Here is a 55,206-nt window from a genome sequence, read left to right on the forward strand (position 1 = left end):
GAGCGCACCAATTCCGGGAATTGTGATCACAGGCGCGTCGGGCCGTATGGGCCAGATGCTGATCCGCACGGTGTGCGGCAGCGATAAAGTGCGGCTTGCCGGCGCGGTGGAACGCGCGGGGCACGCTTGGGTGGGCCGCGATGTTGGCGAGGCGATGGGCGGCGCGGCGCTGGGCGTGACGGTGACCGACGATCCGCTGGAGGCCTTTGCACAGGCGCAGGCGGTGATCGACTTTACCGCCCCTGCGGCAACCGTGGAGTTCGCGGCTTTGGCGGCGCAGGCGCGTCTGGTGCATGTGATCGGCACGACGGGCATGGAAGAGGCCCACCTCGCCAAAGTGCAGGCCGCCGCGCGGCATGCGGTGGTGGTGCGTGCGGGGAATATGAGCCTTGGGGTGAACCTGTTGACGGTGCTGGCCGAGCGCGTGGCGCGGGCCTTGGACGCGGATTACGACATCGAGGTGATCGAGGCGCATCACAACCGCAAGGTGGATGCGCCCTCGGGCACGGCACTGATGCTGGGCGAGGCGGCGGCGCGCGGGCGTGGCGTTTCGCTGGCGGATGTGGCCGACCGGGCGCGTGATGGCATCACCGGGGCGCGCAAGAAGGGCGATATCGGTTTTTCGGTGATTCGCGGTGGCGACATTGTGGGCGAGCATGACGTGATGTTCGCCGCCGAGGGAGAGCGGATTGTGCTGCGGCATATGGCGTCGGATCGGTCGGTCTTTGCGCGCGGTGCGCTTAAAGCTGCGCTTTGGGGGCAGGACAAGGCGCCCGGCGAATATGACATGATCGATGTGTTGGGGTTGGCTGAATAATTCTCCAGCTCAGTAGCGTTTTCCAAAATGTGCGCTTTGGCGCGCAGGTTGGTTTTGCGTTCTGGCCACGCAGGCCTTGGGGGTTTCACCCCCAAACCCCCAGCGTAGTTTCGCCGAGAAGAAGCCTTGGTCTGGATTTGAAGTCTCTGAGTAATCAGAAATCGATGGCGAGGCCTTTTTTTTCCCAGTCGCCGTAGCGCACCGGTTCTGGGCCATTGCGACCGCCGAGTTCGGTGGGCAGTGGGGCGCTGTCGTCGGCGGCGCGGCGGGCGTCGGCTTCTTCCAGGGCGCGGCGTGCGGCCTCGGGTAGGGTGGCGCGGCGTTTTTCTTCGATGTCAGTCATAAATTTTCCTTGCGGCCTTGGGTCTTTCCTCGCGGCTTCGGTCTAGATATACGCCGGAGCTTGATTGGGGCAAGCGGTCTGGAGGTCGCGGATGGCAGGAACGGCACGCGCGGGAGCGCTTTGGCTTTTGGGGCAGGTGTTGGAAGAGGGGCGGCTTTTGTCGGAACTCACCGGCGCGCCACAGCATCAGCGGCTGGAACCGGCAGAGCGCGCAAGGGCGCAGCGGCTGGCGGTGGAGACATTGCGCGGGCTGGAGCGGGCCGACCGGGTGCTGAAGCCGTTTTTGCGCAAGATGCCGCCGATGGCGGTGCGCAATGTGTTGCGGTTGGCGACGGTCGAGCTGTGTCAGGGCGGCGATGCCCATGGTGTGGTGAATGATGCCGTTGACTATGTGCGCAAGGGCAAGCGGACCACGGCCTATGGCGGTTTGGTGAACGCGGTGTTGCGCAAGGTGGCGACCGAGGGTTCGGCGAAATGGGCGGCGTTGCGGGTGCCGCATCTGCCGAAGTGGTTGCGCCAGCCTTTGGCCGAGGCCTGGGGCAGTGAGACGGTTGCCGCGATGGAGGTGGTGCATTTTGCCGGTGCGCCGCTGGATCTGACGGTGAAGTCGGATGCTGAGGGCTGGGCCGAGCGCCTTGGTGGCACGGTGTTGCCGACGGGTTCGGTGCGTTTGGAGACACCGGGGCAGGTGAGTGCTTTGCCGGGGTTTGCTGAGGGCGCGTGGTGGGTTCAGGACGCTGCTGCTGCTTTGCCGGTTAAGGGGCTGGGTGATGTTACCGGGTTGAAAGTGCTTGATCTTTGCGCCGCACCTGGGGGCAAGACCTTGCAGTTGGCGGCCGCCGGGGCCGAGGTGACGGCGGTGGATATTTCCGAAGGCCGGTTGGTGCGGTTGCAGGAAAACCTGACCCGCACCGGGTTGGTGGCTGAAGTGGTGGCCGCCGATGCCTTGGCGTTTGCCGGCGGTCCGTTTGATGCGATCGTGCTGGATGCGCCCTGTTCGGCGACGGGCACGATTCGGCGCCACCCGGATTTGCCATTGGCCCGCCGGGGGGAAGAGATCGGCGCGCTGATCGAATTGCAGGCCGCGCTTTTGGACCACGCTTTGGGGCTGTTGAAACCGGGCGGGCGGATGATCTTTTGCACCTGTTCGCTGCTGCCGGACGAGGGCGAATGCCAGATCGACGAGGCGTTGGCACGCCATGACGGTTTGCGGGTTGTGACCGAGGCGTTTGATCTGCCCGGTGTCGCGCCGGAATGGCGCAGTGACGAGGGCGGGCTGCGGCTTCGACCGGACTACTGGGGCGACCGGGGCGGCATGGATGGGTTTTACATGGCGTGCCTGACGCGGTAATTTTGCACTGGCGCGCCGCGCCGCAATCGGGGCGCGCTTTTGCGAGGTGACTTTGGGTGTGGCCGCGGCTATGGTCGCGGCAATACACGCACGCCAAGTGCGGACGAGGCAGAGCAGATGTCCGACTACGAAAGCTGGTCAGCGCGCCACACGCGCCTGATGCACCGCGTCCATGCGCGGCTGACTGCCCATGCGCGGGCAGCCACGGCATTTGTGTCTCAGCCCGAACCCCGCACCATCGGCAGCTTTAATCGCGGGCGGCAGTTGATTGCCGGGAACCTGATGTTCGCGGGCCATTTAATTGAATCGCGCGATGCGATGCTGTGGGATCTGGAGCCGCCGGACCAAGCGTTTATCGAGCAAATTCATGGCTTTGGCTGGCTCGATGATCTGGCTGCTGTGGGCGATATTCGGGCACGTCAGGTGGCGCAGCGCTGGCTTAAGGGCTGGATCGCGCAATATGGCCGTGGCAAGGGGCCGGGGTGGACGCCGGACCTAACGGGGCGGCGGCTTATCCGGTGGACCCATCATGCGATTTTCCTGCTGCGGGTGCTGGACCCGAAAGACAGCGAGGCGTTCTTTAAATCGCTTGCGCATCAGACCTTGTTTCTGGGCCGCCGCTGGTCGCGCGCCGCGCCGGGATTGCCCCGGTTTGAGGCGCTGACCGGGCTGCTGTATGCCGGGCTGTCGCTGAGCGGGATGGAGCGCTATGTCGACTCGGCCAAGACCGCGCTGGCCAAGGAATGCACCAGCCAGATTGATGGGCAAGGCGGTATCCCGACGCGCAATCCCGAAGAATTGCTTGAGGTGTTCACGCTGCTCACCTGGGCGGCGGCGGCGCTGGAGGAAACCGGCAATGCGGTGCCCCAGACGCATATGGCCGCCATCGCGCGGATCGCGCCGACCCTGCGCGCGCTGCGCCACAGTGATGGCGGGCTGGCGCGGTTTCATGGTGGCGGACGCGGCATTGACGGGCGGCTGGATCAGGCGCTGTCGGCGTCGGGCGTGCGCAAGGGGGCCGAGGGGCTGGCGATGGGCTTTGCTCGGTTGTCGGCGGGCCGCACCAGCGTGATTGTTGATGCCAGCGCACCGCCCGAGGGGGCGGCGAGCTATAATGCCCATGCCTCGACCCTGGCGTTCGAGCTGACATCGGGGCGCAGGCCGTTGATTGTCAGCTGCGGATCGGGGGCGTTCTTTGGCGAGGATTGGCGGCGCGCCGGGCGGGCGACGCCCTCGCATTCGACCTTGGCGCTTGAGGGGTATTCCAGCGCGCGGCTCGGCCGCGAAGGGCGGATTGGTGGCGCACGGCGTGAGATGCTTGAGGATGCGCCGCATGATGTGCCGGTTGAGATTGGCCATGTGCCGGACGGGCTCAAGATGGAGGGCGGGCATGATGGCTATGTCAGCACCCACGGGCTCACCCACGCTCGCATTCTGGAGCTGACGTTTGATGGCCGCGGGCTGGTGGGCGAGGATATGCTGCTGGCGCTGACGCCGCAGAACAAGAAGCGATTCGACCGGGTGCGCGATGCGGCGGGCAAATCCGGCGTGCCCTATCATGTGCGCTTTCACCTTCACCCGGACATCGACGCCGAGGTCGATCTTGGCGGGATGGCGGTGTCTTTGGCGCTGCGCTCCGGCGAGGTTTGGGTGTTTCGGCAAGAGGGCGGCGTGGAAATGTCGCTTGAACCCTCGGTTTACCTCGAAATGGGGCGGTTGAGGCCGCGCGCGACGAAACAGATCGTTTTATCTCACCGGGCAATGGAGTATGCGACGCGCATCCGGTGGTCTCTGGCCAAGGCGCATGACACGGCGGTGGCCGTCAGAGATCTGACACGGGATGATGATTTCGATTTTGACAGCTGACCGCAGGACCCTGACGATATGACCGATGATATCCGCCTCGTGCCGATCAAACGCGCGCTTCTTTCCGTTTCCGACAAGACCGGCCTGATTGAGCTGGGCCGTGCGCTCGATGCGCGCGGGGTCGAGCTGCTTTCGACTGGCGGTTCCGCCAAGGCGCTGCGCGATGCCGGGCTGACCGTGCGGGACGTGGCCGATGTCACCGGCTTTCCCGAGATGATGGATGGCCGGGTAAAGACCCTGCACCCGGCGGTGCATGGCGGCCTGCTGGCGCTGCGCGACAATGACGCCCATGTTGCGGCGATGAAGGAACACGGGATCGGCGGGATCGACCTTTTGGTGGTCAATCTTTATCCGTTTGAGGAAACCGTGGCCAAAGGCGCGGACTACGACACCTGCATCGAGAACATCGACATTGGCGGCCCGGCGATGATCCGCGCGGCGTCAAAGAACCACGGTTTTGTCACCACGGTGGTGGATGTCGAGGACTACGAACCGCTGTTGGGCGAGCTTGACGCCAACAATGGCGCGACCAGCTATACCTTCCGCCAGCGTCTAGCGCAGATCGCCTATGCCCGCACCGGTGCCTATGACGCCGCTGTCAGCTCTTGGATGGCCGACGCGCTGGGCGAGGTTGCCCCGCGCCGCCGTGCCGTGGCGGGCCAAGTGCGTCAGACCCTGCGTTATGGCGAAAACCCGCACCAGAAGGCGGCGTTTTACACCGATGGCACTGGGCGCCCCGGCGTGGCGACGGCGCAACAGCATCAGGGCAAGGAACTGTCCTACAACAATATCAACGACACCGATGCGGCGTTTGAACTGGTGGCAGAATTCGCCCCCGAAGATGGCCCGGCCTGTGCGATCATCAAACACGCCAACCCTTGCGGCGTGGCCAAAGGCGCGACTTTGCTTGAGGCGTATAAATCGGCGTTCGACTGTGACCGGACCTCGGCCTTTGGCGGCATCGTGGCACTGAACCAGCCGCTTGACGAGGAAACCGCGCGCGAGATCACCGGGATTTTCACCGAGGTGGTGATTGCGCCGGGGGCCTCGGCTGCGGCGATGGACATCTTTAAAGCGAAGAAAAACCTGCGTCTGCTGACCACCGATGGCCTGCCGGATGTGCGCATTGGCGGCCAGACCCTGCGGCAGGTCGCGGGTGGCTTTCTGATGCAGGACAAGGACGTTGGCTTTGTCGGTCTGGACGACCTCAAGGTGGTGACAAAAGTGGCCCCGACCGAGGAACAAATGCGCGATTTGCTGTTTGCTTGGAAAGTGGCCAAGCATGTGAAATCCAACGCGATTGTCTATGTCCGCGATGGCGCGACCGTTGGCGTGGGGGCCGGCCAGATGAGCCGTCTCGACAGTGCGATGATTGCCGCCAAAAAGGCCGAACGCATGGCCGAGGCGCTGGGGCTTGATGCCTCGCTCGCCAAAGGCTCGGCTGTGGCGTCAGATGCATTTTTCCCTTTCCCTGACGGGTTGATGGAAGCGGCCGAGGCCGGCGCGACCTGTGTCATCCAACCGGGCGGATCGATGCGCGACAACGATGTGATCGCGGCGGCGGATGAGGCCGGATTGGCGATGGTCTTCACTGGTATGCGCCACTTCCGGCACTAAGTCAGAGCGGCGTGATGAAGAAAGGCGGGCAGATGCGAACGGTGTTTTGGGCAGGTTTCTGGATATTCCTGCTCGACCAGCTCAGCAAATACATCGTGGTGCATCTGCTCGACCTGCGGACCCTGGGCGAGATTGACGTGCTGCCGCCCTATCTCAATCTGCGGATGGCGTGGAATTCGGGCATCAACTTTGGCCTGTTCTCTGGCAATTCCGATGCAATGCGGCTGTTTCTGATCGCGATGGCGCTGGTGATTGTCGGCTTTGTCATCGTCTGGGTCTGGCGCGATCCGCCGGGCCGGTTGGGGCGCATTTCCGCTGGCATCCTGATCGGTGGCGCGCTTGGCAACGTCATCGACCGCGCGCTCTATGGCGCGGTGGCGGATTTTCTCAACATGTCGTGCTGTGGCATCGAAAACCCCTTTGCCTTCAATGTCGCTGATATCGCTATATTTGTTGGGGCTTTCGGTCTTGTGTTGTTTTCAGGAACCGGCACAGGCAAGCCGTCGCCGGGTAAGAAAAAGGGCGCGTGACCTTGTGGGAACAATCCGTTAAGTCTTGGAAAAAGTGCAGGTGGAGTAGAACCGTATGACGATGTCGCCCTTTGCAAAGCTGGTGGTTTTGCTGGTCGTGGCCCTTGGGCTGGCGGCATGTGGCGAGCGTGATATCACCTTGCATGAACTTGGTGCGGGCAGTGATGGACCCGAAGAATTCGCCATCGTTCCCCCCAAACCCCTGCAAGAACCCGAGAGCTTTACCGCCTTGCCGCCGCCCACGCCGGGCGGCAAGAACCGCACCGACCAGACGCCCGAGGCGGACGCCGTGGCGGCGCTTGGCGGCGACAGAACCCGCGTTGAACCGCAGGGCACGGGTGTGGGCGCAGGCGATGGAACGCTTGTCACCTATGCCTCGCGCAATGGCGTGAACGGTGAAATCCGCACCCAACTGGCGCAAGAAGACCGGGAATTCCGCCGACGCGCCTCGATCTTCTCTTGGCAGATCATGCGCGAAGATCGGTACTATGATGCCTATCGGCGCATGGCGATCGACCCCTATGCAATGCTGCGCCTGTTCCGTCGGGCCGGGGTACGCACGCCTGCCGCCGATCCGCCGGGCGAGGCGCGCTAACAGCGCCTAAAGCTTTGCCACCACGCCCGCGAGCGCTGCGCCCAGCGTTTTATGGGCATCCGGCTCGAAATGCACGCCGTCCACATCGCTTGTCTCGATCACCATACCGGCATCGAAGAAATGCACCCCGCGCGCCTGCGCCAGATCGGCATAGGCCGCTGCCAGCTTGGGCCCATGCAGCCCGGCACCGTTGAAATCTCCCCGGATCGGCCCCAGTTCCTTGACCGCAGGCGGGCAGATCACCAGCACCTCCATCCCCGGATGCTGCGCCGCCATATCGGCATGCAACGCGAGGTCGAGCAGCCCCGAGACCCCAGCCGTGATCCGTGACGCACTTGGATCGAACCGACGTTTAAGATCGTTGGTGCCCAGCATGATCAGCAACAGCGACACCGGACGATGCGAGGCCAGCGCAATCTTGAGCCCCTCTTGCCCGTCCATATGACTGCCCATCACCGGATCGCCAAACTGCGTGGTGCGGCCAGGCAGGCCTTCTTCGACAAGATGCCAATCGTCGGCCAAACCTTGCGCCATCACCGTCGGCCAGCGGATCTCGGGGCCGTACCGTTCCATCGCCCCGCGTGCAGGCAACGGAACGGTGCCGTGGGTGTTGGAGTCGCCGAAAGCCAGAAGCGTGCGCATGATCTCTTGCCCTTTCACATTTGCCTGCGGCGATGCTAGATAACCGCCAAGCACAGGTAAACCGTGGCTGCGTCTTGCACCCGCCACGCCAGCGCCCATATCAGGCGCGACACGTATAAAAGGAGCCGGCGATGCTGGAACTCGGACAATCGCAAGACAGCGCAGCGCCAAGCGCAGACCTGATCAAAGATGTCTCGGAAGCGGACTTCATGGCCGAGGTTGTTGACGCCTCGATGACGGTTCCGGTGATCGTAGACTTCTGGGCCCCGTGGTGTGGCCCCTGCAAAACGCTGGGCCCCATGCTCGAAGAGGCGGTGACCAAGGCCAAGGGCGCGGTCAAAATGGCCAAGGTCAACGTTGACGAAAATCAGGCCATCGCTGGCCAGCTCCGGGTGCAGTCCATCCCGACGGTCTATGCCTTTTGGCAGGGCCAGCCGGTCGACGGCTTTCAGGGCGCGGTGCCGCCGTCGGAAATCACCGCCTTTGTCGATCGTGTGGTCGAAACCGGGGACGGTGTGCCGGGCGACGATGGCCTCGACGAGGCGCTGGATGCGGCTGATGAGATGCTGGAACTGGGGGCTGCCGATGACGCCGCCCAGACCTTTGCGGCCATCCTTGGCGAAGATCCGGCAAATGCGCGCGCCTATGGCGGGCTGGTCCGGGCGCATATCGCGATGGACGATCTCGATCAGGCCGAGGCAATCCTGAATGGTGCCCCCGCCGAAATCTCGCAAGCCCCCGAGCTTGAGGCCGCACACGCCCAGATCCAGCTTGCCCGTCAGGCCGCAGATGCCGGTCCGCTTGGCGAGCTGAAGGCAGCGGTCGAGGCCAATCCCGAAGATCTTCAGGCGCGGTTCGATCTGGCGCTGGCGCTGCATGCCGGTGGCGATGCCGATGCCGCCGTGGCCGAACTGCTTGAGGTGTTCCGCCGGGATCGCGAATGGAACGACGGCGCGGCCAAGACGCAATTGTTCACGATTTTCGAAGCCCTGAAACCGAACGATCCGGTGGTTCTGAACGGGCGTCGCAAATTAAGTTCGATGATATTTGCCTGATTGGTTTCGCGAACTAGGTTAGGCGCATGATCAGCGCCTCAAACCTCCCCGACATGATACCGGTCTTCCCGTTGCCCGGGACGCTCTTGCTGCCCCGTGCGCGGCTGCCGCTCCATATCTTTGAACCTCGCTTCCTGGCGATGATCGAGGATTGTATGAAAACGCCGGAGCGGTTGATTGGGATGATCCAGCCCAGCCCCCGACCGGGGCACAGAGACAACCGGCTGCACTCCATTGGCTGCGCCGGTCGTCTGACCCAGTTCTCCGAGACCGAGGATGGCCGCTTTATGGTCACTTTGGCCGGGGTGTCGCGGTTTCGCATCCGGGGCGAAGTCGAGGGTTTCACCGCCTATCGCCGGTTCAATGTGGGCTGGTCCGGGTTTGAGCAGGATTTAGAGGCCTCCGAACAAGACCCAAGCTTTGATCGCGCCCCCTTTATGGAGCTTCTGTCGCGCTTCTTTGATGCGCGCGAGCTTTCGGCGGATTGGGAAACGCTGACGCAGGCCAGTGATGAGCTGCTGATCAATTCCCTGTCGATGATGCTGGAGTTTGAAGCCGAGGAAAAACAGGCGCTGCTTGAGGCCCCCTCGCTGTCGACGCGGCGGGAAACGCTTGTCACCTTGCTGGAATTCGCGCTACGTGGCGGCAACACCGAGGAGATCATGCAATGAGCCAACCCGCCCCCCGCAAGGAAGTCTTTGACCGGCGGATGCTTGAGGCGCTGGTGTGCCCCCGCACCCACACGCGCCTTGACTATGATGCCGAGGCGCAAGAGCTGATCTCGCGCAAGGCCGGATTGGCCTTTCCAATCCGCAATGGCATCCCGGTGATGTTGGTCGATGAGGCCCGCCCGCTCGGCTGAGCGCCTCTTTGAGCTTTGGACAAAAATAAGGGGCCCCGAAGGGCCCCAAGTCGCTGCTCATGGTTTTTTATCGCCTGTTTTATACCTGTCTGGGGACGGCCTTTAGCGGCTGTTATATCCCCGGTATTCTAAGCGTCATCCCAGGGCGGACTGCACTGGGTGACGGAAGCTTTTCGCGGTTGGCCTGATAGATGATTTCATAGGCCGTGGTGGTGCCGTAGTGGCGCAGTGCAATTCCGGCCAGACTGTCGCCGGGTTGCACCGTATAGATCAGCACGTCGTTCGCCGGTGGTGCGATGTTGGGCAGGACCGGCGCGGCAACTTGGGCAAGTTCGGCCGCAGGCTGCGTTGGAACTTTGGCGGGAATTCTCTTTGGGGCCGGGGCGGGCGCGGGGGCGGTTTTAACCCCGGAGCGATTGACCAATGATTCCAACAGAGTGGCGGTGTCGACTTCGCCCGAAGACGTGACGATGGCCGCAGGCACGTCCACCGCGCCGCTGCCAACCGCCTCGTTCAACAGCGCATCGACGTAGGCATCGGATTGACCTTCGCCCATCGCCTTTACGATCAGCGCATCAAGGGTCAGCGGCACCTCTGCCTGCTGCGTCACCACGGGTTTGCCTTGGGCGGCCCCCAGTCCGGCGAGCACGCCTTGGGTCAGCGAGCGCATGCCGTCCTCATCGCCACCGGTCGTGGTGGCCACCTGGCGCAAACGGTCGCCTGTCACCGGGCGGCGGTATTCCATCACGATGGCACGGGTCATGGCGTCAAGCGAGAGCGCATCGCCGGGCGCCTGCACGGCCTTGCGGGCAAACGGCCCGGGCCCCTGCGCCACATCGCGCATTTGCAGCACGTCGCCGGTGTCGGTGCGGGTCACAGAGCCGCTGGCGTCATCAGGCGGCGCGCGGTTGATCAACAGCGCAATGACGATGGAGAGCACGCCGGTGGCCAGAAGGAAAAGTCGGATCACGTCTTGCCCTCCTGTTTCATTTGGCGTTGCTCACAGTCAGGCCGAGCAGCAACCAAAGCTGCATGCCGCCGCGATAATAGCTTATCTTTTCAACCGGATATTCCGCCGCGACAAGATCGCGGATGGCACGCGGGGCTTGATCACACCAAGGGCCGTTGCAAAACAGCATGAGGTCGAGCGCGTCGGTAAAATCCCAGCTGCCCTCTTCGCCCTTGGCCCCAAGCGCGCGCAGGATGTCGTTGCGATAGGGGTTGGCGGGGGCAAGCGTGGTGAACGGCACGTTGACCGCACCGGGGATTGACCCTTTGGCAAACCATTCCGGCACCCGGCTGTCGAGCAGCAAGCCGCTGCCAGGGGCAACCGCCGTGTCGAGAAACTCCATCACCTCAAGTTCGCCTACGGTGCGCACACCGGGCGCCGCCGAGATCGGCGCGATGCAGAACGGCGGGCAGGGCCGCGAGGTTTTGGTAAACTCTCCGGTCAGTTGGTTGGCGTTGTCCTGAATGCGTTCGATTGTCAGCAGGGCGCCATTGATCGTGGTTTCATGGCGGTCCACATCGGGGCTGATCCGCACGTCCTGTGCGCTGCTCATCTGGCCAGCCAAAAGGCACCCGACGGCTATGACACCCGCAATACGCACAAACTTGTCCCCCAAAGCCACCGCCATATATAGATTGGCAACATTTATGTTGGCGGTGTCCCAACTAATTGGACCAAATATAGCGATGTATTGCTGAATCAGTCAACGATTACCTGATTCGTTTTGGCGATTCTTGGGTCAATTTTTATGTGGCGATAAAATGACTCTAATTGCAGAGACTTAGCCGTTCTCTCTCAGCACAGACCCGGCCAGATAAAGCGATCCGCAGATCAAAATGCGGGCACGCGGCTCTTTTTTCGCGATGCGGGCGAGGGCGTCGGACACGGTTTGCGCTTGCTGCGCGGGCAGTCCGACTTGATCCGCCGCAGCCACGACAGCCTCGGGCGGCAGGGTGTTGGCCTCGCCGGGGATGGGCACGGCGGTCAGGCTTTGCGCCACATCCGCAAGAGGTCTGAGATAGCCGGTCACGTCCTTGGTGTTCAACATGCCGCAAATCAGATGCGTCGGGCGTTTGGGCAGACCCGCCAGATGCGCCGCCAGTGCCTGACCGGCGGCAGCGTTGTGCCCGCCATCAAGCCAAAGCTGCGCCTCGGGGGCCAGTGCCAGAAGCGGACCTTCGCGCAGGTGTTGCATCCGCGCGGGCCAGAACGCTTGGGTGACAGCCGCCTCACAGGCCTCGGGGCCAAAGCCGAGATGGCGCAAAGCGGCCAGGGCGGCACCAGCGTTATCAATCTGATGTGCGCCGGGCAGGTTGGGCAACGGCAGGTCCAGCAGGCCGGTTTCATCCTGAAACACCATGCGCTCGCGTTCCTCAAATGCGTGCCACTGCTGGCCGTGGGCAATCAGTGGCGCTCCGAGTCGGGCGGCGGTGGCTTCGATCACCTCCATCGCCTCATCGGGCTGCGGGCCAACAACGCAGGGCACGCCCCGTTTGAAAATGCCGGCCTTTTCGCCGGCGATCTTGGCCAGCGTATTGCCAAGAAATTGCTCGTGGTCGATCGACACCGGCGTGATCACCGTCAGCGCCGGGCGCTCAACCACATTGGTGGCATCGAGCCGCCCGCCAAGGCCGACCTCAAGCAAGGTATACTCCGCCGGGGTGCGCGCCATGGCCAGCAGGGCGGCGCAGGTGGTGATTTCGAAATAGGTGATCTGTTCGCCGCCATTGGCCGCGTAACATTCATCGAGATAGGCGCTCAGATCCGCCTCGGTGATCAGCGTTCCGGCCAGCCGAATGCGTTCATGAAACCGTGCCAGATGCGGCGAGGTATAGGCGTGCACGCTTTGGCCCGCTGCTTCCAGCCCGGCGCGGATCATCGCCTGAGTCGAGCCTTTGCCATTGGTGCCTGCGATGTGGATCACCGGCGGCAAAGCCCGTTCGGGATGATCAAGCGCCGCCAGCAGCCGCCACACCCGGTCCAGCGTCAGATCGATCACCTTGGGGTGCAGCGCCATCATCCGCTCGAGGATGGCGTCAGAGGGGGCCGCGCTCATTTTTCGGGCGCGCGTTTGTCCGCCGTATTCGGCGTCTTGGCCTGCTCTTGCGCCAGCGCGGTTGCGCTTTTGGTGGGGGCAGGCAGATCGCCCTGCACCGCAGGCGGCAGGCCCATCAGCATCCGGCAAATGGTGATCAGCTCATCGCGCAGATGTTTGCGCGGCGTCACCCGGTCCAGCATGCCATGTTCCAGCAGGTATTCGGCACGTTGAAAGCCCTCGGGCAGCTTCTCGCGGATGGTCTGTTCAATCACACGCGGCCCGGCAAAGCAGATTAGCGCATTGGGTTCGGCAATCTGCACATCGCCCAGCATCGCATAAGATGCGGTCACGCCGCCGGTGGTGGGGTGGGTGAGCACCACAATGTACGGCAGGTTCGCCTCTTTCAGCATCTGCACCGCCACGGTCGTGCGCGGCATCTGCATCAGGCTGAGAATGCCCTCTTGCATCCGCGCGCCACCGGCGGCGGAAAACAGGATCATTGGGCATTTGCGCGCCACGGCCCGTTCGGCGGCAGCGATGATCGCATTGCCGACATACATGCCCATCGACCCGCCCATAAACGAGAAGTCCTGACAGGCGGCCACAATCGGCGTGCGGCCAATCTCGCCTTCGCCCACCAGCATGGCTTCTTTCTCGCCCGTGGTCTTTTGCGCGGTTTTCATCCGCTCGGGATAGCGCTTTTGGTCGCGGAAATGCAGCGGGTCGGCCAGCGGCTCGGGCACCGCAACTTCGCGAAACACACCGCCGTCAAACAGGGTGATAAACCGGTCGCGCGCAGTAATCGGCATGTGATGGCCGCAACTGGTGCAGACGTTCAGATTATCCCGGATCTCGCGGTGGAACAGCATGGTGCCGCATTCGCTGCATTTGGTCCAAAGGTTTTCCGGCACCTCGCGGCGCGAGAAAATCGAATTGATGCGCGGACGCACGTAGTTTGTGATCCAGTTCATGTCCGACCTGTCTTCTGTGCCCCAAATGGGCGATTTGCCTTGGACTTAAGCGGGATGAGACGGAAATGCAATCAAACCCTCAGCGCAATGCGTGCCACAAGCCATGCCAGAGCGATGCTCACAACCTCACCGGGGAGCAGAGCGGCCAGTCGGGCCTCATCGCTGGCACCAAATGGCAGGACGAACAGCGCCAGCCCCACCAGCGGCCCCGGCAGGGCCACGCCAAGGATCGCCCAGACGTTAAAGGCGAAGTGCACGCCAATCGCCGCGCCAAGCGTTCCGGTGCGCGCCGTCAGATCGGCCATCGCAACGCCGAAAAGCCCGGCCCACAGCGCGATGAACAGCGCATTGCCGCCAAATTGCGCCGGGCTGTAGTGGACAGCGGCAAACAGCGCCGAGGGTAGGGCGATCCAAAGCACGGGCCAGCGCAGGCGCGCCGCAAGCTGTTGTTGCAGATAGCCGCGAAACACCAGCTCTTCGGCAGAGACCTGGACCAAGGTCGCCGCCAGCCCGAACGGCAGCAGGATAAGCCAACGGTCCAGCGGCTGTGCGTGGATCGGCGTGGCCCCCAGCGTCAGGATTTGCAGCAAGGACAGGACGGCGGTCAGCCCCGCCATCGGCGCAATCACTCGCAGGAAATCGGCCCGCGCCGCGGTGAGGGGGCCTAGGAGCGTGGTGACAGATCGGTTGTGCAACAGCCGCACCACAAGCGCCACGCTGACTCCGATCAGGCCAACCGTGAGCAGTTGCAAGATGGCGTAGGATGGCGTGCCGGGCCGGACCGGTTCGGGCAGCAGCGACACCACCACCCCCGACAGCGCCTGCGCGAGCGCCAGAAACAGAACGGCCCCCAGCACCAGTCCGGCCGCAGTGCGCCAGAGTTCGGCAGTTGGGCGGGCAGGGGCGCTATAACGCGCGTTCGGGGCGTAGGGTGGATAATCCATGTGCGAGGCTAATCGGTTTCAGGTCGGTTTGAAAACGATGAACTGGCGTTAACAAGTCTTGCAGGCTGCGAAAGGCCGGGCCACCATCGCGCGATCTTATGTTTCGGGAGGGAACCGGGCGGCTGTGCCGCCGGTGCAAGTCAATGGTGCAATTGCAGAATAACACGCGCCTGCGCGCCGTGGCGAAATCCTCTCTGCTGGTAGGCGCGTTGGCGCTCTTGGCGGGCTGCCTTAACAGCGGCCCCAAGTTGGCGCTGATCGACCGTCCTGCAGCAGGCGGGGGCGGCTTCTTCTCTGGTCTCACGCGCCCGAAAGTGGCCGGTCCTTCGGAACCGGTGACACGCGCGCAGCTGGCCAAAGGCGATGTGGTGATCGACGCGCCCGATGGCTGGTGCGTCGAGCAGCAGTCTCTGCGCGACAGGGGGCAACGCGGCTTTGCGCTTTTGGTCGGGTGCCGCGCGGTGACAGCCGGCGAAAGCGGCGCTCGAGTTCCCTTTGGCGCGGCAACTGTTTCGGTCTCGTCATGGCGCGCGCCGGGCGAACTCTCGGCACCAGAGGTGCTGCGCGCGGTGGTTGGCGTGGGGTCGGTGCTGTCGCAGGAAACCCGCGACGGCGTGGCGCTGGTACAGCTTCGCCAGACCGCCCTGCCCACGGAAGACGGGTTGGGCGATCCACATTGGCGGGGGGTGTTTGTTCACCGGGGGCGCACCGTGCTTTTGGCCGCATTCGGACCGCCGGGTGGCGAAATCTCGCAGCAGGGCGGGGCGGCCTTACTGGCGGCGCTGGCGGAGGGGATCCGCAGCAACAGCCCGGCGGATTGATCGGCGAAACAGGCTTGACCCCGAGGTAACATTCGGGCGTTTGTGAAATTGAAAGGTATCCGGGTAAGATTGCGTGCATCAATGACACGCGGCACGGACCACAAGACGGCGGGCAAAACCATGACACGGCACTCGGGCAACATATTGGACCGGCTCACCCAGCGCGCGGCGCTGCGGCGGTGGGGCGCGGCTGTGCGCGGTGCGCAAGAGGCCGATCTTGCCCTGCTCAAACGCCAACGGGGCCGGGCGCGCAAACTGCGCCATCAGTTGAACGAGCTGTTGTATGTTGCTGAATACCGGCTGGCCCTGCCAGAGATCGGCAGCAATGCCATCGCCGCACCGCATGACAGCGATTGGGTCTGGCGGCCCGAGGCCTGGCATGGCCCGATGCCCGAACCCGGTGAGGCGGCGGTGGAAAGCGGGGCGCAGCTTGGCTCTGAGGTCACACTGTTTCACGACTGCAAGATATCCGAGCTGACCCTGCGCCAGTTGCGCAACACCCGCGAGGCCGATCTTGCGCCCTTTGGCATCCGCATGGATGTGTTCCAGTTTGACGGCTCTTACCTGTCGCTGGCGATTGACCTGCCGCCCAGTGCGGTCGACGGCCTGACCCGGTCGCATCTGGTGCGGATGGATTGCGTTGTCGAGCTTGAGAGCCCGTTGGAAATCTTTGCCCGGCTCAACGTCAAAAGCGGCCCGAACACCGAAAAGCTGGTGCGGGAACTGCCGCTGAAAAGCAATGATCGGCATGTGGAGTTCGATCTGGCCTATTCCAAGCTGAACGAAAAGAGAATCGACAAGGCCTGGCTGGATCTGATCATCGAGGGGCCGCAGATGAACCAGGTGGTTCTGCGCGACCTGACATTCAGCCGTCGGCTGAGAGCAGAAATTTAAGGGGGCAGCGATGTCGGAACTGACGCTGACCAAGACGCGGTTTTTTGAGGGCATATGGGAGGGCGCGTTGCAGGACCGGTCGCCGGGCGCGGGCGACCCTGCGATCCGGGTGATGTTGGGGGACCGTCCGGTTGACGGCGTGGACCTGAGCGAGACGTCGGAGCCCGGCACATGGAAGGTGCGCTTTCCGGTGCCCGCGCGGCTGTTGAGCGAAGGCAGCCATACCTTTGTGTTTGCCGATGCCAGCGACGGTGACGTGCTTGATACCTTTTCGATCATCGCGGGCGATGCGCTGGGCGACGATATCCGCGCCGAGGTGGATATGCTGCGGGCCGAGCTGGATATGCTCAAACGGGCCTTCCGCCGGCATTGTCGCGAAACCGCATAACGCAATGTGGGACATGGATTTCGCGGCTGTTCCAAGGTCTGCCGTGTGGAACGCTGCGCCATTGGGCAAATGACCTGACGTTCTGCGTGACAAGGTAAAGCGGCATGGGCCATCTAAGTGTTAACACGGAGGCCGCTGATGCAAAACTACCCCAACCTGTTCCGCCCGCTTGATCTGGGCCACACCACGCTGAAAAATCGCGTGCTGATGGGCTCGATGCACACGGGCCTTGAGGAAACCAAGGACTGGAACCGGGTGGCCGAGTTTTATGCCGAGCGGGCGCGCGGTGGGGTGGCGCTTATGGTCACGGGCGGTATGGCCCCCAATCGTGAAGGCGGCGTGTTCCCCGGTGCGGCGGGGCTGTTTACGCCGGATGACATTGCCAACCACCGCATTGTGACCGACCGGGTGCACGATGCCGGGGGCAAGATCGCGATGCAGATCCTGCACGCCGGGCGGTATGCCTATGGCCCCGAATGCGTTGGCCCCAGCCCGATCAAATCGCCGATCTCGCCGTTTCCGCCCAAAGAGTTGGACGAAGACGGGATCGAAAAGCAGATTGCGGATATGGTGACCGCCGCCGCGCGGGCGCGCGAGGCCGGGTATGATGGTGTCGAGGTGATGGGATCGGAGGGCTATTTCCTCAACCAGTTCATCGTGGCGCACACCAACAAGCGGACGGACCGCTGGGGCGGCTCTTATGAGAACCGCATTCGCCTGCCGATCGAAGTGGTGCGCCGGGTGCGCGAGGCTGTCGGCCCCGATTTCATCGTGATCTACCGGTTGTCGATGATCGATCTGGTGCCGGATGGCTCGACCCACGAAGAAGTGGTGCAATTGGCGCAGGAGATCGAGGCGGCTGGGGCAGATATCCTCAACACCGGCATCGGCTGGCACGAGGCGCGCATTCCGACGATTGCCACCTCTGTGCCGCGCGCGGCCTTTGCCTGGGTGACGCAAAAGCTGATGGGCAAGGTCGGCATCCCGGTGATCACCTCGAACCGGATCAACACGCCCGAGGTTGCCGAACAGGTGCTCGCCGAGGGCTGCGCCGACATGGTGTCGATGGCGCGTCCGTTCCTCGCCGACCCGGCGTTTGTCGCCAAGGCCGAGGCCGGGCAGTCCGGGCTGATCGCGCCTTGCATCGCCTGCAACCAGGCCTGTCTGGACCATACCTTCAGCGGCAAGATCTCGACCTGTCTGGTCAATCCACGTGCCTGTCACGAGACCGAATTGGTGATCGCACCGGCGGAGGTGTCAAAGACCGTTGCCGTGGTCGGGGCGGGGCCTGCGGGACTATCGGCGGCCATCACCGCCGCCGAACGCGGCCATGCGGTGACGCTGTTTGATCAGGCCGATGAAATCGGCGGTCAGTTGAACATGGCCAAACAGGTGCCAGGGAAAGAAGAATTCATCGGGTTTGTCGACTGGTACGCCCGCATGGTTGAGGCGGCGGGCGTGACCCTGAAGCTGGGGCAGCGGGTGACGGCAGAGGCGCTTGTCGGCTTCGACGAGGTGATCATCGCCACCGGTGTGGTGCCGCGTGATCCGGGGATCGAGGGGCAGGACGGGCCGAATGTGGTCAGCTATATAGACGTGCTGCGCGGGCGTGCCGAAGTGGGCAAGCGCGTGGCGGTTGTTGGCGCGGGCGGCATCGGCTTTGATGTGTCGGAGTTCCTGGTTGAGCAAGGCCAGTCGCCGACGATGGACCTTGCGGACTGGCTGGCGGAATGGGGCGTGACCGACCCCGAGGCCGCGCGCGGCGGGCTGGCCCCGGACGGGCCGCAGCCCGAAGCGCCCAAGCGGCAGGTGGTGTTGTTGCAGCGCAAGCAAGAGCGTCCGGGCAAGCGGCTGGGCAAGACCACCGGCTGGATCCATCGCGCGACGCTGAAGATGAAGGGTGTCGATATGCGCGCCGGAGTGAATTACGAGCGGATCACCAATGAGGGGCTTTGGGTGTCGAAAGGCGAGGCGCGCGAAGAGCCGCAGCTTTTGCAGGTCGATACCATCGTGCTTTGCGCCGGGCAGGTGTCGGAGCGGTCATTGGCGGATGATCTGGCCGCGCAGGGCATTGCCTGTCATGTGATCGGCGGCGCGGATGTGGCCGCCGAGCTGGACGCCAAGCGGGCGATCAATCAGGGCACACGGCTGGCGGCGGCGCTTTAAGGTCCTCTCGGAAGGGGGCTTTATCGCCGTGCCTGCGCACGTCGACAGGCTGGGGGCGCTGCCCCCAGACCCCCGAGGTATTTAAGAACAGAAGAAGCCTGTTGGGCGTTGCGATTTGGCTTTGCCCGGGACGCTTCGGACTATTGGCGGGTGGGTGTTCTCGCGCGTGCGTTGTGATTTTTGCCTGTTTCCCGCTCTGCGACAGTTGGGTGTAAAACCCTGATATTGTCTGACCCCGGCCCCGGTTCTGCCTGATTTCAGAACGATGTTGGGCCTCGGGATGTCACTAATGCCGAGGAACAAGCATGGACCGTCTGACTGAAATGGAAGCCTTTGCCACTGTCGTAGACCAGGGCGGGTTTACCGATGCGGCCAAGAAGATGGGGATTTCGAAATCTGCCGTTTCGAAACATGTCTCATCGCTTGAGGCCCGGTTGGGTGCGCGTCTGCTGAACCGGACAACACGGCGGGTTAGCCCGACCGAAATCGGGCTTGCCTATTATGACCGTGCGCGCCGCGTGCTGAACGATGCGGGCGAGGCGGATGCGCTTGTCACCTCGATGCAATCGGCGCCTTCGGGGCTTTTGCGGATCTCGGTTGCGACTGATTTTGGCGTCAATCACATGTCGCCGATCCTGGGTGACTTTCTCAGCGAATTCCCAGACATCACCGTCAACATGGTGCTGAACAACCGCTATGTTGAGCTGATTTCGGAAGGGTTCGACATGGCCGTGCGCATCGGGGAGCTGGAGGACAGCACGCTGCGCGCCCGCAAACTGACCGAAACCACCAAGCGGATGATCGCCAGCCCGGGTTATTTCGAAAAATACGGCCGCCCGCAGCGGATTGACGATTTGAACGAACACAAGCTGCTGCATTATTCCAACCAATCCAGTGGCAACGTCTGGAAGGTTACGGCGCCGTCGGGCGAAAAGCGTCAGGTTCGGACCGCTGGCTGGCTGAGTGTGAATGATGGCCAGTCGCTGTTGAACGCGGCCGTGGCCGGGCTAGGTATCGCCTATCTGCCGTCGTTTCTGTACGCCGACGCGATGGACAAAGGGCTTGTCGAGGATGCGATCCCCGAGTTGCCGAGTGAGACGCAAGGGATCTATGCTGTGTACCCGCCGGGACGGTTTACCCAGCCCAAAGTACGCGCCTTTATTGATTTTCTGGTCCACGCCTTTGCCGACAAAGGCCCGACCGAGTGGTGATTTTCGAACCCCTGTAGTGAGTATGCCCCCGGTTTTTGCACCGGGGGTTTTTTATGTGTGACAGCGGCGCCGGGATCAGGCCGGTTGCAGCATCCGCCCAAGGCCGCGGCCGCCGAGAATGTGCACGTGCAGATGCGGCACCTCTTGCACACCGTCGCGGCCCGCATTGGCGATCAGGCGAAATCCATCGCCATCCTCGAGCGCAACGCCGCACATCTTGGCCACGGTGCCGACGCAGCGGATGTAGTCGACGATCTCCGCCTCGCTGGCGTGCAGCGCAAAATGGTCAAAGCTGACATAGGGCCCCTTGGGAATCACCAACACATGGGTTGGGGCCTGTGGGATGATGTCATTAAACGCGAGCGTGTGCTCGGTTTCATGAACGGTCTGGTTCGGGATCTCGCCACGCAGGATTTTGGCAAAGATATTCTGGTCGTCATAGGCGTAAGACATGCAGGGTCCTTAATCGGCAAACAGGTGATCGGTATGGGCGATTTCCATCGCGGTTTCCGGCGGGATTTGCAGGAAATCGGCAATCATGCGGGCATTGTGATCGGGGGTTTCCCACTCGCGCACCTGGCCGAAATGCGAAAATTCTGCGTCGCGAATGGTTTCGCTCTCAAACAGAACATCATTGCGAATCGTCGGCAGGAGGCGGCGCAGGGCGTCTGGCTTGGTGTGCTCACCGGCGAGCCCCACGCGCTTGGCATGGCCGACCAGATATTGGTCGGTGAAATTACACTGCACTTCCAGCATCCGGGTCATCGACCGATCGCCATAGAAATCCTGCATCAGGTCAACATTGGCGGGGTCGAGGCAGATGATCATCCGGTCGCTGTCGTAGTAATCAAACAGCATCCGCATCAGCGCGCGGCGGTGGCGGTGGCGTTTGTCCATCGAGGTTTGGATACCGCCCAGATCGGGAAGGGCGCAGGTTTCCTCGTTGAACAGATACTCCACCGCAGGAATATTCGTCAGCTGCTGGATTCGCGCGACCAATCGCTTGGCCACATGCCACTTTTTGCAGACCACGATAAGCATCTCGCGGTCGCGCCCCAGTGACCCTTCGTTTTCCCAGAACCGAGGGGCAAATCGCCGCCCTTCGCGGCCCCGCGCCGTCAGGAAGTGATAGAGGCTGCGGCCCTCGTTGGAAATCTGGAACTCGGCCCCATCCGAGGAATACAGCACGCCGAGCCGTCGCTTAAGCTCGCTGGCCTCGGGGCTGATTTTGCGGGCGAACAGGTAATCCTGGCTCAGCAAGAGGTCATAGTGATCGTTGTAGAAGTTGACCGGCATCCCATAATCGGAAAACAAAAGGAAGGTCAGCGTGCGGCACTGGATCTCGTCTTCCGGCACCAAGTGGCGCACCAGCGTCTGGAAAAACGTCTCATCCGGGATCCATGTGGTGCGGAAAAACCGCATCACGTCGCGGCGTTCGCGGGTGAAATTGAGGATCCATTCGATGGTGCGGCGGCGCAGACACCACCACTGGCTGCCGATCATGATCTGAAGGTCGTGCGGTATCTCACGCTGCAGCCCGAGCCGCTTTTGCAGGTTCATCGAGGCATAGAACATCGTCTTGTTCTCACGCTCATTGAAATAGTGGCGATAGGTCAGGCGCTCGGCCTGGATGCCGGTCTTGATCCAATCACTCTCGAAGAAATCGAAGCTTTCGATAAAGTCGGCCTCGTTTTCGTCAAGGAATTCATGGGTATACTCGGCCGACTTGATCGCCATGCAATCGCCCGACAGCATGTAGAAATGCGTGGCCTTGGGAAAAGCCTCGACAGCAGCCTCGGTCGCGAGCAGGGTCGCCTCGACCAAAGACCACTCACCCCAGCCGCATTTGATGCGCTTTTTGGCAAAGGCCACGCGGTCATTGTCGGCCAGCGCCTTGCGGATCTGATCATAGGCGGCCTTGGGTGCACGCGCGTCGAAGTGGATCGACATATAGTCGTCCTTCGCCGTAAGCCGCTGGGCCTGCTTGATAATGGCCTCGGGGTCTTTGTGGCACAGCAATATGAAGGCGATTTTTGCCATGTCGTTCGCGTGACTTCCCTCGATTTTCGCCCTAGGTAGCAGTTAAAGCTGAACTATCCTTGAATAAACAGGGTTTATTAGGAAAATCAAACCAGAGTATAGTCGCAGCAACGATAAAAACAGACTTGAGGAGGCAGCAACCATGGGCTTTCCCGGCACATGGATGACAGAGAGCGAGAGCGTGATTTACCGCGTGGTGCCGAAATGCGCCTGCTCGACCATCGGTCAGATCCTGTATTATTCCGATCACGGCGCGTTTTTCGACGGTGATATCCATGATGCGTCCGAGGGGCTTCACAAATGGGCCCGCGAGGAAAGCCAGCAGGTGATCAACGCCAATGTCCGGATGCATGCGGCTTATGCGTTCACCTGCGTGCGCAATCCCTACACGCGCATCCTGTCGTCGTTCTTTGACAAAATCTGCGGCATCCAGCGCAACGGCAACCGCTATCGCGGCAATCTGGTGCCGATGGTGATGCAGAAATACGGTGTCGATGTGGGGGGCGATGACGGCAAAGGCGAGTTCGACCAGATCGCCAGCTTCCGCCGCTTTCTGTTGTTCGCGCGCGACACCATCAAGTTTCGCAAGCCGATGGACCCGGATATCCACTGGTCAGCGACCTCTGGCCATGTGTCGACCTTCATCTGCAACGGCGGCAAATATGACAAGATCGTCTGGACCGAGAAGTTCAACGAAGGCATGGCCGAAGTGCTCGGCGCAATCGAGACGCCGCATCAGGTGAACATCGAGCAAATCCCCCGGTTTAACGAAAGCGAGGGTCACGGCCCCAAGCGGCTGCACCCGGTCGAGGATTACTTTGACGACCTGTCGATGCACCTGGTCTACGAAATGTACAAACGCGATTTCGAGGTGTTCAAATACGATTTCGAGAACCCGGCCAACAAACTGCCGGTGGGCGAGATTGATCTCGAGGAGGTGCACGCCAAGCTAGGCGAGTGACCAAGGCCACCTGACATCGCCGTTCCGACGTGTCTGTGATATTATTGCAGCACGTCGGAACAGGCGCGATAATTTGCTTAAACTGTTAAATATGCTTGGTATTATACCCCATCGGCCGCTCGGATTTGACGGCCAGTTGTGATTTTTTAATCAGTGTTTGGATACAGGTTTGGTTCAGGAAATTCTCGGCGATTTCGTTCGGTATTGCCATCTTTTGTCTGTTGCGATCGGTTTGGGCGTCGCGTTTACCGCAGATTTCATTGTGCTGTCTCATCTGCGAAGCCGCACCACCCCCCGCGATCACGCCACGCTTGAGACCTGTCACAGCGTCGTCACGCTTGCGCTTGTCGGAATGTGGGCGTCCGGTTTGGCGCTGATCTACCTGCGCACCGGGTTTGTCTGGGCCGAATTCTCGCCTAAACTTCTGGTAAAGCTGTTGGTGGTTGCGGTGCTGACCTTCAACGCCGTGCTGATCGGCCGCTATGCCCTGCCGATGTTTCGCACCGCAGGCGCGCGGGGGATCTGGGCGCTTGGCGCAGGGCAACGCAACGCTGCTGTGGTGATCGGTGGCGTGTCTACGGCAAGCTGGCTGTTCGCGCTTGCGCTTGGCTCGAGCAAGTTCCTCGCCACCAGTTCGGCCACGGTGTTTTTGTGCCTGCTGCCGTTGGTGTACGGGACCGCCATTTTGACGGCGATCTCCGCTGTTTCTCTGCTGCGGGTCAGGGTGAAGCCGGTGATCGACCCACCCGCCCCAGCCTGACGACCTATCCTGCCTGACGGCTTAGACTGTCGCCAGCCCCGCCGCCTCGAACACTTCCTGCAAGTCGCCCTCGGCGCGCGGCCCCACATGTCGGATCACTTCGCCCGCCACGGTACAGCCCATGCGCCCGCAGATCTCCATATCGCGGCCCGTCGCCAGCCCATACAGGAACCCGGCGGCAAAGCCATCGCCCGCGCCGGTTGCATCGACAGGCACGATCCGCTGCACGCCAACGTCGGTGCGCACACCGTCCGCCACAATCGTCACCCCGTCGCCCGACCGGGTGCAGGCCACCAGCGAACAGATCTCTGCCACCTTGGCCAAAGCCGCTTCGGTATCGTCGGTTTCATACAGCGAGCGAATCTCGGCCTCATTGCCGATCACATAGTCCAGCTCATTCTCAATCAGGTCGAGGAAATCCGCCCGGTGCCGTTCCACACAGAACGGGTCCGAGATCGCAATCCCGGCCTTGCCGCCCGCGGCGCTACAGGCGCGCGCCATGCGGGTGAAGGCCTCTTTGCCCTTGTCCTTGTCAAACAGATAGCCTTCGAGAAACACGATCTCGGCATTGGCCGCCACCGCTTCGTCCACGTCGTCCGGGCCGAGTTCGGCAGAAATCCCGAGGTAGGTGTTCATCGACCGCTCGCCATCGGGCGACACGATGATCATGCTGCGCGAGGTCGGCAATTCGCCCCCCGCCACTGGCGGATTGACAAAGGCCGTGCCGACATCCGTCATCGCCTTGGCATAAAACCGCCCCAGCGCATCGTCATGCACCCGGCCAACAAACGCGGTGCGCAGACCCAGATTGCCCGCCCCGGCGATGGTATTGGCAACCGAACCGCCCGCCGCCTGCTTGCGCTCACCCATCGCGCCATACAGCAGCTCGGCCCGCTCACGCTCGATCAGCTGCATGATGCCTTTTTCGATGCCCATATGACCGAGAAAGCTGTCATCGGCTTGGGTGATCACATCGACGACGGCGTTGCCGATGCCGACAAGCTGATAGGTTTTCATAGGTTCTTGTCCTCAAACATACAGAGATCGCGGATCAGGCAGGTGCCGCATTGCGGCTTGCGGGCCTTGCAGTGATAGCGGCCATGCAGGATCAGCCAGTGATGCGCGTGTTGCTGGAAATCCACCGGGATATTGTCCTCGATGGCGCGTTCGACAGCGTCAACATCCTTGCCGGGGCAAATGCCCGACCGGTTGCCGACGCGAAAGATATGGGTGTCCACGGCCTGTGCCGGGTACTGCCACCACATGTTCAAAACCACATTCGCCGTTTTGCGCCCGACACCGGGGAGCGAGATCAGGGCGGCGCGGCTGTTGGGCACTTCGCCGCCATAGTCGTCGACAAGGATGCGGCTCAGCTTGATGACGTTCTTGGCCTTGTTGCGATACAGCCCGATGGTCTTGATATGCTCGGTCACCGCCTCTTCGCCCAGCGCCAGCATCTTTTCCGGCGTGTCGGCGATGCGGAACAGCTCTTTGGTCGCCTTGTTGACGCCCGCATCGGTGGCCTGCGCCGAAAGCGCGACAGCCACCACCAGCGTATAGGCGTTCACATGGTCAAGCTCGCCCTTGGGCGCGGCGTCGGCCTGCTCAAAGCGGGTAAAGATCTCGCGGATCGTGTGATAATCAAGCTGTTTTGCCATGCGCGCTCTATGGCGCAGTGCAGGGATAAGCGCAACATTCGGGTCGCGGGGGCGCGCGTGTCGCCCTAGATTGAGGCAAAGGAGTTGCCCCATGACCATGCAGGACACCGGCTATCATTACCAGGTGATGCGCCGCGCCATTGATGTGATCGACGCCAGTGAAACGCCCCTGACGCTTGAGGCGCTGGCGGGCGAGATGAACATGTCGCCGGCGCATTTCCAGCGGGTGTTCTCGAAATGGGTCGGGGTGTCGCCGAAACGCTATCAGCAATACCTGACGCTCGGCCACGCCAAGGCGCTGCTGCGCGACCGGTTCACCACGCTGGCGGCGGCGGATGGCGCGGGGCTGTCGGGGGGCGGGCGGCTGCACGATCTGTTCCTGCGCTGGGAGGCGATGAGCCCCGGCGATTATGCCGAAGGCGGGGCAGGGCTGACGATCTATCAGGGCTGGTTCGACAGCCCCTTCGGCCGCGCTTTGGTGATGGGCACGGATAGGGGCATTTGCGGCTTGGGGTTCGCGGCCGAGATGGGCGAAGCCGCTTGCATTGAGGATCTGGTCCGCCGCTGGCCCAAAGCCACATTTCAGGACGCGCCGGATCGGCTTGCCCCGTGGGTCATGGCCGCCTTTGGCGAGGTGGCGGGCGCGGAGGCGCCGCTCTACCTCATCGGTGCGCCGTTCCAGATAAAGGTCTGGGAGGCGCTGCTGGCGATCCCCTCGGGCCATGTCACCACCTATTCCGAGATCGCCCAGAGCATCGGCAATCCCAAAGCGGTGCGCGCTGTCGGAACCGCCGTCGGGCGCAACCCGGTGTCCTGGCTGATCCCCTGCCACCGCGCGCTGCGCAAATCCGGCGCGCTGGGCGGCTATCACTGGGGTCTGCCGGTCAAACGCGCCCTGCTGGCCTACGAATCCGCCCGCAAAGACGCCTGACTCCGGCTTCTTCTGTTCATAAATACCTCGGGGGAGGCGCGGCTTGCCGCGTCGGGGGCAGAGCCCCCAAGGCCAACACCTGCGCCTGCCCCCACGCAAGCGGCAAGCTTCCGCCGATTCTCTCTTGCACGAAGAAGTGAGGGGCAGCAGGATCGCGCACAGTGTAAAGCACGCGCGGCGCGCAATCGCGCGGAACTGAGAGGCAAACGAATATGACTTTCCTGAGCAAACCCATTCTGCTGGCGTCCGCTGCGGCGTTTTCGCTGGCGGCCTGTACCACCGAAGGCCCCAACCAGAACCAAAAAGCCCGCCAGGGCGCGGTAATCGGCGGTCTGGCCGGTGCGGCGGCAGGCGTCCTTGCCGGCGGCAACGAAGTTGAGAAACGCAATCGCATCATCGGCGGTGCCATTGTTGGTGCCGGCGCGGGCGCAGTGATCGGCAACCGTCTCGACCAGCAGGAAGAAGACCTGCGCCAGTCGATGACCAACGGCACCATCACCAACACCGGTGACCGCCTGATCGTCTCGCTGCCCAACGACATCCTGTTTGCGGTCGATGACGCCTCTGTGCGCCCCGATCTGCAACGCGATCTGCGGGCGCTGGCCAGCAACCTGCAGGCCTATCCGAACTCGACCATCCAGGTCATCGGGCACACCGACAGCGATGGCGACGCGGCCTACAACCAAGGTCTCTCCGAGCGGCGCGCCCGCTCTGTTGCGGGCGTGCTGATCTCGTCGGGCGTGGCCGGCAGCCGGATCCAGACCCTCGGTCGCGGCGAAAGCCAGCCGATCGCGGACAACCTGACCTCTGCGGGCAAAGCCAAGAACCGTCGGGTCGAAGTTGTGATCCTGCCCAACGCATCCTGATCTGACAGCCGTTTGATGTTGATATGCCCCGGTCCGCGCACACACGCGGGCCGGGGTTTGCTTTGCCGAGGTTCGCTGTGCCTGCGGCTTGCTTCTGGATGGCTTTGCAATAGGTCTGCAAGGAACCGCAGGGAGACATACTGATGACATTGAACCTTCTGGGCCTGTCCGGGTCGCTCCGCAAGGAGTTGACCAACACCAAGCTGATCCGCGAAGCCGCCCGCGTGTTTGGCCCGGCCGACTTCGTCGAAGCTGACCTGCGCCTGCCGCTCTACGATGGCGACCTTGAGGACAGCGCGGGCATTCCCCCTGAGGTGCAGCGCCTTGCCGACCAGATTGCAGATGCGGATGCGGTGGTGATTTCCGGGCCAGAGTACAACAAAGGCATCTCCGGCGTGTTGAAAAACGCGCTGGATTGGGTCAGCCGCACCGAGGGCACGCCTTGGGTCGACAAGCCCGTCGCCATCATGTCTGCCGCCGCCGGGCGCGCAGGCGGAGAGCGGACGCAGACAATGCTGCGGGCCTGCATGATGGCGTTTCGGCCACGTATCCTGCAAGGGCCCGAGGTGCTTGTCGCGCAGGCGCGCCAGCAGTTTGATGACAGCGGGCGGCTGAAGGAAGAGCGCTACGTTAAAACCTTAAGCGACCTGATGGCGAAATTGCGCAGCGAGGTCGCAGGGTAGGGCGACTTGCCGCGCGCGCCTCGGTCGCCCAAAGTGCGCAGGTCTAACCACTGGGGGCCCGCATGACCGCATATATCGATCCCACCCGCGAAGATTTCGCCCGGTTCCGCGATTTGGACCGGGACGGCCCTGTGCATATGCTCAACCTTGTCCGGCTGCGCGCGCATGCCGCGTATCCCGACGGAACCGAGGCCACGGGCGCAGAGGCTTACCGTGCCTATGCGCGGGAGAGCGGCCCGGTCTATCAAAGGCTCGGCGGGCGTCAGGTTTGGATCGGAACGCCGGAACTGACGCTGATCGGCCCGGCGGACGAGCGCTGGGATCTGGCCTTTATCGCGGAATATCCGTCCGGTGCGGCCTTTGTCGCCATGCTGCGCGACCCCGAGTACCGGCAAGCGGTGCGTCACCGTCAGGCCGCGGTGGCCGATTCTCGACTGATCCGGATGCAGCCGGGCCTCCCCGGTGCGCATTTTGGCGAAACCGCCGAGGCGTGAACGGGCCTGATCCATTATGGATCAGTACTGATCCATAATGGATCAGGCACCGCAAAAGCCAAAGGGCGCACCCTGTGGCACGCCCTTCCGTTGTCGCTTGGGTCCGCGTTACTGAATACGCTGACCATTGGCCAAAATATGGCCCTGCTCGTTGATTTCGATATTGGATTTCACCTGATCGTCGCCGGTGGCCACCGAGAACATGCCCATCATCATCCGTGCGCCCATCGCCTGCTCCTCGGGCACGAGGCCCATGCCGATCAGTTTGTCGATCAGGGCATTCGCCCCGCTCAACTCAGCTTCCAATTCGCCCTGCGGACGTGGAAGGCCACCGAAGCTCTGCAAATCGCTATTGTCGAAGGTAAAGCTGCCGAACCCGGTCAGGACGGCCCCCACGGCATCGACAACCAACTCGTTCAGCGACACGGAATGAAGCTCGGCTGGCATGTCCGACATCGCCATCTGCTCGGCCTGTTCCGGGTCAAACAGGTCATACAGCATCCGCACCTTGCCGCTGACGTCAAACTTCACCGTGGCCGGATCGCGCGGCAGTTGCCCGCCCGGATCGATCATGCCCCAGATGATGTCGGTCATTACAAAATCGGTGAGGTTGAGCCCGACTGCCATATCCTGCGGCGCGTCGGATTTTGCCACCGGCACCGTGAAATGCGCGCCCATCTCTGCCGCGCTCATGGTCACGGGAAACGGGATGTCGCCGCCCTGAACCTGCATCTCATAGCCGGTCACACCCACGTCATAGCTCCAGACCTGCGGACTCAGCACCATGTCGAACTGGCCGCCGGTCGAAGCAGAGGAAAAGCTCACCGCCTCACCGCTTTCAACAAAGTTGAACTGGGTGCTGCCGCCGGTGTAGGTCATCGCGCCTTCCACATTCATCGCGGCCAAAAGCGCCATCGGGTCCTCCGCATCAATCTCAAGCGGCAGAACACCGGCCCCGCTGTAAGACACACCATCAAGGCCACCCTTCATCACCAGCGTATTCGCCGGCGTGTCGGGGTCGCGCGCGGAAATGTCATAGCGCAGGGTCTCGATCGCGATTTCTTGCGACACTTCCCGCATCTCTGCGGTGGTCATTGCGGACGACCCGCTGATGCCATCCATCACAATCTCACCGCGCGCCACCTCGGGGGGGATGCTCTGGCCGTCTGCGACCACGTCACTGAGCGATACCCGCGATGTGGTGGCACCGTAGTCCCAACGGGTGTCACCCGGATCGCCCGATACAGTCATGGCAAGGTCTGTGGTCTCATACAGCAGCGTCACCACCACCGCTTTGCCCTCGGCATCGACACTGAAGGTGACCGGCATCGAGGCAGGCCAGGCCACGTCAACCGCCCCGCCATCGGCGGTAAAGGTCATCTCGGGCATGCCCATCGTTATGGTCGTCTGTTCTTCGGGGATCGGGATGGTCAGAATGATGTCCGACACGGTGAGCGCGTCATCGGATCCGGTTTCGGTGGCAGACACCTCATAGCCATAGCCTTCGATATATCCGGTGAAATCGGCCCAGACCTGGGCAGGCGTGACATCGGCTGCGGCGGACTGCGCCACCAGGAGGGCCAACGCGCTGGTGCTGGTTAATTTAGTATATGAGTACATAATAAATGCGCCTTTCTTTGAATGACATGCCGCAGCATGCTCTTGCGGGCTGGAAGAGGTCAAGGGGAGGAAACCCCAAGGTAAGGCATTCCACCAGTTCTGGACCTGCCTTGGAGGACGGGCTACCACATGGCCCGATGGCAACCATTTGCAAGGGAAACCCATGCCGGATTTCATGAGTGGAAAATGTGTGATGATCACCGGGGCGAGCCGGGGCATCGGCGCGGCGGCGGCGCGCGGATTTGCGCGGGCCGGGGCCAATGTGGTGCTTGTCGCCCGCAGCGAAGAAAGCGTGGCCGAGCTGGCCGGAGAGATCGGCCCCAAGGCGCTTGCCGTGCCGTGCGATGTGTCCCGGTTCTGGGAGGTTGAGGCGGCAGTGCGCGCCGCGGTCGAGGCTTTTGGGCGGCTGGATGTGCTGATTGGCAACGCCGGGGTGATCGAGCCGATCTCGCTTTTGGCGACTTCCGATCCTGAGGGTTGGGGCCATGCCATCGACGTCAATCTCAAGGGGGTTTATCACGGCATGCGCGCGGCGATGCCGGTGATGATGGCGCAGGGCGGCGGCACGATCCTGACGATCTCGTCCGGGGCCGCACATGGCCCTGTCGAGGCCTGGAGCGCCTATTGCGCCTCCAAGGCCGGGGCGGCGATGCTGACCCGCTCTGCCGATCATGAGGGCCGCGCCCAAGGCATTCGCGCGATGGGCCTGTCGCCGGGCACGGTGGCCACCGACATGCAGCGCGAGATCAAGACCAGCGGCATCAACCCGGTGAGCCAGCTGGACTGGTCCGATCACATCCCGCCGGAGTGGGTGTCAGAGGCGCTGCTGTGGATGGCTGGCCCCGAGGGCGATGCACATCTGGGCGAAGAGTTGTCTTTGCGCGATGAAGGCTGGCGGCGGACGTTGGGCCTTGTGACATGATCGAGCTGAGCCGCGACGTCGGGCTGTGGGTGGCAACGATCAACCGCCCCGATAAGGCCAATTCGCTGACGCCTGACATGCTGGAGCATTTGGTCGAGATTGCGATAGGCGCCCGCGAGGCGCAGGTTTTCGTGCTGACCGGTGTCGGCAAGGTGTTTTCCGCCGGTGCCGATCTGGACGCGGCCAAGGCGGGCCTGGCCACTTCGGACGTGTGGGAGCGGCTGTCATCGGCGATTGCCGCGCTGCCCGGCCTGACCATTGCGGCGCTGAACGGCACGCTGGCGGGCGGGGCCTTTGGCATGGCGCTGGCCTGCGACATGCGGATTGCGGTGCCGGAGGCGAGGTTCTTCTATCCGGTGATGAAGCTCGGCTATCTGCCGCAACCCTCTGATCCTGGTCGTCTGGCGGCGCTGGTTGGCCCGGCGCGGGCCAAGCTGGTGCTGATGGGCGGGGCCAAGCTGACCGCTGACGAGGCGCTGCGCTTTGGTCTGGTTGAGCGGTTGGTGGCGCGCGAAGACCTGATGGACACGGTACAGGCGCTGGCGGCGGATACGCTGGCCGCCCGGCCCGAGATCGCACGCGGGATCAAGGCGCTGTGCTGCCCCGGCTAAGTCAGTCACAAACGGCGTCAGCCACGAAAAAAGGGCCGGTCACATCGACCGGCCCTTTCAATTTGGACAGCTTGATCAATCCCGAAAGGATTAATCGAGAACTTTGGACACCACGCCGGAACCGACGGTGCGGCCACCTTCGCGGATCGCGAAGCGCAGGCCTTGTTCCATGGCGATCGGCGCAATCAGTTCAACTTCGAACTTCAGGTTGTCGCCGGGCATGACCATTTCCGTACCCTCGGGCAGGTTCACGGTGCCGGTCACGTCTGTGGTCCGGAAGTAGAACTGCGGGCGGTAGTTGGCGAAGAACGGCGTGTGACGGCCACCCTCGTCTTTGGTCAGGATATAGGCTTCCGCTTCGAATTTGGTGTGCGGGTTAACCGACTTCGGCTTGCAGAGAACCTGCCCACGCTCAACACCTTCACGGTCGATACCGCGCAGAAGAACACCAACGTTGTCGCCAGCTTCACCGCGATCAAGCAGCTTGCGGAACATTTCAACACCGGTACAGGTGGTTTTCTTGGTGTCTTTGATGCCGACGATTTCGATTTCGTCGCCAACGTTGATCACACCGCGTTCGATACGACCGGTCACAACCGTACCACGACCCGAGATCGAGAACACGTCTTCGATCGGCATCAGGAACGGCTCGTCAACCGCGCGCGGCGGCTGCGGGATGTACGCGTCAACAGCGGCCATCAGCTCTTTGATTTTCTCTTCGCCGATTTCCGGATCGCGGCCTTCCATCGCCGCCAGTGCGGAACCCGCAACGATCGGGATGTCGTCGCCCGGGTAGTCATAGGCGCTCAGAAGCTCGCGAACTTCCATTTCGACCAGCTCGAGCAGCTCTTCATCGTCGACTTGGTCGACTTTGTTGAGGAAGACAACCATCGAGGGAATGCCAACCTGACGGCCAAGCAGGATGTGCTCGCGGGTCTGGGGCATCGGGCCGTCGGCCGCGTTCACAACCAGGATCGCGCCGTCCATCTGCGCGGCACCGGTGATCATGTTTTTCACATAGTCAGCGTGGCCGGGGCAGTCGACGTGGGCGTAGTGACGGTTCTCGGTTTCATACTCGACGTGTGCGGTCGAGATGGTGATGCCACGGGCTTTTTCTTCCGGCGCGCCATCGATCTGGTCGTAGGATCTGAAGTCACCAAAGTATTTGGTGATCGCTGCGGTCAGCGTAGTTTTGCCGTGGTCAACATGGCCGATGGTGCCGATGTTGCAATGCGGTTTGGTACGCGCAAACTTTTCCTTTGCCATGTCTTTTGGCGCCTCGTGCTATTGGGGGGCCGAAATTGGCCCGTTTCACATCGCGGGCGAGATATTGGTTCTGGCGAGAAAAATCAAGTATCAGTTGACTGGTTTGGCGTCCTTGTTGGACTTCTTGCCCTCGGCAGACTTTTCCACGCGGGCGTTGGGGGTAAACCAATCGTGGCGCTTTTGCTGCACGCCGAGCCAGACTTCCAGCTGTTTGGTGCCCTTGATCACAAGGTTATCAAGCTGTTCCTCGGCGGTCTGCGTCAGGCCCGATCCGGCGAATGTCTCGGCCGAGGGGGCCTCGAGCACGGTGATTTCGTGCGGCTCTTCGTTAAGCTTAACGCCTTTTACATCGTCCCAGACGGTGACGCGGAAGATCAGCACCGATTTGGGTTGCAGCACCAGCGGCACGCCGACCTGCGCCAGCACATACCCCTCGATCGAGATGCCGAAATGGTAGAGCTTCTTGTCGTCGCCCTCATAGCGGCGGAAGCGGTCTTCGACCGCTTTGTCCATTGCCGCAACCCACTGTTCCTTTGAGGCTTCGCGCGACAGCGGACCTTTGACGAGGTTGGGCGCGATCACGATGGAATGCCCGAGTTTGAAGTCGCCCAGCGGTGCCGGTGGCTCATCAAGATCACGCCCATCCGAGCATGCGACAAGGGTGACAAGGGCAAGCAGAGCAATCAAAGCGCGCATCGGGCAAGGGTCCTTCGTTGGATCGTGCAAAAACCTAACTAGCGCACGGGGCAGGGCGGCGCAATTGCACGCGGCGGGCCGAAGGCTATATGGTGTGTCAGAAGGAGCACGCCTCATGCCCGACACCACCTTGCCGCAGCGCCTGCCAGTGCATGTCCCGTTGGGCACCCGGCCTTTGGGATTGTTTGCCAGCCTCTCGGCGGCGCGGCGCAACCTGTTGAGTATCATCCCGAAAATCGCCACGACCCAGCCGATGGTATCGGGGCGCACTGGGGTGCGTTGGCATATGGTGATGGATCCGGAGGCGATCCGGGCGATGCTGCTTGAGCGGCTGGAGGATTACCCCAAGTCCTTGGTGACCAAGAATCTTTTGCGCCCCGCGATTGGCGAATTGCTGTTTATCGCTGAGGGCGCACATTGGCGCTGGCAACGGCGGGCGGCGGCACCGGTGTTTTCGCATCGCAACGTTATGAACCTTGCGCCGATCATGTCGGCCGCGGCCGAACGCAGTTGCGCGCGGATTGCGGCGGCGGGGCCGAGGGCGGTCAATCTGGCGGATGAGATGGTCACCACTACCTTTGATGTGATCTCGGACGTGACCTTTTCCGGCGACAGCGTGTTTGATAAATCCGGCGTGCACCGGGCGATTGACGATTACATCGCGGCGGCGGGCAAGGTGTCTTTGTTCGATATGCTGGGCATGCCCGATTGGGTGCCGCGCCCCGGGCGGATGATGTCGGGCAAAGCCCTGCGGCAGATGAAATCGGTGGCCGACAGCGCCATTGACCGCCGTGCCGGGCGCGCACATGAGGGCGTGCCGGACCTGCTCGATCTGCTGCTTGCGGGCGAAGACCCCGAGACCAAGCGCAAGATGAGCGTGCCAGAGCTGCGCGACAATCTGCTGACTTTCATCGTGGCGGGGCATGAAACCACGGCGCTGAGCCTCGCCTGGTCGCTTTACCTCTGTGCCTTTGATCAGGAGGTGCAAGACCGCGCGCGGGCCGAGGCGCAGTCGGTTTTGCAGGGGCGGGCTGCCGGTGGCGCAGATGTGGAAAAGCTGCCCTATATACGGCAGATCGTTGATGAGGCGATGCGGCTTTATCCGCCGGCGGGGATCGTTTCGCGGACGGCGCAAAAGGCGGACGAGCTTTGCGGGCGCGAGATCAGGCCGGGCGATACGGTGATGATCCCGATCTATGCGTTGCACCGCAACGGCCTGCTGTGGGATGACCCGGATGCCTTTCGGCCCGCGCGCTTTGCCGACCGCAAGGCGGTGCCGCGCTTTGCCTATCTGCCGTTTGGCGACGGGCCGCGCATCTGTATCGGCGCGAGTTTCGCCATTCAGGAAGCGGTGATCATCCTCGCAACGCTGCTGTCGCGGTTCCGATTTACCCAAGTGGCAGGGCGCGACCCCGAGCCGGTGATGATCATCACGGTGCGGCCCAACGGCGGTGTCTGGCTTGAGGCTGAGGCGCTTTAGCGCGGGCACGGTGGGGTTAGCCCACCGTGCCGGAGCTTTGATTTAGCCGCGCAAAACGCCGCCTGTCGCCTTGCTCACCTTTTCGACCACCTTGGCCGACACGGCTTCGATGTCTTTCTCGGTCAGCGTCTTGGCCGAAGGTTGCAGGCGCACGGTGATGGCCAGCGATTTCTTGCCCTCGCCCAGCGACCCGCCGATGAATTCGTCGAACACCCGCACTTCGGAAATCAGCGCCTTGTCGGCACCGCCGGCGGCATTCACCACGTCAAGCGCGGCGACATCCGCATCCAGCACAAAGGCGAAATCGCGTTCGACCGCTTGCAGGCCGTTCAATTCCAGCGCCGAGCGGGTGGCCCCGGTGTTGCGCGGCATCGGGATCGCTTCGGGCCAGAGGGTAAAGGCCATCGCCGGCCCTTTCACGTCCATCGCCTGCAGCACCTTGGGATGCAACTCGCCAAACACGCCCAGCACCTTTTTCGGCCCCAGACAGATCACGCCGTGGCGCCCCGGATGCCACCAGCCCGCGCCATCGCGGCGGATTTGCGCCTTGGCGGGCGCGCCCATCGCGGCCAGCACAGCCTCGGCATCGGCCTTGACGTCAAACACGTTGACCGGACGGGATGCGCAGTGCACATCCTTCGGCCCGGTGCGGCCAACCAGAAGGCCCGCCACCTGATTGCTCTGCTCGCCCGGCTCGCCACCCTGAAAGATGTGGCCCAGCTCGAACAGCGCCAGATCCATGAAGCCGCGCGCCTGATTGCGGGCCGCAGCCTGCAACAGACCGGGCAGCAGATCGGGGCGCATGTGGCTCATCTCTGACGAAATCGGGTTGGCCAGCTTGGTGGCATCCTCGCCACCGCCAAACAGCCCGGCCGAGGCCTCATCGATAAAGCTGTAGGTGACGCATTCGTTATAGCCCAGCGCTGCGGTGGTCCGCCGTGCGGCGGCCTCGCGTTTCTGCATCGGTGACAGGATCGGGCGCGGCACGCCTTCGCTAGGACGCGGCAGCGGCTTGGCTGGCAGTTTTGTCAGCGAGGTCACCCGCGCGACTTCCTCCACCAGATCAGCAGTGCCCAGCACATCCGGCCGCCACGATGGCACCTGCGCCATGCTGCCCTCTAACCGGAAGCCAAGCGAGGTCAGGATCTGGCGCTGCTCGCTCTCGTGAATGTCCAGCCCCACCAGCGATTGCAGCCGCTTGGGGTCAAGCTCATAGGCGCGCGCCACATTCGGCACCTCGCCCGCCACCACGATCGAAGACGCCTCGCCCCCGCAGAGATCGAGGATCATCTGCGTCGCGTCCTCCATCGCCTGCATGTTATAGGCCGGGTCGATGCCGCGTTCGTTGCGATAGCGCGCGTCGGAATTGATCTTGAGCGCACGGCCGGTCATGGCAATCTGGATGTGGTCCCAGACGGCGGCCTCAAGGAACACATTAACCGTCTCATCGGTACAGCCCGTCGCCAGCCCGCCCATGATGCCGCCAATGCTTTCGACACCGTTATCGTCAGAAATCACCACCTGACCGGCAGAGAAGGCATAGTCCTTCTCATCCAGCCCGGTAAAGCTCTCGCCGCCAGCCGCGCGGTGCACGCGCAACCCGCCCGACACCTTGTCAGCGTCAAAAACGTGCAGGGGGCGGTTGCGGTCATAGGTGAAGAAGTTGGTGATATCGACCAGCTTGGAAATCGGCCGCAGGCCAATGGCGCGCAGCCGGTCCTGAAGCCACGCGGGCGACGGCCCATTCTCAACATTGCGGATCAAACGCCCGGCAAAAACCTCGCAGCCGTCCTGGCGGGTGTCATCCTCAATCTGGATGCTGATCGGGCAGGGGAACTGGCTTTCCACATGGTGCCGCTCGGGCTGCTTCAAGGTGCCAAGCCCCCGCGCCGCCAGATCACGCGCCACACCGTGCACACCCAGCGCATCGGGGCGGTTCGGCGTGATCGCAATCTCGATCACCGGGTCGACCTTGGCGGGGTCATTCTCGGCCAGCCAATCAATGAACCGGTCGCCAACCTCACCAGAGGGCAGCTCGATGATACCCTCGTGCTCGTCCGACAGCTCCATCTCGCGCTCGGAACACATCATGCCATAGCTCTCGATGCCACGAATTTTGCCAACGCCGATGGTGATGTCGAGGCCGGGCACATAGACGCCGGGCTTGGCGATCACCACAGTGATGCCTTCGCGCGCATTCGGCGCGCCACAGATGATCTGGGTCTCGCCATCCGCGGTCGCCACCTGACAAACCTTCAGCTTGTCGGCGTCAGGGTGCTTTTCGGCGCTGACCACGTGGCCGATGGTAAAGGCCGCCAGCCGCTCCGCCGGGTTCGAGACCTCTTCAACCTCAAGCCCGAGGTCGGTGAGCGCATAGGTGATCTCGTCCACGGTTGCCGTGGTGTCGAGATGATCCTTAAGCCAGGACAGAGTGAATTTCATGTGCGTCGCTTCCGGTCAGTATAACGGTCTGGACCGGGGGATACCGCAAAGCCCCGACAGGGGAAAGGGCCAGCAGGGCAAAGGGCAGGCAGCGACGCGCCTCCAGGTCTTCTTCTGTTTAAAAATACCGCGGGGTCCGGGGCAGAGCCCCGAAACCCCCTCTCAACCCGCCGTTAGGCCACATCCAAAAGCGATGTCGGTGCCACCACGTCAATGCCCAACGCCGCGCCCACCGCGGCATAGGTCAACTGACCGGCATGCACGTTCAATCCGGCCAGCAGATGCGGATCGTCGGCACAGGCCTGCTTCCACCCTTTGTTGGCCAGCGCCAGCATGAACGGCATGGTCGCATTGCCCAAAGCGATGGTCGAGGTGCGCGCCACCGCGCCCGGCATATTGGCAACGCAGTAGTGCATGATGCCATCAACGTCATAGATCGGATCGGCATGGGTGGTGGCTTTCGAGGTCTCGAAGCAACCGCCCTGATCAATCGCCACATCCACCAGCGCCGCACCCGGCTTCATCTCGGACAGTTGCGCGCGGGAAATCAGCTTGGGGGCCGCCGCGCCGGGGATCAGCACCGCGCCGATCACCATATCAGCCTCACGCACCATTTCGATGGTGTTGCCAGCGCTGGCGTACATCGTCTTGAAGGACCCGCCAAAGACATCGTCAAGATAGCGCATCCGCGTCAGCGACCGGTCCATCACAGTGACATCCGCGCCCATCCCGGCGGCCACCCGTGCCGCATGGGTGCCAACAACACCGCCGCCAATCACCACGATCCGCGCGGGCAAAACACCGGGCACACCGCCCATCAGAACACCGCGCCCGCCATTGGCCTTTTGCAAGGTCCACGCCCCGACCTGCGGCGCAAGTTTGCCCGCCACTTCCGACATCGGGGCCAGCAAAGGCAGGCCGCCGCTGCGGTCGGTCACGGTCTCATAGGCAATCGCGGTACAGCCCGACGCCAGCAGATCGCGGGTCTGATCGGGGTCGGGCGCAAGGTGCAGATAGGTGAACAAAAGCTGGCCCTCGCGCAGCATCTTGCGCTCACCGGCCTGCGGCTCCTTGACTTTGACGATCATGTCGGCGGCGGCAAAGACCTCTTGCGCATCCCCGGCAATCTCGGCACCCGCGGCGATGTAGTCGGCGTCCTCAAACCCTGCGCCGATGCCCGCGCCGCTCTGGACGAGCACGCTATGGCCGTGGCCCACGGCCTCTTGCGCGGCATTGGGGGTGAGCCCGACGCGGAATTCCTGCGGTTTGATCTCGGTGGGGCATCCGATCTTCATCTGTCTGTGTCTCCTGCTGGTGTTTTATTGCTATTAGGAGGGGTATGGTCGTGCATAACAGGGCGCAGGTGTTTGACATTTTGCCTTGGCGTCGCCGGTATTTTCGACGATTATTCGATGATCTGGCAATTTAATCGATGAAATCTCTCATATATGCAGCTTGACCCGACAGACCGCCGAATCCTGACTGTTCTGCAAAAGAGCGGTCGCATGTCGAACGCTGATCTGGCGGAGCGGGTTAATCTCTCGGCTTCGGCCTGCCATCGGCGGGTGCAGCGGCTCGAAGACGAAGGCATCATCCGTAATTATGTCGCCATGCTTGACCCGCGCAAGCTGGGCCTGCCCTCCACCGTGTTTGTCGAGATCACGCTGTCGGGCCAGTCCGATGAAGTGCTTGAGGGCTTTGAAACCGCCGTGGCGCGCATTCCCAACGTGCTGGAATGCCACCTGATGGCCGGAACGGCGGATTACATCCTCAAGCTGGTGGTCGAGGATACCGACGATTTCGCGCGCATCCACCGGCAGTACCTTACCCGTCTGCCCGGCGTCACGCGGATGCAATCAAGCTTTGCCCTGCGCACGGTGTTCAAGACCACAGCGCTTCCGGTTTGATTCAAACCTGAGCTAATGCGCGTTTAGCATTAACCGCATTTTATAGTCCCTCTGCGCATTCTCTGCCCGAGCAGAGCGGTGTGGTGCGACGATGGTGTTAAGTGCGATTGATAATGAATTCATGGTCGCGACCGGCGACAACGTGAATAGTGACCCGGGTATTTCGACCTTTGATGAGCCGCCGCACAACTCGATAGATCTCGAAATAACGCCGCAAGCGGGCGATGCCGATCCGAACCTGTTCGAGCTCGATGAACTTTATGACCTTACCTATCAGTCGCCGTTGGGGCCGGTCATCATCAGCGATGCGAGGGTGATCCGAAGCGATTCCGTTGAATTTGGCACTGGCGGGGTCGTGGTGTTTGAGGGGCTCACCCAGGACGGCGAGCTTGTGCATGTGGTCTGGACGCCCCAATTCGATCTTGAGGGGTGGTATGCAGATACGGCGGCGCGTGGGGCGACGCCGCGCTTTTTCACCACCGATCAGCAATCCAGCTACAGCCACGGCGTTGTGTGTTTTGCGTCGGAAACGCGGATCGCGACTGTGGCGGGGGCCGTGCCGGCGGGCCAGGTGCGCATCGGGCAAAAGGTGGTGACGCTGGATGCGGGGCTTCGGCCGATCACTTGGATTGGCCGTCAGCGCATGTCGGGGCTGGGCAAAGCCGCGCCCGTGGTCTTTGCCCCCGGTGCCATCGGCAACGAACATGAATTGCGGCTCAGCCAACAGCACCGCGTGCTGGTGCGCACGCCCTTGGCCGAATTGATGTTCGGCGCGTCTGAAGTGCTGGCCCCGGCCAAGGCCTTGGTCAACGGGCGCGATATCCGCATCCTGCCGTGCCGTGACATCAGCTATGTTCACCTGCTGCTCGACAGTCATCAGATCCTGCGGGCCGAGGGGGCGCTGTGCGAAAGCCTGCTTCTTGGGGATGTCGCTTGCGATCTCATTTCCGTGCCTGCGGGGCTTGCATCGCGCACGACCCGCGTTCCGGCCCGCCGCATCCTGCGCTACCACGAAGCGATTGCGCTTGGGGGTGCAGACCTGGGTGGTGCAGACCTGGGAGCTGCGGCGTTGGCACCTGTTTTGCTGCCTGTACCGGCGCTGATTTAAGAAAATAGTCGTTCTGCCACGGCAGATTCCCCGCTAGATTTATCGCAACAGCGGGGATGCACGCCGTTTTTGCTCCCCTGACATCAAAGCGTTAAGCGCGGCGGTTAAAGACGCGCGAGCATAGAGCAGGAGCATGAGATGAGCACAGACGACGACCGCGCGCTGGATTGGCTGGAGGCCGAGCTTCAGGACACCTTTGACGAAGACATTGAGGTTGAGTTTTCCGAACCCATGCTCAGCCAGGAAATCCGCAAGATCTATAACCGCGAGCATCCGGATATGCTCGACCGGCGGGTGTATTTCCGCAATCTGCTGCGGCTTCAGGCCGAGCTGATACAGGTGCAGGATTGGGTGCAGCACACGGGTGCCAAAGTCTGTATTCTGTTTGAGGGCCGTGACAGCGCGGGCAAGGGTGGGGTGATCAAGCGGATCGCCCAGCGGCTTGATCCGCGGGTCGCGCGCGTTGTCGCGCTGCCTGCGCCCAACCGGCGCGAACAATCACAGTGGTTCTTTCAGCGCTATGTGCCGCATCTGCCGGCGGGCGGTGAAATCGTGATGTTTGATCGGTCTTGGTACAACCGCGCCGGGGTGGAGCGAGTGATGGGCTTTGCCAATGAGAGCCAGGTCGAACAGTTTTTCCAAGACGTTCCGGAATTTGAGCGGATGTTGGTGCGGTCTGGGGTGATCCTGTTGAAATACTGGTTCTCGATCACCGATCAGGAACAGCAATTGCGATTCCTGATGCGCATTCACGACCCGATGAAGCAGTGGAAGCTGTCGCCGATGGACCTCGAGAGCCGCATTCGCTGGGAGCAATATACCAAGGCCAAGGAAGAGATGTTTGCCCGCACCAATATCCCCGAGGCCCCGTGGTACATTGTCGAGGGCAACGACAAGAAGCGCGAGCGGCTGAATTGCATCGAGCATATCCTGTCGAAGATCCCCTATGAGGACGTGGTGTCGGAGAAGGTGACGCTGCCGGAGCGGGTGTATAACCCTGACTATGAGCGCCAGGTTCTGCCGGATGAGCTTTACGTGCCGAAGGTGTATTGAGGCGCGGACGGATTTGGGGGCTCTGCCCCCTGTCCCCCCGAGGTATTTTAGAACAGAAGAAGGGCTGGGCGCGCTTTAATCGCAGATCCGTTGCAAGGCCTGCCAGTCGGCTTTGGTGAGGACGGGGGTTTGTGTGAAGGTCGCAGGTGGCTCGGTTTGGATGGCAAGGATGCGGTCGGACAGCGCGGGGTGGCTGGCGAAATGCGCGAAGAAGCCGTCGTCTTCGCCGAACCGCTGGCGCAGGCGCTCGAAAAAGGTGCCGAGGGCTTCGGGGTTGATGCCTGCGTCGAGCATCAGGGCACGTGCATAGACATCGGCGCCGGCTTCGGCCTCGCGGGAATAGCTCGCCTGGATCAATTGTTCTGTCAGGAACAGCACCAGCGCGCCCCCGGCGAAATCACCAAAAAGGAGGCCCAGAACGCCGATGGATCCGGCCGAGCGCAGGGCGTGGCGGGTGGGGTCGCGGCTGATGACATGGCCGATTTCATGGGCAAAGACGGCGGCCACTTCCTCGGGGGTGTCGGCGGCCTCGATCAGTCCGTTGAAGAACACGATATAGCCGCCGGGCAGGGCGAAGGCGTTGAGCATGTCGTGGTCGAGCACATGCACCGAAAGCGTTTGGCCCTCGGGGAGGTCGGGGGCAAGTCGGGTCAGCACTTTGCTCAGCGCGGCCTGCCCTTCGGGCGCTTCGCAGAAGGCCACCGGGTCGCCCAGCCCGGTTTCGTCCAAGGCGCTGCGGATCTGGGTGAGGGTGGCTTCGCCCAGCGCGCGTTCGCCTTTGGGCGGGATGTAGTCGGCCATCTGGTCGGCCAGCGTCGGCACGAGCACAAGGATGATCAGCGCCACTGAGGCGACCGCCGCCACAGCCCATGCCGCCAGCCGTCCGCGTCGCGCCACCGGGGCGCTGCGGCGCACCTCCGGCAACCGTTGCAAGAGCAGCGGATCGTTGAGGATAAGCCGCGCGACAGGATCAGACTTGAGCCGCAAGACGATGAGGTCTTTGCCGCCGAGGTCGGGCAGCAGCCGCAGATCGTCGAGCGGCCAGAACAGCGGGGCAAAGCCCACCCGCGCGATGATCAGCTGGTTTGTCGTTTCATCGACTTTCAGCTGGGCGAGGTCGCCAACAGCCGTGTCGCCGTCATGGAAAAGCCCGGTGGCCCTATATGCCTCGGGGGCGGCACCGACGCGGATCGTGGTCATATCGAGGCTCCTACGTCCAGCGCCTCGGCAAAGCCTTCGGCCTCTTCGAATTCATCCCGCGCGCGTTGCGATATGCTGCGCAGGGCCTCGGGATTTACGATGGTCAGGGTTGTTGCATAGTGCCGCCAGATCGGCATCGTCACCCAAGCGTGGGTGAAGGTGGCCCAGAGCAGGAAGATCGCGAAGTAGAGTGCGATGCCGAGAGCCACGAGAACAGCGCTGGGCACGGCGGCGGCCAATGTGCCCAAGTCGCCCAAGTCCTGCGCCAGATCGGTTTGGGCAAATTGCACCAGCGTGATCCCGAGGGCCAATATGCCAAGCGGCACGGCCAAGATCAGCACTGTGACCAGATAGCCGAACACCGTGATCATCAAGATACGGAACGTGCTTGGGCGGGCGTGTAGCCGGACACCGGCTGCTGATTTGTGATTGGTCAGAAGGCGTTTGGTTTCAACGCGGTAATATACAAACCCGTAGAGGGCGCTGAGCATGGCTGCAACTGACACGGCCGCCGATGCCGCCGGTGCCCCGCCAAAGCCCAACCCGGTCGCCGCTGCCGCCAGTGCCACCGCAAGGAACATCGGCCGGGTGGCGCGATAGAGCATGGTCCAGCGACCGCCTTGTTGCAGTCGCGCATCGCCGAAATAGGTTCGGTCGGTGCGGTATTTCTCAAGCCAGAAGGTCATGCGCGGCCAGAGCAGACCGAGTGTGACGAGGGTGATGGCCCAGTGCAGCAAGGCGCGCCAGACATAGCCCCAAGCCCCCGGTGCCATGCCAAACCGCACGCCACGCCACCGGGTGCGCGCCAGTACATAGCGCCGGGCGCGGTAGCTGGCGTAGAACCACAGTGGGATGACGCCGAGAAAGCTGAGCAGATAGGCGGCGAAGCTTTGCTGGAACAATGCGAAGCTGACGAACATCAGGATCAGGTTCACCACCCCGATGTAAAACGCGAGGATGACGACGGCGATCAAGAAGCCCAACAGCTTTTCGTAGGGGTCGCCGACGTATTCCAACGGGGTGCCGCCGGGGCGGGTCGACGACCAATACCAGCGCCGCAGCCGGGTCTTCATCCAGAAGCGATAGAGCCCGAGGGTGAGCACGGTCAGGATCCCGGTTTTCAGCGCCAGCCAGAACACCGCGCGCCGGGTGCCTGCGAATGCGGTGTCGAGCGCTTCGGGCGGGGTTGAGCTGGCGTAAGAGCCGGGGGGCGGCCAATCGGGCGTGTGCTGAGGCGACAGATCTGCCGGTGGGGCTGCGCCGGTGTCAGGGGAGGCCCGTTCCCAAGGCGACGTCTCTTGCATGGCTGGCTCCCTGGGCGACAATCACGGGTAAAGAAAAGTGCCGGGGACGGGTTGTCAACCGAGGGTGCGCCGGGCGCGGGGCCGATCTGTCGACAGATCGGGACCGATCCATTGATGGATCGGCGCCACCCCAAGTCGCGGCGGGTGTCAGTTAAACTTATTGTCCCGTGGGAAACCGCGCGGGGCCATCCGTCCGGTGCCCGCGCGTTTGCCGCGCCACTCGTCCATATTGGTTTCGGTGCGGGTGCGGCCCGCCGGATCAAGCCAGCTTAGCCCGTCCGCGAGCGTAAAGGTGGTGGCGTCAGACATCCCGCCGTCCTTGTACTTCTGCAATCGCACGCCCTTGCCACGGCCCATTTCAGGCAGCTCATCCAGACCAAACGCCAGCACTTTGCGGTTTTCGCCCACCACCGCAACGGCATCCCCCGTCACCGGTTTGCAGACGCTCGCCCGCGTGGGGGTGCGCACGTTCAGCACCTGTTTGCCAGACCGGGTCTGCGCCACCACATCGGCCTCGGGCACGACAAAGCCATCGCCCGCCGAGGAGGCCACCAGCAGCTTGCGCTCGGGGCGGTGGATGAACAGATCGACGATGTCGGCCTCGTTCGGCAAATCCACCATCAGGCGCAACGGCTCGCCCATGCCGCGCCCACCGGGCAGATTGGCGGCGGACACCGTGTAAAACCGGCCATTCGAGCCGAAGACCAACAGCCGGTCCGTCGTCTCTGCGTGCAGGATAAAGCGCGGCCCGTCGCCGTCCTTGAACTTCAGCTCGCGCGCAAGATCGATATGGCCGGTCATCGCGCGGATCCAGCCCATCTGCGAACAGACCACCGTGATCGGCTCGCGGTCGATCATCGCCTCGATCGGCACTTCTTCGATCTGGCCCGCCTCGGCAAAGGTAGTGCGGCGACCGCCAAATTCGTAGCCCTTGCCAAAGGTCTTTTTCGCCGCCCTCAACTGCTCGCTGATGCGATCCCATTGCAGGTCTTCGCTGTCGAGCAGGTCTTCCAGCGCGGCACGCTCTTCCATCAAGGCATTGCGTTCATTCAGCAATGCCATCTCTTCAAGCCGGCGCAACGCCCGCAGACGCATGTTCAGGATCGCTTCGGCCTGCACATCGGTGAGGCTTTGCGTATCGGTCATCGCCGGCGCGACATAGTCGCTCTCGTCCATCGCGCGAACGAAATCCCGACCCCAATCCTCGCGCATCAGCGCCGCTTTCGGCTCATCATCATAGCGGATGATGTCGATCACGCGGTCGAGGTTGAGGAAGGCGATGATCAGCCCTTCGAGCACCTCAAGCCGGTGATCGATCTTTTCCATCCGGTGGATCGAGCGCCGGTGCAGCACCTCGCGGCGGAAGTCGAGGAAGGCGCGCAGCACTTCCTTCATGCTGCACACCTTGGGCGTCACGCCGTCGATCAGCACGTTCATGTTGAGCGAGAACCGAATCTCAAGATCGGAGGTGCGGTAAAGCATCCCCATCAGCACATCCGGGTCCACATTCTTGGACCGGGGTTCCAGAACCACGCGGATGTCGTCGGCGCTTTCATCGCGGATGTCTCCGAGAATCGGCACTTTCTTGGTTTGGATCAGCTCGGCGATCTTCTCGATCAGCTTGGATTTCTGAACCTGATAGGGAATCTCGGTGACGACGATCTGCCATTGGCCGCGGCCAAGATCCTCGACTTCGTAGCGGCAGCGCAGCCGGAACGAGCCGCGCCCGGTGCGATAGGCCTCTGCGATGTTCTCGGGCGGCTCGACGATGATGCCGCCGGTCGGAAAATCGGGGCCGGGCACGTAGTTCAGCAGCGTTTCGTCGCGCGCATCCGGAGTCTTGATCAGATGCAGGCAGGCATCAATCAGCTCGGGAATGTTGTGCGGCGGGATGTTGGTGGCCATGCCCACGGCGATGCCGCTCGAGCCGTTGGCCAGCAGATTCGGGAACTCAGCCGGCAAAACCACCGGTTCGGTCAGTCGCCCGTCGTAATTATCTCTAAAATCGACAGCATTTTCGTCGAGACCATTCAGCAGCGCTTCGGCCACAAAGGTCATCCGCGCTTCGGTGTAACGCGAGGCAGCAGGGTTATCGCCGTCGATGTTGCCAAAGTTGCCTTGGCCATCCACCAGCGGATAGCGAACGTTGAAATCCTGCGCCAGACGGGCCATCGCATCATAGATTGCCATGTCGCCATGAGGGTGGAAATCCCCCATCGTATCGCCGGAAATCTTGGCAGATTTCAGGAACTTGCCGTTCGACGCCAGCCGCAGCCTGTGCATCGCATATAGAATGCGCCGGTGCACCGGTTTCAGCCCGTCGCGCGCGTCGGGCAGGGCGCGGTGCATGATAGTCGAAAGGGCATAGGTCAGATAGCGCTCGCCCAATGCGCGGCGGAGCGGTTCTGCGTAGTCGGCTTGGCCGATATTGTTGTCGAGAGTGTCGTCGCTCATGGATGTGGTGTAGCGGGCGGAACAGGGGCCGTAAAGCGCGGGATGCATCGTGGTCTCAAAAGGATAGGAACCTATTCAAAATTTCCCTGCCGGTTTTCGAAAGAATCGATTAACCAATCAGGGGTACAGTGCGGTGGCGCTTAGTGTGACGGTAAATGGGGAACGTGGTTATGAAGGCATATATATGGGTCACTTTTGGACTGTTGGGGTTTGGCTATTACCAGGCTTCGGGCGGGGCGGATTTTGAACCCGGCAAGCAGAGTGTCGCGGTGTTTGCGGCGGTGGACGCACTAGAGGCAAAACCACTGCGCGAGGTTGCAGCGGCCGACCCGGCGTCGGACGAGGCGCTTCTCAAGATGGAGATGTTGTCCGTAACCGCAGAGCTGGCGCCAATTCAGGTGGCCCAATTTGCGATCATGGACACGACCAGCGTTGTGCCGATCAAGGCAGTGCAGCCGGCGAACGCCGTAGATGTGTCTGACGTTGTGGTCTTGGCGGCGCTGCGCACGATCGAAGCGATGCCGGATGAAATGTCACCGGTGGCCGAGGCCGCCGCCAGCGAAAAACGGGTGTCTTTGGTGCTGCCGGTTGAAAGCAGTGCGCCAGAGTCTGCACTCAAGGCAGAGCCGGATCTGCGCGCGGTCAATGGCACGCGGGTCAACCTGCGTGACGGGCCGAGCACGGATCACGGGGTCGTGGCCAAGCTTGGGCTGGGCACTGAAGTGGAAGTGCTCGAGGATCCGGGCGATGGCTGGGTCCGGTTGCAGGTGCTTCCCGAAGGTGAAATCGGCTGGACCGCTGACTTTTTGTTGGACCAGTCCTGAGTCGCGCAAAATTACGCTTGTGAAAAAAAGTCAAGCTGGGCGGAACCATCCGCCCTGCGCTTTGTTGTATATTCAACCGGACGCACAGCGAGCAGCGCGTCGCCGGGGGCCTCACGGGAAACCTTTGACGGTTTTCCCCGCGAATTCGCGGGCCCCATTCGGCATGTCTGTCGCAAACGTGCAAAGCCGGAGCCGCCCCAAACGGGGTGGCGCACCAGCGACAAAGGGACACGACATGAAAACCTATATTTGGCTCACATTCGCATTTCTCGGCTGGGGATACTACGAGGCCTCAGGCGGAGCAGATTTCCAACCGGGCAACGCGAATGCCGCATCCAACGAAGTTGTTGCAGAAGCTTCGGAAATTCGCCCAGCGGCCCCGGCACGCATTGCACTTGCGTCCGACCGTTCGACCCGCCCCGGCAGCACGGAACATCAGCTTGAGGCGGCGCTTCTTGTTGCGCTGCGCAACAGCTCGAGCGATGCGATCCAGCCTCAGACCCTGAGCAACGCGGGCAATATCCAGACCGTGGCGTTCCGGGCCGAGAGCGACACCGTGGCAAAAACCCCGCGTGGCCCGCGCCACATCCGGGTCAGTGCTGAAGTAGATGCGCCTTCCGAAGACATGTTCGCAGCTGTGACCGAGAGCGCCCCCGAGGCAACACCGCGGCCCCGTCTGCGACCTGCCAACCTGGAGACCGCTCAGGCGACAACCGTTGTGCCGACAATTTCGACCAGCGGCTTGGTTGAAGACCAGACCATGACCAAGGTCGTCAGCCGCGCCAATTTGCGCCTCGGCCCCGGGACCAACTTCCCGGTCCTCGACACCCTGAGCGGCGGCAGCGAAGTGCGCGTTCTGCGTCGGACAAACGACGGTTGGATCAAGCTTAAATCGAGCGAAAACGGGCGCATCGGCTGGATGGCTGACTTCCTCGTCGCCGCGCGCTGAGACTGGGGTGATACGACTTGCACTCGGATACCGACTGCTGCAAACCGGCCTGTAACAGTGTTTTAAAGTGAGGCCGGTTATGCGCAAATCCATTCTAATCACAGGATGTTCCTCGGGCATCGGACTTGACGCTGCCTTCGGCCTTCAACGCCGGGGGTGGCGCGTTTTTGCCTCCTGCCGCGCCGAAAAAGATTGCCTTCGTCTGCGAGACGCCGGATTTGAAAGCCCCCAGATCGATTATGCCGATCCCGACAGCATCCGCCGCGGTTTGGCAGAGGTGCTTGCCGCGACCGGCGGCACCCTCGATGCGCTTTACAACAATGGGGCATATGCCTTGCCGGGCGCAGTCGAAGATCTGCCGCGCGACGGGCTTGAAGACCTGTTTCGCACCAATGTTTTCGGCGTTCATGATCTGACCTGTCAGGTGATTCCTGTGATGCGGGCGCAGGGGCATGGGCGGATCGTCAATTGCTCGTCGATCCTTGGGCTGGTGGCGGCCCCTTGGCGGGGTGCCTACAACGCCAGCAAATTCGCGCTTGAGGGGCTTACCGATACCCTGCGGCTGGAAATGCGCGACACCCCGATCAAGATCATCACGCTAGAGCCGGGGCCGATCACATCGCGCTTTCGCCAAAACGCGATCCCGCAATTCGAGCGCTGGATCGATTGGGAAGGCTCGCCGCGCGCCGAACAATATCGCAAAGACCTGCGCAAGCGCTTGTATGAGGATCGCGGCACCGACCGGTTTGAATTGCCGGCCTCGGCCGTCACGGAAAAACTGTGGCGCGCGCTCGAAGACCCGGCCCCGCGTGCTCGCTATTATGTGACCACACCGACCTATATCTTTGGTACCCTGCGGCGCATCTTGCCCACCGGTGTTCTTGACTGGATCCTTGCCAGAGGGTGAGGTCGCTTTAACACCGCGACGACCTATGCCAGAACAAGACCACACATCGCGGCGGACCACCCGGAGGCACCCATGTCAAACGACCCATTAATCATCGTCATCGGCATAGTCATGATCGGTGTCGTGGCCGTTTTGTTTTTCGGCATCGGCAGCTTTGCCAAGGGTGGCGAATTCAATAAAAAATACGCCAACAAGGCGATGCGCTGGCGGATTGCGGCGCAATTCGTGGCAGTGGTGCTGATCCTGCTGTTTGTCTGGATCCGGGGAGAAGGCTGAGCCAATGGTTGTTCTGAGCAAGATTTACACCCGCACCGGAGACAAGGGCGATACCGCGCTTGGCAATGGCGCGCGGGTGCCCAAACACGCGCACCGGGTCAGCGCCTATGGCACCTCGGACGAGTTGAATTCGACGGTTGGCATGGCGCGGCTGCATGCGAGTGGCGAGGTTGATACCGCCCTGTCGCGCATTCAGAACGATCTGTTCGATTTGGGGGCGGATCTTTGCAACCCCGATATCGAAAATGACGCCACCGCAGACTATCCGCCGCTGCGCATGGTCGCCGAACAGACTGCGCGCCTCGAGGCCGAGATTGACGCGATGAATGCGCGGCTTACTCCGCTGCGCAGCTTTATTTTGCCTGGCGGTTCGGCCTTGGCCGCGCATCTGCATCTGTGCCGCACTGTGGCGCGGCGGGCCGAGCGGTTGACCGTTGAGCTTGCCGGTGAAGAAACCATTAACAGCCACGCGATCACCTATCTCAACCGGCTGTCGGATTGGTTTTTCGTCGCCGGGCGGATTGCCAACAATGACGGTCAGGATGATGTGCTTTGGGTGCCGGGCGCGAACCGATAATCTGGTTCGGCGTCAGGGCACCGCAAACGTGAGCGCGGCCCAGAGCGACTCCCACACCGGATCGTCGGGCTGGGCAGGCTCAATCGACCGCAGAACAACCGCATCGACGAGATAGCGATAGCCGGGCTGAACCGGGAAAATCGCTGTGCCCGCGTCATCGGTTCTGATCTGGCTAACGTCGACGCTGCCATCCGGCCCCTTGGCAAACAGCTCGATCTGCGCGTCTGCGCGCGGCGCCCCTTGGTAGAACACCTGCACCGGCATTCCGTCGGCCAAATCATCGGTATACGGGTTGGCCAGGGCCACAATTTCAGTCTCAAGCCCCACCGCGCTGTCACTGCCAGCGCCGTCACCCACGGCGATCAGCGCCTTGGCATAGCGGGAATAGCGTTCGCGGAACCCGGTTTCTGGCAGGCCGCGCGCCTTGTGTTCATCGAGCAGCGGCACCCAATCCTTGGTCGTCAGAAAGGACTCGAACTTCGCCCATTCGCTGTAGGTGAGCTGGTAATCCGTGGTCGCGTGCACCACCACGGCGAGGCCGTCCGCAGGGGCCGCCATCGCCAAAGCGGGCTTGTCGCCGGCGCGGCTTTCAACCGGAGTAGTCACGCCGTCCATCACGATGTCGAACCGCCGAATGCGGTGCGGCAGAAACGAAAACGCCGGTCCTTCGAAATCCTGCCCGACGCGAATGTCAGCGGTGATTGGCTCTCCGGCCTTGAGTTGCCAGGCGTGGGGGTCGATCCAGAATTCATGCGCCGTGGCCGCAATCGGCAGGGCCAGACAAACAAGAGCAGCAGCGATTCGGCGCAACATGGGGAAATCCTTAAGACAGGCGGGACAAGCGCACAGGGGGGAACGCGCATTACCGTGAAAGGTAGCACCGCCTTGGCGCGCGGCAAGCATGATCATCCGAGCTTGCGGGCGCGCTCCTCGAGTGTTTTGGCAAATTGCGCCACCCGGACCGCGAATTTGCGGGTCACGCGGCCTTTTGCCAGCTTCAACGACTGCACCACCAGGCGCGACGACAAAGTCTTGGGGGCAAGCCGCGCGGTCACGCTCATCCGGGTGCGGCTGGGCGACAGCGCGGTCAGATCGACATCCAGCTCGGTTTCTAGCCCGCCGGCCTTGCCCTGAAACACCAGCGCTTCGGGCGGGGCATAGCGGCACAACTCGATCTCGGCTTGCATCTCGCGGCCACGAAATTTGAAACCGGCGGTCCATTGCATGCCTTCGGTCGCGCCATTTGTCGACGTGATGCGGCGGACTGTTGCGCCCCGTCTCAGGGCTTGCCGCTCCATCGCGTCAACGTCCGACAGCGCCGCAAAGACCTGCTCAATCGGCGCTTCTATGTCTTCTTTGCTGGTGAATTCCATCTGACTGCCCGGCTCTGTTTTATTGTGATTGGCCGCAGTGTCGCGTCAATCCAACGTGTCCGCAAGCCAGTTCCGCAGCAGAAAATGCGCGATTGCGCCTTTGCGCGCGGGTTTCAGCACGGGGTGTTCGCCGGCAAACGCCGTGGCAATGTCTTCGCGGCTGACCCACATCGCATCCTCGAGTTCGACCGGATCAAGCGTGATCTCGCGGCCCAGCGCTTCGCCCCGGCAGCCGAGCATCAAAGAGGCGGGAAAGGGCCAGGGTTGCGAGGCCAGATAATCGACGGCCCCGACCGGGATACCGGCCTCTTCCATCACCTCGCGGCGCACGGCGGCCTCCATGGTTTCGCCGGGTTCGACAAAGCCGGCAAGCAGCGAATACATCCCCTCGGGCCACCCCGGAGACCGGCCCATCAGCACAGAATTTCCCTCGGTTATCAGCATGATGACCACCGGATCGGTGCGTGGAAAATGGTGGCCATTACAGGTCGGGCAGGTGCGTTGCCATCCGGCGCAGCTGATCTCAGACGGATCGCCGCAGCGCGAACAAAAGCGGTGGCTTTCGTGCCAGCCAAAGATGGCCTTGGCCGAAGCCGCCAGTTCGGCGTCGCGCGGCGACAGCCGGGTCATGATGGTTCTGAGTTCCGCAAAACCGTGGCTGTCGGGCAGGGCTGGATGCCGCTGGATGCTTTGGTCCACAAACAGGCCGAGGGTTGCGTCGTCAAGCGCCTCGGGCTCCCACGGGGAGAGGTCAAAGGCGAAAACATGCCGGCCGTCGTCGCGCCCAAGCAGGATGGCATCCGGCCCGGCATCGCGCAGCGCGGCGTGATCAAGCGGCAGTTGCACAAGGCGATCTTCGGCATCAATCAACGGTTTGCCCCGCCAAAGCAGGACGGCGCGGCTTTTTGTGTCGGCGCGCGCGGCGGCAATGGCCTCTGCATCGCTGCGGATTTCCGCTGCGCGATCGAGGGCTGATCCGCCAAAGGTCACCGTTTCCGCATGTCGCATCCGCATCTCCCTGGGCTTGCGGTTTTGGGATGACATGGGCCGCAGCCTCTTGCAAGCGGGGCGCGGGTTGATTAAGTAACCGGTCGAGAGGTTGGCGCGGGCGAGCGCCTCGCCAACCCGGTCAGGTCCGGAAGGAAGCAGCCGTAACGAGCCCCGCTTGGGTCGTTGTCCAGCCTCTCACCTTATTCCCGTCAGTGCTTTGAAAAGAAAGAAAACCCTGTTTTTAAAGGGCGTTGGTCACAAATTCTGCTACAAATACTGCTACAAATCAGATCGCAGAGGCATGCATAAAACACGTCCAACAGGTCCGCGGAAGGTGGATCGTCCGCATAACGATTCCCGAAGAATTGCGCTGCATCATGGGAAAGCGGGAACTGATCGAAAAGGACTTACCTGTAGAGACACGAGAGCGCGAGCACCGAGCGATCAGCGTCATCAACGGCTTTTACGCTCAGATCGACGAAGCTCGCGAGCGATATGAGTTCTTGAGAAGCCGCCCTGACTTAGAGCTCACGCATGCGGCCAAGTCGCAGTATGCGGCCACGCTCGAAGCCGACGAAGAAATGCGTGCAAATATGCCCAGTGTCGAAAACATGGAAGCCGAACACTCGCTCCTCTTGGACAAAGTGGCGGACGGCGAGATCGGAATAAGCCACGGCCTTCCAGCGCTCATTAACAGCACAGCAGACTATGAGTTGATGCTGCGAGCCAGGGACGATTATGCAAACATTCGAGGCAGACGTCTTGCGGCTCTTCGCGCCAGTTTCTCGACCGGTGAAACGCGTTTTATCGAGCCAATTGTTGAGCAATATATTCTAGACAATAATCCATCGATCAACAGAGGGTCTCGCGAGTGGGTGAGCTTGTCTAATGCTATAACGCGTGCTGAAATCGAAGCCTTGGAGCGGACTATTGAGCGCGATCGAGGTCACTTTTTGGGGCAACCACGCGATCCGCTTTTAACTCCGCCTGAACCTGTTGAGGACCCGTCCTCGCCGTCAAACCTGGAGGGGGAAGGAATGACCCTCAGCGAGGCTCGAATTGCTTTTCACAAAGAGCGCACGGCGGGTGGTGGAACATTGGCATCGAAGACGATGAAAGAGCATGAAAACGCTGTGCGCATGTTTTGCGAGTTCGTGGGTGGCGAAATCGCAGTTCGATTGATTACCAAGCGGCAAATAATTGAATATAAGCTAGCCCTTCTCGAGACGCCGACGCACTATAGAACGCGATTTCCAGGCTTGACGTTGCCACAGGCAATTAAGGCCAACGACAAGCTCGATAAGCCCTACGCGAAGCTGGCTCCGAAAACCATAATTATGAAGTGGCTTTCGCACCTATCAAGCGTGTTGCAGTGGGCTTCCAACAACGGACATATCGAAGCCAAACCTGCTCAGGGTGTCCGTGTGGACACTGGCAGCAACGTGCACCGAGAGCCCTCTTACCTTCCCTTCAACCGAAATGAGCTGAAACAAATATTTGGTCATGTGAGGTGCCCCGAATTTTCTATACGCCTGCGTCGTACATTTTTCTCTGTTCTGTTTCATAGTTAACTGGCGACAGCATGCCATTGTTGGTGTGCTTGCGCGTTGGGTTGTAAAACATCTCAATGTAATCGAACACGTCCTGCCTTGCTGCTTCGCGTGTGAGGTAGTTCCGCCTCCTGATCCGTTCTCGTTTCAACAACTGAAAAAAGCTTTCCGCGACGGCATTATCATGGCAATTCCCGCGACGGCTCATGCTGGCGACCAAGTTGTGTTTGCCAAGGAACGATTGCCACTCCCCGCCAGTAAATTGGGAACCTTGGTCGGAGCGGATCATGATCCTTTGCTTTGGTTTGCGCCGCCAAACAGCAGCCAATAATGCTTGCAAGGCGAGATCTGTGGTCATGCGTGACTGCATCGACCATCCAACAACCCGTCTTGAAAACAAGTCGATGACGACGGCCAAGTATGACCGGCCCTGATGGGTTCTGATATATGTGATGTCGGTCACCCAAATCCGGTCAGGTGCATCGACTTCAAACTGCCGGTCCAGTGTGTTGTCGGCAACAACAGCAGGCTTGCCGCCATAACGACCAGGGCGGCGTTTGTAACCGATCTGCGCCGCTATGCCTGCTAAGCTGGCTCACCGCGCAACACGGTTCTCAGAACAGGTTTCGCCCTGATCGCGCAGGTCATCTGTCAGCTTTCGCTATCCATAGACCTTGCCGCTATCGATCCATGCCCGCTGGAGCAGATCAGTCTGCCGTGCATCTTCAAGCGCACGCTGGCTTAACGGTTCTTTGAGCCATGCATAGAACCGCTGAAATGCACCGCCAGCACACGACACATCGACCGCACAGAAAACTCTGCCCGATGAGCCTCAATAAACGCGTACCTCACAGAGACTCGCGCGCGACGTACGCGCGCGTCCATTGTCGCTCGGACCATGTATGGATGGCACCCGCGGGGCAAGGGCTCTTCGTTGCGATTTTGGCTTTTCGGTCAGTTGCGGCCATGTATACGGCGTCTGAATTGCAGTGCTCTGACTGCGCGCCCTGATGAATTCCGCGGTCGCTTGGGTCCCAATCAATGGCGCGCGCTGTAAAGCGCTTCGGTCCGAACAGGGTGTCCTTTGCGATTTTCCCACTTTTTGCCATCATCTCACGATGCACTTGCCTTTCTGTCAGAGGTCTTGGCCCCCGGTTTCGTTTAGGCGGTTTTGGTCGCCCGAT

The 55,206-nt window shown here is 62.0% G+C and carries 55 protein-coding genes, 1 other RNA gene and 2 pseudogenes (2 of these 58 running past the window's edge); 34 read left to right on the forward strand and 24 right to left on the reverse strand.

The annotated features are described in order from the left end of the window. On the forward strand, positions 1-817 hold the 3' portion of the coding sequence (gene dapB, locus ACW9UO_RS11805) for a 4-hydroxy-tetrahydrodipicolinate reductase (RefSeq protein WP_457086002.1). It extends 2 nt beyond the left edge of the window; only the last 817 of its 819 coding nucleotides appear in the window; the start codon is cut by the window's left edge — 1 of its three bases falls inside, at position 1; its stop codon occupies positions 815-817. 154 nt (positions 818-971) lie between these two features. Here the strand turns inward: dapB and ACW9UO_RS11810 are convergent, their stop codons facing one another. Further along, entirely contained in the window at positions 972-1,160 is a 189-nt protein-coding gene (locus tag ACW9UO_RS11810; protein ID WP_457086003.1) for a DUF1674 domain-containing protein, read from the reverse strand. Positions 1,161-1,251: 91 nt separating this feature from the next. On the opposite strand from ACW9UO_RS11810, the gene ACW9UO_RS11815 reads away from it, so the two are divergent. The 5 genes from ACW9UO_RS11815 (at position 1,252) to ACW9UO_RS11835 (ending at position 7,119) form a co-directional block, all read left to right on the forward strand. Next, positions 1,252-2,511, forward strand: coding sequence for an RsmB/NOP family class I SAM-dependent RNA methyltransferase (locus tag ACW9UO_RS11815; protein ID WP_457086004.1), 1,260 nt, complete (start codon positions 1,252-1,254; stop codon positions 2,509-2,511). Positions 2,512-2,628: 117 nt separating this feature from the next. Beyond that, positions 2,629-4,377, forward strand: coding sequence for a heparinase II/III family protein (locus tag ACW9UO_RS11820; protein WP_457086005.1), 1,749 nt, complete (start codon positions 2,629-2,631; stop codon positions 4,375-4,377). 18 nt (positions 4,378-4,395) lie between these two features. Further along, positions 4,396-5,994 carry a bifunctional phosphoribosylaminoimidazolecarboxamide formyltransferase/IMP cyclohydrolase gene (gene purH, locus ACW9UO_RS11825; RefSeq protein WP_457086006.1) on the forward strand — a complete coding sequence of 533 codons (1,599 nt, stop codon included), beginning with the start codon at positions 4,396-4,398 and terminating at the stop codon, positions 5,992-5,994. A gap of 32 nt (positions 5,995-6,026) precedes the next feature. Next, a complete protein-coding gene (gene lspA, locus ACW9UO_RS11830) occupies positions 6,027-6,524 on the forward strand; it encodes a signal peptidase II (protein WP_457086007.1) in 498 nt (165 codons plus the stop codon). Positions 6,525-6,585: 61 nt separating this feature from the next. Next, positions 6,586-7,119: a DUF3035 domain-containing protein gene (locus ACW9UO_RS11835; RefSeq protein ID WP_457086008.1), complete on the forward strand. Its 534-nt coding sequence runs from the start codon at positions 6,586-6,588 to the stop codon at positions 7,117-7,119. Positions 7,120-7,125: 6 nt separating this feature from the next. Here the strand turns inward: ACW9UO_RS11835 and ACW9UO_RS11840 are convergent, their stop codons facing one another. Then, positions 7,126-7,761 carry a GDSL-type esterase/lipase family protein gene (locus ACW9UO_RS11840; RefSeq protein WP_457086009.1) on the reverse strand — a complete coding sequence of 212 codons (636 nt, stop codon included), beginning with the start codon at positions 7,759-7,761 and terminating at the stop codon, positions 7,126-7,128. Positions 7,762-7,892: 131 nt separating this feature from the next. Between ACW9UO_RS11840 and trxA the strand changes: the two genes are divergently transcribed. From trxA to ACW9UO_RS11855, 3 genes are read left to right on the forward strand one after another with little or no spacing between them, the layout of a single operon-like run. Further along, positions 7,893-8,816, forward strand: coding sequence for a thioredoxin (gene trxA, locus ACW9UO_RS11845; protein WP_457086010.1), 924 nt, complete (start codon positions 7,893-7,895; stop codon positions 8,814-8,816). Between the two features lie 26 nt (positions 8,817-8,842). Further along, entirely contained in the window at positions 8,843-9,487 is a 645-nt protein-coding gene (locus tag ACW9UO_RS11850) for an LON peptidase substrate-binding domain-containing protein (protein WP_457086011.1), read from the forward strand. Continuing rightward, positions 9,484-9,678 carry a Trm112 family protein gene (locus ACW9UO_RS11855; RefSeq protein WP_457086012.1) on the forward strand — a complete coding sequence of 65 codons (195 nt, stop codon included), beginning with the start codon at positions 9,484-9,486 and terminating at the stop codon, positions 9,676-9,678. The genes ACW9UO_RS11850 and ACW9UO_RS11855 overlap by 4 nt, the downstream gene beginning before the upstream one ends. Before the next feature lie 112 nt (positions 9,679-9,790). Here the strand turns inward: ACW9UO_RS11855 and ACW9UO_RS11860 are convergent, their stop codons facing one another. Next, positions 9,791-10,648, reverse strand: coding sequence for a LysM peptidoglycan-binding domain-containing protein (locus tag ACW9UO_RS11860; protein WP_457086013.1), 858 nt, complete (start codon positions 10,646-10,648; stop codon positions 9,791-9,793). A gap of 16 nt (positions 10,649-10,664) precedes the next feature. Continuing rightward, positions 10,665-11,240, reverse strand: a complete 576-nt coding sequence (locus tag ACW9UO_RS11865; protein WP_457086014.1) for a rhodanese-like domain-containing protein — start codon at positions 11,238-11,240, stop codon at positions 10,665-10,667. A gap of 90 nt (positions 11,241-11,330) precedes the next feature. Between ACW9UO_RS11865 and ACW9UO_RS11870 the strand changes: the two genes are divergently transcribed. After that, positions 11,331-11,405 carry a DUF1187 family protein gene (locus tag ACW9UO_RS11870; protein ID WP_457088646.1) on the forward strand — a complete coding sequence of 25 codons (75 nt, stop codon included), beginning with the start codon at positions 11,331-11,333 and terminating at the stop codon, positions 11,403-11,405. A gap of 63 nt (positions 11,406-11,468) precedes the next feature. On the opposite strand, the gene ACW9UO_RS11875 is transcribed toward ACW9UO_RS11870, so the two are convergent. The 3 genes from ACW9UO_RS11875 to ACW9UO_RS11885 all read right to left on the reverse strand — a co-directional run bounded on the left by ACW9UO_RS11875 (position 11,469) and on the right by ACW9UO_RS11885 (position 14,640). Beyond that, entirely contained in the window at positions 11,469-12,743 is a 1,275-nt protein-coding gene (locus ACW9UO_RS11875; protein ID WP_457086015.1) for a bifunctional folylpolyglutamate synthase/dihydrofolate synthase, read from the reverse strand. After that, a complete protein-coding gene (gene accD, locus ACW9UO_RS11880) occupies positions 12,740-13,696 on the reverse strand; it encodes an acetyl-CoA carboxylase, carboxyltransferase subunit beta (protein WP_457086016.1) in 957 nt (318 codons plus the stop codon). Before accD ends, ACW9UO_RS11875 begins: the two co-directional genes overlap by 4 nt. A 71-nt stretch (positions 13,697-13,767) precedes the next feature. Beyond that, positions 13,768-14,640, reverse strand: a complete 873-nt coding sequence (locus tag ACW9UO_RS11885; protein ID WP_457086017.1) for a CPBP family intramembrane glutamic endopeptidase — start codon at positions 14,638-14,640, stop codon at positions 13,768-13,770. 179 nt (positions 14,641-14,819) lie between these two features. Between ACW9UO_RS11885 and ACW9UO_RS11890 the strand changes: the two genes are divergently transcribed. The 5 genes from ACW9UO_RS11890 (at position 14,820) to ACW9UO_RS11910 (ending at position 20,120) form a co-directional block, all read left to right on the forward strand. Next, positions 14,820-15,461 carry a hypothetical protein gene (locus tag ACW9UO_RS11890; RefSeq protein WP_457086018.1) on the forward strand — a complete coding sequence of 214 codons (642 nt, stop codon included), beginning with the start codon at positions 14,820-14,822 and terminating at the stop codon, positions 15,459-15,461. A gap of 81 nt (positions 15,462-15,542) precedes the next feature. Next, the gene (locus ACW9UO_RS11895; protein ID WP_457086019.1) at positions 15,543-16,355 is read left to right on the forward strand and encodes a DUF6478 family protein; all 813 of its coding nucleotides are present in this window, start codon (positions 15,543-15,545) and stop codon (positions 16,353-16,355) included. A gap of 10 nt (positions 16,356-16,365) precedes the next feature. Beyond that, entirely contained in the window at positions 16,366-16,743 is a 378-nt protein-coding gene (locus ACW9UO_RS11900) for a hypothetical protein (protein ID WP_457086020.1), read from the forward strand. Between the two features lie 138 nt (positions 16,744-16,881). Beyond that, on the forward strand, positions 16,882-18,909 hold the full coding sequence (locus ACW9UO_RS11905) for an FAD-dependent oxidoreductase (protein ID WP_457086021.1): 2,028 nt from the start codon (positions 16,882-16,884) through the stop codon (positions 18,907-18,909). Between the two features lie 305 nt (positions 18,910-19,214). Further along, the gene (locus tag ACW9UO_RS11910) at positions 19,215-20,120 is read left to right on the forward strand and encodes a LysR family transcriptional regulator (RefSeq protein WP_457086022.1); all 906 of its coding nucleotides are present in this window, start codon (positions 19,215-19,217) and stop codon (positions 20,118-20,120) included. Positions 20,121-20,195: 75 nt separating this feature from the next. On the opposite strand, the gene ACW9UO_RS11915 is transcribed toward ACW9UO_RS11910, so the two are convergent. Then, entirely contained in the window at positions 20,196-20,573 is a 378-nt protein-coding gene (locus ACW9UO_RS11915) for an HIT domain-containing protein (protein ID WP_457086023.1), read from the reverse strand. A gap of 9 nt (positions 20,574-20,582) precedes the next feature. Continuing rightward, positions 20,583-22,160, reverse strand: a complete 1,578-nt coding sequence (locus tag ACW9UO_RS11920) for a DUF5928 domain-containing protein (protein WP_457086024.1) — start codon at positions 22,158-22,160, stop codon at positions 20,583-20,585. A 142-nt stretch (positions 22,161-22,302) separates the two neighbouring features. Between ACW9UO_RS11920 and ACW9UO_RS11925 the strand changes: the two genes are divergently transcribed. Together ACW9UO_RS11925 and ACW9UO_RS11930 are read left to right on the forward strand one after the other, a co-directional pair. Then, a complete protein-coding gene (locus ACW9UO_RS11925) occupies positions 22,303-23,121 on the forward strand; it encodes a sulfotransferase family protein (RefSeq protein WP_457086025.1) in 819 nt (272 codons plus the stop codon). A gap of 214 nt (positions 23,122-23,335) precedes the next feature. Further along, the gene (locus tag ACW9UO_RS11930) at positions 23,336-23,881 is read left to right on the forward strand and encodes a hypothetical protein (protein ID WP_457086026.1); all 546 of its coding nucleotides are present in this window, start codon (positions 23,336-23,338) and stop codon (positions 23,879-23,881) included. Between the two features lie 21 nt (positions 23,882-23,902). On the opposite strand, the gene ACW9UO_RS11935 is transcribed toward ACW9UO_RS11930, so the two are convergent. Further along, the gene (locus ACW9UO_RS11935; RefSeq protein ID WP_457086027.1) at positions 23,903-24,898 is read right to left on the reverse strand and encodes an adenosine kinase; all 996 of its coding nucleotides are present in this window, start codon (positions 24,896-24,898) and stop codon (positions 23,903-23,905) included. Beyond that, positions 24,895-25,539, reverse strand: a complete 645-nt coding sequence (gene nth, locus ACW9UO_RS11940) for an endonuclease III (protein WP_457086028.1) — start codon at positions 25,537-25,539, stop codon at positions 24,895-24,897. The genes ACW9UO_RS11935 and nth overlap by 4 nt, the downstream gene beginning before the upstream one ends. A gap of 91 nt (positions 25,540-25,630) precedes the next feature. Here nth and ACW9UO_RS11945 point away from each other — a divergent pair, with 91 nt between their 5' ends. The 4 genes from ACW9UO_RS11945 (at position 25,631) to ACW9UO_RS11960 (ending at position 28,513) form a co-directional block, all read left to right on the forward strand. Next, positions 25,631-26,470 (forward strand): methylated-DNA--[protein]-cysteine S-methyltransferase, encoded by an 840-nt coding sequence (locus ACW9UO_RS11945; RefSeq protein ID WP_457086029.1) that lies wholly within the window; start codon positions 25,631-25,633, stop codon positions 26,468-26,470. Between the two features lie 212 nt (positions 26,471-26,682). After that, positions 26,683-27,336 carry an OmpA family protein gene (locus ACW9UO_RS11950; RefSeq protein WP_457086030.1) on the forward strand — a complete coding sequence of 218 codons (654 nt, stop codon included), beginning with the start codon at positions 26,683-26,685 and terminating at the stop codon, positions 27,334-27,336. A gap of 143 nt (positions 27,337-27,479) precedes the next feature. Continuing rightward, positions 27,480-28,019 (forward strand): NADPH-dependent FMN reductase, encoded by a 540-nt coding sequence (locus tag ACW9UO_RS11955; RefSeq protein WP_457086031.1) that lies wholly within the window; start codon positions 27,480-27,482, stop codon positions 28,017-28,019. Positions 28,020-28,081: 62 nt separating this feature from the next. Then, complete coding sequence (locus ACW9UO_RS11960) at positions 28,082-28,513, forward strand: DUF1330 domain-containing protein (protein ID WP_457086032.1); 432 nt, start codon at positions 28,082-28,084, stop codon at positions 28,511-28,513. A 108-nt stretch (positions 28,514-28,621) separates the two neighbouring features. Here ACW9UO_RS11960 and ACW9UO_RS11965 read toward each other — a convergent pair whose 3' ends face one another. Continuing rightward, positions 28,622-30,133, reverse strand: coding sequence for a DUF2125 domain-containing protein (locus ACW9UO_RS11965; protein ID WP_457086033.1), 1,512 nt, complete (start codon positions 30,131-30,133; stop codon positions 28,622-28,624). A 163-nt stretch (positions 30,134-30,296) separates the two neighbouring features. On the opposite strand from ACW9UO_RS11965, the gene ACW9UO_RS11970 reads away from it, so the two are divergent. Both ACW9UO_RS11970 and ACW9UO_RS11975 read left to right on the forward strand, forming a co-directional pair. Further along, complete coding sequence (locus tag ACW9UO_RS11970; RefSeq protein WP_457086034.1) at positions 30,297-31,055, forward strand: SDR family oxidoreductase; 759 nt, start codon at positions 30,297-30,299, stop codon at positions 31,053-31,055. After that, positions 31,052-31,666 carry an enoyl-CoA hydratase/isomerase family protein gene (locus ACW9UO_RS11975; protein WP_457086035.1) on the forward strand — a complete coding sequence of 205 codons (615 nt, stop codon included), beginning with the start codon at positions 31,052-31,054 and terminating at the stop codon, positions 31,664-31,666. Before ACW9UO_RS11970 ends, ACW9UO_RS11975 begins: the two co-directional genes overlap by 4 nt. Positions 31,667-31,756: 90 nt before the next feature. On the opposite strand, the gene tuf is transcribed toward ACW9UO_RS11975, so the two are convergent. Beyond that, positions 31,757-32,932 carry an elongation factor Tu gene (gene tuf, locus ACW9UO_RS11980; protein WP_457086036.1) on the reverse strand — a complete coding sequence of 392 codons (1,176 nt, stop codon included), beginning with the start codon at positions 32,930-32,932 and terminating at the stop codon, positions 31,757-31,759. Positions 32,933-33,022: 90 nt separating this feature from the next. Then, entirely contained in the window at positions 33,023-33,628 is a 606-nt protein-coding gene (locus tag ACW9UO_RS11985; RefSeq protein ID WP_457086037.1) for a hypothetical protein, read from the reverse strand. Positions 33,629-33,743: 115 nt separating this feature from the next. Between ACW9UO_RS11985 and ACW9UO_RS11990 the strand changes: the two genes are divergently transcribed. After that, positions 33,744-35,108: a cytochrome P450 gene (locus ACW9UO_RS11990; RefSeq protein WP_457086038.1), complete on the forward strand. Its 1,365-nt coding sequence runs from the start codon at positions 33,744-33,746 to the stop codon at positions 35,106-35,108. A 42-nt stretch (positions 35,109-35,150) separates the two neighbouring features. On the opposite strand, the gene pheT is transcribed toward ACW9UO_RS11990, so the two are convergent. Together pheT and ald are read right to left on the reverse strand one after the other, a co-directional pair. After that, positions 35,151-37,550, reverse strand: coding sequence for a phenylalanine--tRNA ligase subunit beta (gene pheT / locus ACW9UO_RS11995; RefSeq protein ID WP_457086039.1), 2,400 nt, complete (start codon positions 37,548-37,550; stop codon positions 35,151-35,153). 173 nt (positions 37,551-37,723) lie between these two features. After that, positions 37,724-38,845, reverse strand: coding sequence for an alanine dehydrogenase (gene ald, locus ACW9UO_RS12000; protein WP_457086040.1), 1,122 nt, complete (start codon positions 38,843-38,845; stop codon positions 37,724-37,726). Positions 38,846-38,998: 153 nt separating this feature from the next. Between ald and ACW9UO_RS12005 the strand changes: the two genes are divergently transcribed. The 3 genes from ACW9UO_RS12005 to ppk2 all read left to right on the forward strand — a co-directional run bounded on the left by ACW9UO_RS12005 (position 38,999) and on the right by ppk2 (position 41,618). After that, a complete protein-coding gene (locus ACW9UO_RS12005; RefSeq protein WP_457086041.1) occupies positions 38,999-39,457 on the forward strand; it encodes an Lrp/AsnC family transcriptional regulator in 459 nt (152 codons plus the stop codon). A gap of 142 nt (positions 39,458-39,599) precedes the next feature. Then, the gene (locus ACW9UO_RS12010) at positions 39,600-40,565 is read left to right on the forward strand and encodes a Hint domain-containing protein (protein WP_457086042.1); all 966 of its coding nucleotides are present in this window, start codon (positions 39,600-39,602) and stop codon (positions 40,563-40,565) included. Positions 40,566-40,703: 138 nt separating this feature from the next. Continuing rightward, the gene (ppk2, locus tag ACW9UO_RS12015; protein WP_457086043.1) at positions 40,704-41,618 is read left to right on the forward strand and encodes a polyphosphate kinase 2; all 915 of its coding nucleotides are present in this window, start codon (positions 40,704-40,706) and stop codon (positions 41,616-41,618) included. 75 nt (positions 41,619-41,693) lie between these two features. On the opposite strand, the gene ACW9UO_RS12020 is transcribed toward ppk2, so the two are convergent. The 3 genes from ACW9UO_RS12020 to ACW9UO_RS12030 all read right to left on the reverse strand — a co-directional run bounded on the left by ACW9UO_RS12020 (position 41,694) and on the right by ACW9UO_RS12030 (position 46,576). Then, positions 41,694-42,818, reverse strand: coding sequence for a M48 family metallopeptidase (locus tag ACW9UO_RS12020; RefSeq protein WP_457086044.1), 1,125 nt, complete (start codon positions 42,816-42,818; stop codon positions 41,694-41,696). Further along, entirely contained in the window at positions 42,815-44,122 is a 1,308-nt protein-coding gene (locus ACW9UO_RS12025) for a YjgN family protein (RefSeq protein ID WP_457086045.1), read from the reverse strand. The genes ACW9UO_RS12020 and ACW9UO_RS12025 overlap by 4 nt, the downstream gene beginning before the upstream one ends. A gap of 147 nt (positions 44,123-44,269) precedes the next feature. Further along, positions 44,270-46,576 (reverse strand): DNA topoisomerase IV subunit A, encoded by a 2,307-nt coding sequence (locus tag ACW9UO_RS12030; RefSeq protein ID WP_457086046.1) that lies wholly within the window; start codon positions 46,574-46,576, stop codon positions 44,270-44,272. Between the two features lie 170 nt (positions 46,577-46,746). Here ACW9UO_RS12030 and ACW9UO_RS12035 point away from each other — a divergent pair, with 170 nt between their 5' ends. The 5 genes from ACW9UO_RS12035 to ACW9UO_RS12055 all read left to right on the forward strand — a co-directional run bounded on the left by ACW9UO_RS12035 (position 46,747) and on the right by ACW9UO_RS12055 (position 50,109). Beyond that, complete coding sequence (locus ACW9UO_RS12035) at positions 46,747-47,400, forward strand: SH3 domain-containing protein (RefSeq protein ID WP_457086047.1); 654 nt, start codon at positions 46,747-46,749, stop codon at positions 47,398-47,400. 235 nt (positions 47,401-47,635) lie between these two features. Then, positions 47,636-48,349, forward strand: coding sequence for an SH3 domain-containing protein (locus tag ACW9UO_RS12040; protein ID WP_457086048.1), 714 nt, complete (start codon positions 47,636-47,638; stop codon positions 48,347-48,349). A 79-nt stretch (positions 48,350-48,428) separates the two neighbouring features. After that, positions 48,429-49,256, forward strand: a complete 828-nt coding sequence (locus ACW9UO_RS12045) for an SDR family NAD(P)-dependent oxidoreductase (protein WP_457086049.1) — start codon at positions 48,429-48,431, stop codon at positions 49,254-49,256. Between the two features lie 72 nt (positions 49,257-49,328). After that, on the forward strand, positions 49,329-49,532 hold the full coding sequence (locus ACW9UO_RS12050; protein WP_457086050.1) for a twin transmembrane helix small protein: 204 nt from the start codon (positions 49,329-49,331) through the stop codon (positions 49,530-49,532). A gap of 4 nt (positions 49,533-49,536) precedes the next feature. Further along, on the forward strand, positions 49,537-50,109 hold the full coding sequence (locus ACW9UO_RS12055) for a cob(I)yrinic acid a,c-diamide adenosyltransferase (protein WP_457086051.1): 573 nt from the start codon (positions 49,537-49,539) through the stop codon (positions 50,107-50,109). Between the two features lie 12 nt (positions 50,110-50,121). On the opposite strand, the gene ACW9UO_RS12060 is transcribed toward ACW9UO_RS12055, so the two are convergent. The 3 genes from ACW9UO_RS12060 to nudC all read right to left on the reverse strand — a co-directional run bounded on the left by ACW9UO_RS12060 (position 50,122) and on the right by nudC (position 52,490). Continuing rightward, complete coding sequence (locus tag ACW9UO_RS12060) at positions 50,122-50,922, reverse strand: DUF4198 domain-containing protein (protein ID WP_457086052.1); 801 nt, start codon at positions 50,920-50,922, stop codon at positions 50,122-50,124. 92 nt (positions 50,923-51,014) lie between these two features. Next, positions 51,015-51,482 carry an SRPBCC family protein gene (locus ACW9UO_RS12065; protein WP_457086053.1) on the reverse strand — a complete coding sequence of 156 codons (468 nt, stop codon included), beginning with the start codon at positions 51,480-51,482 and terminating at the stop codon, positions 51,015-51,017. Between the two features lie 45 nt (positions 51,483-51,527). Continuing rightward, positions 51,528-52,490 (reverse strand): NAD(+) diphosphatase, encoded by a 963-nt coding sequence (gene nudC / locus ACW9UO_RS12070; RefSeq protein ID WP_457086054.1) that lies wholly within the window; start codon positions 52,488-52,490, stop codon positions 51,528-51,530. Positions 52,491-52,575: 85 nt separating this feature from the next. Here nudC and ffs point away from each other — a divergent pair. Together ffs and ACW9UO_RS12080 are read left to right on the forward strand one after the other, a co-directional pair. Beyond that, positions 52,576-52,672: signal recognition particle sRNA small type (ffs, locus tag ACW9UO_RS12075), an RNA gene on the forward strand. A 177-nt stretch (positions 52,673-52,849) separates the two neighbouring features. After that, positions 52,850-54,043, forward strand: a complete 1,194-nt coding sequence (locus tag ACW9UO_RS12080) for a hypothetical protein (protein WP_457086055.1) — start codon at positions 52,850-52,852, stop codon at positions 54,041-54,043. Here ACW9UO_RS12080 and ACW9UO_RS12085 read toward each other — a convergent pair. Both ACW9UO_RS12085 and ACW9UO_RS12090 read right to left on the reverse strand, forming a co-directional pair. Further along, positions 53,997-54,898, reverse strand: a pseudogene (locus ACW9UO_RS12085) (IS3 family transposase); the annotation flags it as partial. The gene ACW9UO_RS12080 and the pseudogene ACW9UO_RS12085 sit on opposite strands and share 47 nt — an antisense overlap. Positions 54,899-55,183: 285 nt before the next feature. Next, positions 55,184-55,206 (reverse strand): annotated as a pseudogene (locus tag ACW9UO_RS12090) (IS110 family RNA-guided transposase) (it continues 1,060 nt past the right edge of the window).

Source organism: Marinovum sedimenti, from assembly GCF_054052205.1.

Excerpts from the sequence above, each read along its gene's own strand:
- ACW9UO_RS11810 (WP_457086003.1), bottom strand. The coding sequence starts at position 1,160 with ATGACTGACATCGAAGAAAAACGCCGCGCCACCCTACCCGAGGCCGCA.
- ACW9UO_RS11815 (WP_457086004.1), top strand. The coding sequence starts at position 1,252 with ATGGCAGGAACGGCACGCGCGGGAGCGCTTTGGCTTTTGGGGCAGGTG.
- ACW9UO_RS11820 (WP_457086005.1), top strand. The coding sequence starts at position 2,629 with ATGTCCGACTACGAAAGCTGGTCAGCGCGCCACACGCGCCTGATGCAC.
- purH (WP_457086006.1), top strand. The coding sequence starts at position 4,396 with ATGACCGATGATATCCGCCTCGTGCCGATCAAACGCGCGCTTCTTTCC.
- lspA (WP_457086007.1), top strand. The coding sequence starts at position 6,027 with ATGCGAACGGTGTTTTGGGCAGGTTTCTGGATATTCCTGCTCGACCAG.
- ACW9UO_RS11835 (WP_457086008.1), top strand. The coding sequence starts at position 6,586 with ATGTCGCCCTTTGCAAAGCTGGTGGTTTTGCTGGTCGTGGCCCTTGGG.
- ACW9UO_RS11840 (WP_457086009.1), bottom strand. The coding sequence starts at position 7,761 with ATGCGCACGCTTCTGGCTTTCGGCGACTCCAACACCCACGGCACCGTT.
- trxA (WP_457086010.1), top strand. The coding sequence starts at position 7,893 with ATGCTGGAACTCGGACAATCGCAAGACAGCGCAGCGCCAAGCGCAGAC.
- ACW9UO_RS11850 (WP_457086011.1), top strand. The coding sequence starts at position 8,843 with ATGATCAGCGCCTCAAACCTCCCCGACATGATACCGGTCTTCCCGTTG.
- ACW9UO_RS11855 (WP_457086012.1), top strand. The coding sequence starts at position 9,484 with ATGAGCCAACCCGCCCCCCGCAAGGAAGTCTTTGACCGGCGGATGCTT.
- ACW9UO_RS11865 (WP_457086014.1), bottom strand. The coding sequence starts at position 11,240 with ATGAGCAGCGCACAGGACGTGCGGATCAGCCCCGATGTGGACCGCCAT.
- ACW9UO_RS11875 (WP_457086015.1), bottom strand. The coding sequence starts at position 12,743 with ATGAGCGCGGCCCCCTCTGACGCCATCCTCGAGCGGATGATGGCGCTG.
- accD (WP_457086016.1), bottom strand. The coding sequence starts at position 13,696 with ATGAACTGGATCACAAACTACGTGCGTCCGCGCATCAATTCGATTTTC.
- ACW9UO_RS11885 (WP_457086017.1), bottom strand. The coding sequence starts at position 14,640 with ATGGATTATCCACCCTACGCCCCGAACGCGCGTTATAGCGCCCCTGCC.
- ACW9UO_RS11895 (WP_457086019.1), top strand. The coding sequence starts at position 15,543 with ATGACACGCGGCACGGACCACAAGACGGCGGGCAAAACCATGACACGG.
- ACW9UO_RS11900 (WP_457086020.1), top strand. The coding sequence starts at position 16,366 with ATGTCGGAACTGACGCTGACCAAGACGCGGTTTTTTGAGGGCATATGG.
- ACW9UO_RS11905 (WP_457086021.1), top strand. The coding sequence starts at position 16,882 with ATGCAAAACTACCCCAACCTGTTCCGCCCGCTTGATCTGGGCCACACC.
- ACW9UO_RS11910 (WP_457086022.1), top strand. The coding sequence starts at position 19,215 with ATGGACCGTCTGACTGAAATGGAAGCCTTTGCCACTGTCGTAGACCAG.
- ACW9UO_RS11915 (WP_457086023.1), bottom strand. The coding sequence starts at position 20,573 with ATGTCTTACGCCTATGACGACCAGAATATCTTTGCCAAAATCCTGCGT.
- ACW9UO_RS11920 (WP_457086024.1), bottom strand. The coding sequence starts at position 22,160 with ATGGCAAAAATCGCCTTCATATTGCTGTGCCACAAAGACCCCGAGGCC.
- ACW9UO_RS11925 (WP_457086025.1), top strand. The coding sequence starts at position 22,303 with ATGGGCTTTCCCGGCACATGGATGACAGAGAGCGAGAGCGTGATTTAC.
- ACW9UO_RS11935 (WP_457086027.1), bottom strand. The coding sequence starts at position 24,898 with ATGAAAACCTATCAGCTTGTCGGCATCGGCAACGCCGTCGTCGATGTG.
- nth (WP_457086028.1), bottom strand. The coding sequence starts at position 25,539 with ATGGCAAAACAGCTTGATTATCACACGATCCGCGAGATCTTTACCCGC.
- ACW9UO_RS11945 (WP_457086029.1), top strand. The coding sequence starts at position 25,631 with ATGACCATGCAGGACACCGGCTATCATTACCAGGTGATGCGCCGCGCC.
- ACW9UO_RS11950 (WP_457086030.1), top strand. The coding sequence starts at position 26,683 with ATGACTTTCCTGAGCAAACCCATTCTGCTGGCGTCCGCTGCGGCGTTT.
- ACW9UO_RS11955 (WP_457086031.1), top strand. The coding sequence starts at position 27,480 with ATGACATTGAACCTTCTGGGCCTGTCCGGGTCGCTCCGCAAGGAGTTG.
- ACW9UO_RS11960 (WP_457086032.1), top strand. The coding sequence starts at position 28,082 with ATGACCGCATATATCGATCCCACCCGCGAAGATTTCGCCCGGTTCCGC.
- ACW9UO_RS11965 (WP_457086033.1), bottom strand. The coding sequence starts at position 30,133 with ATGTACTCATATACTAAATTAACCAGCACCAGCGCGTTGGCCCTCCTG.
- ACW9UO_RS11970 (WP_457086034.1), top strand. The coding sequence starts at position 30,297 with ATGCCGGATTTCATGAGTGGAAAATGTGTGATGATCACCGGGGCGAGC.
- ACW9UO_RS11975 (WP_457086035.1), top strand. The coding sequence starts at position 31,052 with ATGATCGAGCTGAGCCGCGACGTCGGGCTGTGGGTGGCAACGATCAAC.
- tuf (WP_457086036.1), bottom strand. The coding sequence starts at position 32,932 with ATGGCAAAGGAAAAGTTTGCGCGTACCAAACCGCATTGCAACATCGGC.
- ACW9UO_RS11985 (WP_457086037.1), bottom strand. The coding sequence starts at position 33,628 with ATGCGCGCTTTGATTGCTCTGCTTGCCCTTGTCACCCTTGTCGCATGC.
- ACW9UO_RS11990 (WP_457086038.1), top strand. The coding sequence starts at position 33,744 with ATGCCCGACACCACCTTGCCGCAGCGCCTGCCAGTGCATGTCCCGTTG.
- pheT (WP_457086039.1), bottom strand. The coding sequence starts at position 37,550 with ATGAAATTCACTCTGTCCTGGCTTAAGGATCATCTCGACACCACGGCA.
- ald (WP_457086040.1), bottom strand. The coding sequence starts at position 38,845 with ATGAAGATCGGATGCCCCACCGAGATCAAACCGCAGGAATTCCGCGTC.
- ACW9UO_RS12005 (WP_457086041.1), top strand. The coding sequence starts at position 38,999 with ATGCAGCTTGACCCGACAGACCGCCGAATCCTGACTGTTCTGCAAAAG.
- ppk2 (WP_457086043.1), top strand. The coding sequence starts at position 40,704 with ATGAGCACAGACGACGACCGCGCGCTGGATTGGCTGGAGGCCGAGCTT.
- ACW9UO_RS12020 (WP_457086044.1), bottom strand. The coding sequence starts at position 42,818 with ATGACCACGATCCGCGTCGGTGCCGCCCCCGAGGCATATAGGGCCACC.
- ACW9UO_RS12025 (WP_457086045.1), bottom strand. The coding sequence starts at position 44,122 with ATGCAAGAGACGTCGCCTTGGGAACGGGCCTCCCCTGACACCGGCGCA.
- ACW9UO_RS12030 (WP_457086046.1), bottom strand. The coding sequence starts at position 46,576 with ATGAGCGACGACACTCTCGACAACAATATCGGCCAAGCCGACTACGCA.
- ACW9UO_RS12035 (WP_457086047.1), top strand. The coding sequence starts at position 46,747 with ATGAAGGCATATATATGGGTCACTTTTGGACTGTTGGGGTTTGGCTAT.
- ACW9UO_RS12040 (WP_457086048.1), top strand. The coding sequence starts at position 47,636 with ATGAAAACCTATATTTGGCTCACATTCGCATTTCTCGGCTGGGGATAC.
- ACW9UO_RS12045 (WP_457086049.1), top strand. The coding sequence starts at position 48,429 with ATGCGCAAATCCATTCTAATCACAGGATGTTCCTCGGGCATCGGACTT.
- ACW9UO_RS12050 (WP_457086050.1), top strand. The coding sequence starts at position 49,329 with ATGTCAAACGACCCATTAATCATCGTCATCGGCATAGTCATGATCGGT.
- ACW9UO_RS12055 (WP_457086051.1), top strand. The coding sequence starts at position 49,537 with ATGGTTGTTCTGAGCAAGATTTACACCCGCACCGGAGACAAGGGCGAT.
- ACW9UO_RS12060 (WP_457086052.1), bottom strand. The coding sequence starts at position 50,922 with ATGTTGCGCCGAATCGCTGCTGCTCTTGTTTGTCTGGCCCTGCCGATT.
- ACW9UO_RS12065 (WP_457086053.1), bottom strand. The coding sequence starts at position 51,482 with ATGGAATTCACCAGCAAAGAAGACATAGAAGCGCCGATTGAGCAGGTC.
- nudC (WP_457086054.1), bottom strand. The coding sequence starts at position 52,490 with ATGCGACATGCGGAAACGGTGACCTTTGGCGGATCAGCCCTCGATCGC.
- ACW9UO_RS12080 (WP_457086055.1), top strand. The coding sequence starts at position 52,850 with ATGGGAAAGCGGGAACTGATCGAAAAGGACTTACCTGTAGAGACACGA.